This window comes from Candidatus Seribacter sulfatis (genome assembly GCF_964187635.1).
GTDB classification, from domain to species: Bacteria; Verrucomicrobiota; Verrucomicrobiia; order Opitutales; family Seribacteraceae; genus Seribacter; species Seribacter sulfatis.
The window spans coordinates 1-52399 of the sequence record NZ_CAXLMO010000006.1 but is presented as its reverse complement, the minus strand read 5'-3'; the positions used below and the strand labels follow the sequence as shown (position 1 = coordinate 52399).

The 52399-nt window shown below is 40.8% G+C and carries 54 protein-coding genes and 1 tRNA gene; 18 read left to right on the top strand and 37 right to left on the bottom strand.

The features are described from left to right. A partial coding sequence (locus ACKPQ5_RS00955; RefSeq protein ID WP_407677214.1) for a glycosyltransferase occupies nt 1-924 on the bottom strand: 924 nt, incomplete at its 3' end. Nucleotides 925-983: 59 nt separating this feature from the next. Continuing rightward, the gene (locus ACKPQ5_RS00950) at nt 984-1925 is read right to left on the bottom strand and encodes a phosphopantetheine-binding protein (RefSeq protein ID WP_407677213.1); all 942 of its coding nucleotides are present in this window, start codon (nt 1923-1925) and stop codon (nt 984-986) included. A gap of 95 nt (nt 1926-2020) precedes the next feature. Here ACKPQ5_RS00950 and trpS point away from each other — a divergent pair, with 95 nt between their 5' ends. Further along, nucleotides 2021-3097, top strand: coding sequence for a tryptophan--tRNA ligase (gene trpS, locus ACKPQ5_RS00945; protein WP_407677212.1), 1077 nt, complete (start codon nt 2021-2023; stop codon nt 3095-3097). Nucleotides 3098-3170: 73 nt separating this feature from the next. Next, nucleotides 3171-4622 carry a hypothetical protein gene (locus tag ACKPQ5_RS00940; protein ID WP_407677211.1) on the top strand — a complete coding sequence of 484 codons (1452 nt, stop codon included), beginning with the start codon at nt 3171-3173 and terminating at the stop codon, nt 4620-4622. Nucleotides 4623-4688: 66 nt separating this feature from the next. Here ACKPQ5_RS00940 and ACKPQ5_RS00935 read toward each other — a convergent pair whose 3' ends face one another. Genes ACKPQ5_RS00935 through rnhC form a run of 6 tightly spaced genes read right to left on the bottom strand, consistent with a single transcriptional unit; the run spans nt 4689 to nt 10169 of the window. Then, on the bottom strand, nt 4689-5612 hold the full coding sequence (locus tag ACKPQ5_RS00935) for a nucleotidyltransferase family protein (protein WP_407677210.1): 924 nt from the start codon (nt 5610-5612) through the stop codon (nt 4689-4691). Beyond that, nucleotides 5602-7179 carry an NAD(P)H-hydrate dehydratase gene (locus tag ACKPQ5_RS00930; protein ID WP_407677209.1) on the bottom strand — a complete coding sequence of 526 codons (1578 nt, stop codon included), beginning with the start codon at nt 7177-7179 and terminating at the stop codon, nt 5602-5604. Before ACKPQ5_RS00930 ends, ACKPQ5_RS00935 begins: the two co-directional genes overlap by 11 nt. Then, complete coding sequence (gene acpS / locus ACKPQ5_RS00925) at nt 7179-7589, bottom strand: holo-ACP synthase (protein WP_407677208.1); 411 nt, start codon at nt 7587-7589, stop codon at nt 7179-7181. The genes ACKPQ5_RS00930 and acpS overlap by 1 nt, the downstream gene beginning before the upstream one ends. Continuing rightward, nucleotides 7586-8332: a pyridoxine 5'-phosphate synthase gene (locus ACKPQ5_RS00920; RefSeq protein WP_407677207.1), complete on the bottom strand. Its 747-nt coding sequence runs from the start codon at nt 8330-8332 to the stop codon at nt 7586-7588. Before ACKPQ5_RS00920 ends, acpS begins: the two co-directional genes overlap by 4 nt. 22 nt (nt 8333-8354) lie before the next feature. After that, nucleotides 8355-9125, bottom strand: coding sequence for a ribonuclease HII (locus ACKPQ5_RS00915; protein ID WP_407677206.1), 771 nt, complete (start codon nt 9123-9125; stop codon nt 8355-8357). 18 nt (nt 9126-9143) lie between these two features. Further along, complete coding sequence (gene rnhC / locus ACKPQ5_RS00910; protein ID WP_407677205.1) at nt 9144-10169, bottom strand: ribonuclease HIII; 1026 nt, start codon at nt 10167-10169, stop codon at nt 9144-9146. Nucleotides 10170-10178: 9 nt separating this feature from the next. Here rnhC and mutY point away from each other — a divergent pair, with 9 nt between their 5' ends. Continuing rightward, a complete protein-coding gene (gene mutY, locus ACKPQ5_RS00905; protein ID WP_407677204.1) occupies nt 10179-11228 on the top strand; it encodes an A/G-specific adenine glycosylase in 1050 nt (349 codons plus the stop codon). On the opposite strand, the gene ACKPQ5_RS00900 is transcribed toward mutY, so the two are convergent. Together ACKPQ5_RS00900 and ACKPQ5_RS00895 are read right to left on the bottom strand one after the other, a co-directional pair. Further along, complete coding sequence (locus ACKPQ5_RS00900) at nt 11206-11697, bottom strand: hypothetical protein (RefSeq protein ID WP_407677203.1); 492 nt, start codon at nt 11695-11697, stop codon at nt 11206-11208. The genes mutY and ACKPQ5_RS00900 overlap by 23 nt on opposite strands. Further along, on the bottom strand, nt 11694-13148 hold the full coding sequence (locus ACKPQ5_RS00895; RefSeq protein WP_407677202.1) for a UDP-N-acetylmuramate--L-alanine ligase: 1455 nt from the start codon (nt 13146-13148) through the stop codon (nt 11694-11696). The genes ACKPQ5_RS00900 and ACKPQ5_RS00895 overlap by 4 nt, the downstream gene beginning before the upstream one ends. Nucleotides 13149-13260: 112 nt before the next feature. Between ACKPQ5_RS00895 and purD the strand changes: the two genes are divergently transcribed. From purD to dapF, 7 genes are read left to right on the top strand one after another with little or no spacing between them, the layout of a single operon-like run. After that, the gene (purD, locus tag ACKPQ5_RS00890) at nt 13261-14547 is read left to right on the top strand and encodes a phosphoribosylamine--glycine ligase (RefSeq protein ID WP_407677201.1); all 1287 of its coding nucleotides are present in this window, start codon (nt 13261-13263) and stop codon (nt 14545-14547) included. Nucleotides 14548-14601: 54 nt separating this feature from the next. Next, a complete protein-coding gene (locus ACKPQ5_RS00885) occupies nt 14602-15105 on the top strand; it encodes a low molecular weight protein arginine phosphatase (protein ID WP_407677200.1) in 504 nt (167 codons plus the stop codon). A 24-nt stretch (nt 15106-15129) separates the two neighbouring features. Then, nucleotides 15130-16419: a serine hydroxymethyltransferase gene (locus tag ACKPQ5_RS00880; RefSeq protein WP_407677199.1), complete on the top strand. Its 1290-nt coding sequence runs from the start codon at nt 15130-15132 to the stop codon at nt 16417-16419. A 47-nt stretch (nt 16420-16466) separates the two neighbouring features. Next, a complete protein-coding gene (locus tag ACKPQ5_RS00875; RefSeq protein ID WP_407677198.1) occupies nt 16467-17186 on the top strand; it encodes a prepilin-type N-terminal cleavage/methylation domain-containing protein in 720 nt (239 codons plus the stop codon). A 42-nt stretch (nt 17187-17228) separates the two neighbouring features. Beyond that, the gene (locus ACKPQ5_RS00870) at nt 17229-19259 is read left to right on the top strand and encodes a ribonuclease R family protein (RefSeq protein ID WP_407677197.1); all 2031 of its coding nucleotides are present in this window, start codon (nt 17229-17231) and stop codon (nt 19257-19259) included. A 36-nt stretch (nt 19260-19295) separates the two neighbouring features. After that, nucleotides 19296-19832, top strand: a complete 537-nt coding sequence (locus ACKPQ5_RS00865; RefSeq protein WP_407677196.1) for a DUF5069 domain-containing protein — start codon at nt 19296-19298, stop codon at nt 19830-19832. A gap of 18 nt (nt 19833-19850) precedes the next feature. Next, entirely contained in the window at nt 19851-20699 is an 849-nt protein-coding gene (gene dapF, locus ACKPQ5_RS00860) for a diaminopimelate epimerase (RefSeq protein ID WP_407677195.1), read from the top strand. A gap of 12 nt (nt 20700-20711) precedes the next feature. On the opposite strand, the gene ACKPQ5_RS00855 is transcribed toward dapF, so the two are convergent. Further along, nucleotides 20712-21476 (bottom strand): class I SAM-dependent methyltransferase, encoded by a 765-nt coding sequence (locus ACKPQ5_RS00855; protein ID WP_407677194.1) that lies wholly within the window; start codon nt 21474-21476, stop codon nt 20712-20714. 98 nt (nt 21477-21574) lie between these two features. On the opposite strand from ACKPQ5_RS00855, the gene rplU reads away from it, so the two are divergent. From rplU to ACKPQ5_RS00840, 3 genes are all read left to right on the top strand, one after another. After that, nucleotides 21575-21892 (top strand): 50S ribosomal protein L21, encoded by a 318-nt coding sequence (rplU, locus tag ACKPQ5_RS00850; RefSeq protein WP_407677193.1) that lies wholly within the window; start codon nt 21575-21577, stop codon nt 21890-21892. Between the two features lie 18 nt (nt 21893-21910). After that, nucleotides 21911-22159, top strand: coding sequence for a 50S ribosomal protein L27 (gene rpmA, locus ACKPQ5_RS00845; protein ID WP_407677192.1), 249 nt, complete (start codon nt 21911-21913; stop codon nt 22157-22159). 69 nt (nt 22160-22228) lie between these two features. Then, nucleotides 22229-22933, top strand: coding sequence for a YceH family protein (locus tag ACKPQ5_RS00840; protein WP_407677191.1), 705 nt, complete (start codon nt 22229-22231; stop codon nt 22931-22933). A gap of 11 nt (nt 22934-22944) precedes the next feature. Here ACKPQ5_RS00840 and ACKPQ5_RS00835 read toward each other — a convergent pair whose 3' ends face one another. Both ACKPQ5_RS00835 and gmd read right to left on the bottom strand, forming a co-directional pair. Beyond that, nucleotides 22945-23886 (bottom strand): GDP-L-fucose synthase family protein, encoded by a 942-nt coding sequence (locus ACKPQ5_RS00835; RefSeq protein ID WP_407677190.1) that lies wholly within the window; start codon nt 23884-23886, stop codon nt 22945-22947. Continuing rightward, nucleotides 23886-24902: a GDP-mannose 4,6-dehydratase gene (gmd, locus tag ACKPQ5_RS00830; protein ID WP_407677189.1), complete on the bottom strand. Its 1017-nt coding sequence runs from the start codon at nt 24900-24902 to the stop codon at nt 23886-23888. The genes ACKPQ5_RS00835 and gmd overlap by 1 nt, the downstream gene beginning before the upstream one ends. 120 nt (nt 24903-25022) lie before the next feature. Between gmd and ACKPQ5_RS00825 the strand changes: the two genes are divergently transcribed. From ACKPQ5_RS00825 to ACKPQ5_RS00815, 3 genes are all read left to right on the top strand, one after another. Next, nucleotides 25023-25099: transfer RNA gene (locus tag ACKPQ5_RS00825), tRNA-Val, on the top strand. Nucleotides 25100-25120: 21 nt separating this feature from the next. Next, nucleotides 25121-25300, top strand: coding sequence for a hypothetical protein (locus ACKPQ5_RS00820; RefSeq protein ID WP_407677188.1), 180 nt, complete (start codon nt 25121-25123; stop codon nt 25298-25300). 194 nt (nt 25301-25494) lie between these two features. Further along, the gene (locus tag ACKPQ5_RS00815; RefSeq protein WP_407677187.1) at nt 25495-25794 is read left to right on the top strand and encodes a Dabb family protein; all 300 of its coding nucleotides are present in this window, start codon (nt 25495-25497) and stop codon (nt 25792-25794) included. Here the strand turns inward: ACKPQ5_RS00815 and ACKPQ5_RS00810 are convergent. Together ACKPQ5_RS00810 and uvrA are read right to left on the bottom strand one after the other, a co-directional pair. Further along, nucleotides 25791-26945: an AI-2E family transporter gene (locus ACKPQ5_RS00810; protein WP_407677186.1), complete on the bottom strand. Its 1155-nt coding sequence runs from the start codon at nt 26943-26945 to the stop codon at nt 25791-25793. The genes ACKPQ5_RS00815 and ACKPQ5_RS00810 overlap by 4 nt on opposite strands. A 22-nt stretch (nt 26946-26967) precedes the next feature. Next, on the bottom strand, nt 26968-29856 hold the full coding sequence (gene uvrA, locus ACKPQ5_RS00805; protein WP_407677185.1) for an excinuclease ABC subunit UvrA: 2889 nt from the start codon (nt 29854-29856) through the stop codon (nt 26968-26970). A gap of 97 nt (nt 29857-29953) precedes the next feature. Between uvrA and ACKPQ5_RS00800 the strand changes: the two genes are divergently transcribed. Then, complete coding sequence (locus ACKPQ5_RS00800; protein ID WP_407677184.1) at nt 29954-30217, top strand: glutaredoxin family protein; 264 nt, start codon at nt 29954-29956, stop codon at nt 30215-30217. Nucleotides 30218-30258: 41 nt separating this feature from the next. Here ACKPQ5_RS00800 and ACKPQ5_RS00795 read toward each other — a convergent pair whose 3' ends face one another. From ACKPQ5_RS00795 to ACKPQ5_RS00730, 14 genes are all read right to left on the bottom strand, one after another. Then, nucleotides 30259-30966, bottom strand: a complete 708-nt coding sequence (locus ACKPQ5_RS00795; RefSeq protein ID WP_407677183.1) for a hypothetical protein — start codon at nt 30964-30966, stop codon at nt 30259-30261. Between the two features lie 21 nt (nt 30967-30987). Beyond that, entirely contained in the window at nt 30988-31878 is an 891-nt protein-coding gene (locus tag ACKPQ5_RS00790) for a hypothetical protein (protein WP_407677182.1), read from the bottom strand. Nucleotides 31879-31951: 73 nt separating this feature from the next. Next, entirely contained in the window at nt 31952-33136 is a 1185-nt protein-coding gene (locus ACKPQ5_RS00785) for a pyridoxal phosphate-dependent aminotransferase (protein WP_407677181.1), read from the bottom strand. Nucleotides 33137-33206: 70 nt separating this feature from the next. Then, on the bottom strand, nt 33207-34130 hold the full coding sequence (locus ACKPQ5_RS00780) for a LolA-like protein (RefSeq protein WP_407677180.1): 924 nt from the start codon (nt 34128-34130) through the stop codon (nt 33207-33209). After that, entirely contained in the window at nt 34096-34524 is a 429-nt protein-coding gene (gene secG, locus ACKPQ5_RS00775; RefSeq protein ID WP_407677179.1) for a preprotein translocase subunit SecG, read from the bottom strand. The genes ACKPQ5_RS00780 and secG overlap by 35 nt, the downstream gene beginning before the upstream one ends. A 54-nt stretch (nt 34525-34578) precedes the next feature. After that, nucleotides 34579-35550: a ParB/RepB/Spo0J family partition protein gene (locus ACKPQ5_RS00770; RefSeq protein WP_407677178.1), complete on the bottom strand. Its 972-nt coding sequence runs from the start codon at nt 35548-35550 to the stop codon at nt 34579-34581. Between the two features lie 10 nt (nt 35551-35560). After that, nucleotides 35561-36118 carry a LysM peptidoglycan-binding domain-containing protein gene (locus ACKPQ5_RS00765; protein ID WP_407677177.1) on the bottom strand — a complete coding sequence of 186 codons (558 nt, stop codon included), beginning with the start codon at nt 36116-36118 and terminating at the stop codon, nt 35561-35563. 137 nt (nt 36119-36255) lie between these two features. Further along, nucleotides 36256-37230, bottom strand: coding sequence for a methionyl-tRNA formyltransferase (fmt, locus tag ACKPQ5_RS00760; RefSeq protein ID WP_407677176.1), 975 nt, complete (start codon nt 37228-37230; stop codon nt 36256-36258). A gap of 96 nt (nt 37231-37326) precedes the next feature. Beyond that, entirely contained in the window at nt 37327-38727 is a 1401-nt protein-coding gene (der, locus tag ACKPQ5_RS00755) for a ribosome biogenesis GTPase Der (RefSeq protein WP_407677175.1), read from the bottom strand. A 34-nt stretch (nt 38728-38761) separates the two neighbouring features. Continuing rightward, nucleotides 38762-39955 (bottom strand): aminotransferase class I/II-fold pyridoxal phosphate-dependent enzyme, encoded by a 1194-nt coding sequence (locus tag ACKPQ5_RS00750; protein WP_407677174.1) that lies wholly within the window; start codon nt 39953-39955, stop codon nt 38762-38764. 6 nt (nt 39956-39961) lie between these two features. Then, a complete protein-coding gene (locus ACKPQ5_RS00745) occupies nt 39962-40444 on the bottom strand; it encodes an Lrp/AsnC family transcriptional regulator (protein ID WP_407677173.1) in 483 nt (160 codons plus the stop codon). A gap of 86 nt (nt 40445-40530) precedes the next feature. Further along, entirely contained in the window at nt 40531-41088 is a 558-nt protein-coding gene (locus ACKPQ5_RS00740) for an NUDIX hydrolase (protein ID WP_407677172.1), read from the bottom strand. Next, nucleotides 41088-41633, bottom strand: coding sequence for a D-glycero-alpha-D-manno-heptose-1,7-bisphosphate 7-phosphatase (locus tag ACKPQ5_RS00735; protein ID WP_407677171.1), 546 nt, complete (start codon nt 41631-41633; stop codon nt 41088-41090). Before ACKPQ5_RS00735 ends, ACKPQ5_RS00740 begins: the two co-directional genes overlap by 1 nt. Nucleotides 41634-41640: 7 nt before the next feature. Continuing rightward, the gene (locus ACKPQ5_RS00730) at nt 41641-42591 is read right to left on the bottom strand and encodes a bifunctional heptose 7-phosphate kinase/heptose 1-phosphate adenyltransferase (RefSeq protein WP_407677170.1); all 951 of its coding nucleotides are present in this window, start codon (nt 42589-42591) and stop codon (nt 41641-41643) included. 11 nt (nt 42592-42602) lie between these two features. On the opposite strand from ACKPQ5_RS00730, the gene ACKPQ5_RS00725 reads away from it, so the two are divergent. Continuing rightward, the gene (locus ACKPQ5_RS00725; protein ID WP_407677169.1) at nt 42603-43130 is read left to right on the top strand and encodes a DUF192 domain-containing protein; all 528 of its coding nucleotides are present in this window, start codon (nt 42603-42605) and stop codon (nt 43128-43130) included. An 8-nt stretch (nt 43131-43138) separates the two neighbouring features. Here the strand turns inward: ACKPQ5_RS00725 and galE are convergent, their stop codons facing one another. The 8 genes from galE to ACKPQ5_RS00685 all read right to left on the bottom strand — a co-directional run bounded on the left by galE (nt 43139) and on the right by ACKPQ5_RS00685 (nt 52301). Beyond that, a complete protein-coding gene (gene galE, locus ACKPQ5_RS00720; RefSeq protein WP_407677168.1) occupies nt 43139-44155 on the bottom strand; it encodes a UDP-glucose 4-epimerase GalE in 1017 nt (338 codons plus the stop codon). Beyond that, on the bottom strand, nt 44152-45363 hold the full coding sequence (locus ACKPQ5_RS00715; protein ID WP_407677167.1) for a sugar transferase: 1212 nt from the start codon (nt 45361-45363) through the stop codon (nt 44152-44154). The genes galE and ACKPQ5_RS00715 overlap by 4 nt, the downstream gene beginning before the upstream one ends. Nucleotides 45364-45487: 124 nt before the next feature. Further along, nucleotides 45488-46822, bottom strand: a complete 1335-nt coding sequence (locus ACKPQ5_RS00710; protein ID WP_407677166.1) for a hypothetical protein — start codon at nt 46820-46822, stop codon at nt 45488-45490. A 13-nt stretch (nt 46823-46835) separates the two neighbouring features. Beyond that, a complete protein-coding gene (wecB, locus tag ACKPQ5_RS00705; protein ID WP_407677165.1) occupies nt 46836-47906 on the bottom strand; it encodes a non-hydrolyzing UDP-N-acetylglucosamine 2-epimerase in 1071 nt (356 codons plus the stop codon). A 51-nt stretch (nt 47907-47957) separates the two neighbouring features. After that, complete coding sequence (locus tag ACKPQ5_RS00700; RefSeq protein WP_407677164.1) at nt 47958-49247, bottom strand: glycosyltransferase; 1290 nt, start codon at nt 49245-49247, stop codon at nt 47958-47960. An 89-nt stretch (nt 49248-49336) separates the two neighbouring features. After that, complete coding sequence (locus ACKPQ5_RS00695; RefSeq protein ID WP_407677163.1) at nt 49337-50401, bottom strand: NAD-dependent epimerase/dehydratase family protein; 1065 nt, start codon at nt 50399-50401, stop codon at nt 49337-49339. Nucleotides 50402-50421: 20 nt separating this feature from the next. After that, entirely contained in the window at nt 50422-51363 is a 942-nt protein-coding gene (locus tag ACKPQ5_RS00690) for an NAD-dependent epimerase/dehydratase family protein (RefSeq protein ID WP_407677162.1), read from the bottom strand. Beyond that, nucleotides 51360-52301 carry an NAD-dependent epimerase/dehydratase family protein gene (locus tag ACKPQ5_RS00685; RefSeq protein WP_407677161.1) on the bottom strand — a complete coding sequence of 314 codons (942 nt, stop codon included), beginning with the start codon at nt 52299-52301 and terminating at the stop codon, nt 51360-51362. The genes ACKPQ5_RS00690 and ACKPQ5_RS00685 overlap by 4 nt, the downstream gene beginning before the upstream one ends. Nucleotides 52302-52399: the final 98 nt, after the last annotated feature.

The window sequence follows — 52399 nt, the reverse complement described above, 5'->3', positions numbered from 1 at the left end:
GCCATCTCGATCGCCATTTTTTGCAACAACACCAGTAAAAAGAAAAATATCCGACTCCAGGAAAACCTTTCTCGTTTCTTTCTGAGACTTGCTCCCTATGAATAATACATGATCTGCGATTCCAAGACGATTTGTTTCCTTTACAAGAAACTTTTCCAAAGGTCCGGAGCCAATAATTTGAAGGCGAAACGGTACCGCTCGTGAAAAGAGTTCAACTGCGATTTTCAACTGATAAATGTAACCCTTTTTCTCAACTAATCGCCCTACACTTAATAATTCCAATCGAGATTCATTAACTAATTCAAAATTGGACCGAACGGGCCAATTTGCTAATCCTCTTCGAATTAATTTGATTTTCTTAATTGGAACTCCAAGTTGTTCAATTCTTCGTGCTGTTGACTGTGAGGAAGTTCTTATAAATAAAGCATTTTCAAACTTATGTTGAAGTAACCAATCCCCACCAGTTCGAAACACATCATAAGCATGTGCTCCCATTGAAAAGGGAGTATTCGTCAATTTACTTAATGCTAATGCTGCGGTAGCAGGCATTGTTGCCCAAATTCCATGAAGTAGGGAATATTTTTTATTTTTAAAGTTATGTGCTTCTACTAAGGCAAAACCCAACGCGAGAAAGGTTTCGTTCCAGTTTTGCAAATTAGGACAGGGCTTTGCCCAAAGCTCGACAAGGATTTCCTTAAAAACCTGGGGTTTTAACCATGCCCAGTAAGGAATCCAGAAAAATAGATATAAAAGGCGAAAGAATTGGAATTTAAGTATTTTTTTCCCTTCCCATTCTGAACGACCTTTCCAAATTGAATACAGATCTGGATCAAAACCAATCTGTGCAAAGGCGCGTAATTCACGCCTTACGAATGTTTCAGTAGGACGAGGAAAGGTGGCATAAAAAAAAGCAGCCTGATTCAACTTTTACAGTATTCGAAAGAATAGGGAATGAAGGAATTAAATTTATTCTTGGATGGTATTTAAGAAAACGATCTCTTCAATTTTCCATTTGATCCATTGGTAAGATCCTTCACTCCATTCGAAATATTGGTATTTCCAGATTCCCGAGCAAAATTGGTATCCTGTGCGTCGATCACAGGGAAATAATCAAAAGCCAATTTAATTTCCTCAGCATGTGCTGTTCTTTGACCATCAACTGTAATCTCTCCTTGAAAACAAGCAAGTGGGTGACGAATTCTAGAAACCTTAACTTTCATGGTTAACTTGTCACCGGGTTTACAAATCCTTCGGCACTTCACGCCATCGCAGGAAGTAAAGAAAATCGTATTGGGATCAACTTTTGAACTAAGGGAAGAGCTATCGCCTTTAAGGAGGAAAAACACACAAAGCTGACCAAGGGCTTCGATCATGATCGAGGCTGGGAAAACAGGATTCTCTTTAAAATGCCCTTCAAGAAAATATTCATTTCCCGAGATTTTGTATGTGGCAATTGCTTCCTTGTCGTCAATTTTTGCCGTTTCTAAGAAAAGAAATGGTTCACGGTGAGGCATAAGTGAAGCGATTTCCTCAATACGATAACTTTTAGATCGTTTGGGTGGTGCTTCCCCCCTTGCTTTCGCATCGAGGTACACTTTTACATCTCCTAAAGTGCGTAAATCCCTAAGTTCTTCATTATCAATGCTCACTTTTAGAGTTTGTTCAATAAGCATCACAATTTCCAACATGGTTAACGAATCCATTCCCAAATCTTCGTACATTCTAAGAGAATCATCGCTTTTTGACAGAATTTCTCTCTGCTCGGGTTCAAGGTGACGATCGATAATACCAAGAACAATTTTCTCGATTTGCGTGACGTCTTTGTCCAAGCGAAATGCAATGGCTGCTTCAAAAGTTCCCGCAGGGCAACGTTTGAGAAGATCTCTTAGATCATCGTGAACTGATTGGTCGGATGTTGTATCCATAACAAATGGGGTAAATGTTTTAGGGTGATTATTTCTAGAATGTATATATAAAATTATATTTATCATGTCCACAAACTATTTATTTTGAAAATCTTATGAGTTCAGAAGGCAAAAAAAAAGTCATTCTCTCCTGTGCCCAGCCAACGGGGAAACTTTCTTTAGGAAACTATTTAGGTGCCGTTCGCAATTGGGCGGAAATGCTTGAGAAGAATGAATGTTTTTTTGGCATTGTTGATTTACATGCAATTACCACCCCAGCAAAGCCAGCATTGCTTCGACAAAATGTGTTTGATTGCCTCGCACAATATATTGCCTGCGGACTGGATCCTGAAAAATGCCATCAATTTGTACAATCCCATGTGGTCGGACATACTGAATTGGCCTGGATCCTCACTTGCATTACTCCGATTGGCGAGCTTCAAAGAATGACTCAGTTTAAGGATAAAACTGCAAAACTTGGATTTAAAGCTACTCACTCGGACGGTGATGATCTCAAATTCAGTCATGAGGGTGCACGGCCCCAAGCTTCGATTAATGCAGGTATTCTATGCTATCCTGTTTTAATGGCTGCTGACATTTTGCTCTACAATGCAGATCAAGTTCCAGTGGGTGAAGACCAACGACAGCACCTTGAACTCTGTCGTGATCTTGCACAACGATTTAACCATCAATATTCTGAAACATTTGTCATCCCCAAGCCTTATGTCCCTAAAGTGGGATCACGAATTATGTCTCTTTCTGAACCGACTCGTAAAATGTCAAAATCAGATAAAAATGAGCGGGCAACCCTCTTTATTCTTGATGAACCAGATTTGATCAAAAAGAAAATTTCATCGGCTGTAACAGATTCCGGTTCCAAAATCGAATCCAACTCAGAAAAGCCGGGTGTGGCAAATCTTCTCTCCATTCATTCTGCGCTTTCAGGTCAAAATACCGATCAACTCGAAGAACATTTTGCAGGCAAAGGGTATGGCGTACTAAAATCAGAGTTAACCGAACTGATCAGCGATTCTCTCCAACCTGTACGTGAAAAATACCACGAATTGATCCAAGACAAGACATACCTGAAAAGTGTTCTTGCACAAGGTGCAAATGCTGCCCAAAAACGAGCTTATAAAATTCTCGGAAAAGTGTATCGAAAAGTGGGTTTTCCTGAACGAGATCGCACATAATGAATTCTTTTACATTTTTCGCTTGGTTCTTTTAGAAAAAACAAACAGATAATATTTAACTTATTTATTTAAAATGGATTTCGAAGAAAACGAGGAAGAAAAAGAAGGGGTTACCAAATGGCCTTTCTATTGTGCTGCCCTTTTTATCATTTCATTGGTCATCGGCTTTGCATATCTTCATCTAACTGTAAATAAAACCCTTGATCAGTGGCAACTGACCACTTGTATTCTCGCCTCAGGCCTCGCTTCCATTCTCGTCTTCATACCTCATTTAATTGACCGGTTTCTCGCCATTGCATTTGATCCTTCGAATCGAAAAGACGAGGAACTCCATCGAAAGACTTATTTTGACATAAAAGAAATGAAAAGCCAGTTGGAGGCATTTTCAGTAAAAATTGATAAAGTCCCCACATTGGTTGATAAAATTGTATCCGATTCTCAAAAACAAGAGCCTTCCCCCGACCCTACCCTTTCTGAACTCCCTAATGATTTAAATGAAATTAAAAGGAGTCTGATGGAAAAATTGAAAGGACTCGAAGAATTAGTGGTTCAAACTCCCCTCCTTCCAGAACCGGACCCTGCCGTTGCTCAAATGGCTCAGAATATTCCTTTGATTCAAAACTCGATCGATTCCCTATCCAAGGAGGTTCAAAGTCTTAAAAAGTTAGTTCAAACATTACCCACCGAATTCCCGGAACCTGTGGTGATTGAAAAAAAAGACCCAGAACTAGTTTCCGATCGCTCACCGAATAATGTGGAAAGCGATCCTCTTTCCGATGATTCCAAATTAACAAAAGAAGAGGAGGATATAGAGGAAGAAATTATTGAATCGGACCCGGCAGAAGAAACCATCGTCGAGTCGAGCGTTGAAACTGAATCGTTCGGGCAGGATACTGAAGAATCAAGCGGAGAGGTTGAGATTGAACTAGAGGGCCAGAATGAAGACGAAATGGAACCTCCTACTCCACCAAATCCTGCACTTGAATCCTCTCCAGAAGGCCAAGACCAAACAATTGAAGATGAACTTGATACCAATGACGAGACCGCTACTCCTGAAAAAAGCCAACCAAGTGAGGAGTCACCCGATAATACTGACGTTCAAGAAGAACCGGTGATTGAAGAGCTTGCACTCGAACTTCCCGACCCTGCGGAGACCCTGCGTAAGGTCGATGCCATACTGCAAGAGACTGACCCAAGCGATTCCTCGGGAAGTAGTATTTCATCACTTGAAAATAAGGAAATTTCAGTCCCCAAAACATCTTCCACGGGCACCACTTCAGTCGTAGCTAATGTAATGATTGGAATTGGAAATAAACCCTACCTTCGAGGGGAAGGTCCTGGATTAAATTGGGATGAAGGCGTCCCGATGAACTTTATTGAAATTGGCAAGTGGGCCTGGTCTCCATCCCGAAAAAATGCCTCCCTGACCGTTCAGTTATACCGAAACGATAACGACCCCGATCAATCCGGAAAAATAGAGGTCAAAGCAGGTGAAAAAATTGAGATTACCCCCCAATTCGGCTAAGCAAATACTTTGCTTGTTACCTCGCTTCAATGAGTTCAATCAATAGGGGAACATTGATACAAAAAATTACGCCATACTCAACGGGCTCGGGTAAAATCCAGCGTTAACCAAATTTGCGATTGATTCCTCAACACGGGGTTTATCTTCCTTATAAGTCACCCCCATCCATTCGCATTTCGCCTGTTTCACCTGGACTTGGGCAATCCCTTGCTTAATCCATTGATCCACCGCAAAAGGAAGATAAAATTCCTCCTTCTCCGCATCTGATAGTTTGTGAAGAAACTCAACAAAGCTTTTTTCCAGAAATTCAAAAACAGAAGAGGGAAAAGCCCAAACATTCATGGAGACCAATTCCTCGCCGGTCAGTTTTCCTCCTTCTCCCTTGCTATTAATTCCGATAATTGGATTTCCTTGAATTCCAGTCCATTCCTCCACTTTTTTTAAAACTCCACTCTCAGTCTGGCAGATTCCACGAGAAACTGCCCCGTACTCGGACATGGTTTCGGAAAGGCGAAACCCGACCATTGCACATGGCAGTTCATCGTGTATTGAAAAAGTAGAAAACTCCGTAAATTGCTCATACAGAACTTTAAATGTTTCCGCTCCGTAAAAATCATCCGCATTAATCACTGCGAACGGACTATGCTCGAGTTCTTTCCTGGCTGCCCAAACCGCATGACCCGTACCCCATGGTTTTTCCCGGCCTTCCGGAAAATTACATCCAAGAGGCAGATCACTTTTTTCCTGAAAAGCGTACGACACCTCCATGATTCCCAAATATTTAGCGCCTATCTTTTCGCGAAAAATTTCTGCAATTTCTTCCCGAATTAAAAAAACAACTTTATTAAAACCAGCCTTGCGGGCGTCATAGATCGAATAGTCCATGATCGTTTCTCCGCTCGGTCCAACAGGATCAAGTTGCTTTAGTCCTCCGTAACGGGAACCCATGCCAGCAGCGAGGACGAGAAGAGTAGGTTGTTCAGAAGTCATTTCGTATTGCAAAGGATAGATAATCTAAGACATCGGTCGAATAAACTGCTTCCTGTCCATGCTGACGCGCAAGAACCTCTCCTGCTCGGCCGTGCCAAAGCACTCCGAGTGAAGCGGTGGAAAAAAGATCGTATTTTGCTTTTGCCAGTAAAGCGCCAATAATTCCTGTCAGTAAATCACCACTTCCCCCTCGTGCTAAAAGCGAGCTACCAGAAAAACAATAATGATGTTTCTCCGTAGAGATAATTTCTGAATGTGCTCCTTTAAGAACCACAATTGAACCAGTTAAAGATGAATATTCTCTCGCTGATTGTGAACCAGCAAAGCGTTTAAACTCACCGGCGTGAGGGGTAAGGATTAAACGTTCCGGTACAGGAATGTTTTCCAAAATTTCAGAACGGAGGGCATCCGCGTCAATAACGACCGAACCTTTCCACAAGTGAAGTACCTCGCGAACAAGCGAATGCGTTTCGGCTTCTATACCTAATCCTGGACCAATCGCCAGGGCGGTTGCTTTACCAAGAAATTGGCGAATTTTGCCTAATCCCTCAAGCGCTAATCCACCCTCTGGAGTTTCCGGTAAGGGAATCCACATTGCTTCTGGTCGCTGGGCAACAAAAGACGAATGTAAAGATTCGGGAATACCGACCGTAAGAAGACCTACGCCAGCTTTTAGAGCGGCTTGTGCAGCCATCATTGCTGCTCCCCCCAACTCCCGCGAACCTGCGAGAAGAAATAGGTGACCATGAGTACGCTTGTCACAGTCAGCCGGTCTTAATGTACGTAATTTCCTCAATGCCGAGCCACATAGAACCTGCTTTTGTGAGCTTTTAAAAGATCGGTCTGATTTCTTTACAAAAAAACCGAGATCCAAATAACGAAGGCGGCCCGTCCACTTTTGATTACCCGATTCAATAATAGGGCTCTTTGCGATACCCGTTGCATAGGTAAAATCAGCCCGAAGTGCTTCACCACAAAAATCTTGCCCCACTCCAGTGGGTATATCCACAGATGCTCGAACTGCGATCCCTTCGCTTTGATTGATTACAGAAATTAAGTCAGCAATTGGAAACTTCAGCGGAGATCTTGCTTGCATACCCAGTAAACCATCAATTGAAGCAGAGAAATCGCGCTCTTGTAGTAAATCTGCAAAAATCTTTTCAATTTCTCCCCTCCCCTTCAAAGCTTCAAGGGGTTCAACCTCTTTTACTCGCTTACCAACCAACTCGATCAGTTCAACATGAGCCCTCTGGCAAAGTGGCTTACAATCCTGCCATTTACAGAGCTGCCAAATTACTGCACGTGCCGTGGGTATAGTCTTCAGTAGGCGTTTGGCTGCAATCAAAGCATCGCCTCCATTGTGGCCCTTGCCTACTAAAACCAAAATTCGTGGGCGATGGGGAATAGTTCGTAATTCGCGCATGTCCCTCAACAAGCCATCCCCTAATGCATCACCCGCCTGATTCATTGCTTCCCATTCACGCTCTTGGTCGCCATTAAAATAATTGCTTTCAAACGCAAGCGCTTCCTCGCAACTCAAAATAGGATCGCTGGGTAAGGAGTTCATCACGAAACCAGGATTACCACTGCCGAAGCAACAGTTGATAAATGAGTAAGACTGATCAGCACTTTGGAAGCACCTACTTTTTCAAGTAATTCTTGGCCTGCTTCACTCAATTTAATAAATGGTTCTCCGGCATCTCCATGAACTACTTCGGAATCCAACCATCCAAACTCCTTGCCCATTCCTGTACGAAAAGCTTTTGCCATCGCTTCCTTGGAAGCAAAACGGGTGGCGTAGAAAGGAGCGGAGTCTGACTTATCATCGCAGTACGACTGCTCTTCAGGAGTGAAAATCTTATTTAGAAAATGCTCCCCGTGCCTTTCTATGGATTCCTTGATTCTGGAGACTTCGATTGTATCAATGCCAAGACCTATCACATTACTACCCAATGGAATTTCCGGTATCGATGTCACTGATTCAAGAGGGTACGCATTTTTTTTACCGATTCCACCAAACCGGTGTTCAGGGAACGGGAAATAATACTGTGACCAATATTAAATTCGTAAATTGATTCCAGCGTCTTGGCTCCCTCCACATTTTCATAATTAATTCCATGCCCCGCATTTACCCGTAATCCAAGCTCCAATCCAACTCGCATTCCCTCCCTTAAAATACTTAATTCTTTTTCCCTTCGCTCGGAATCATACCATGCACGGGCAAAGCTTCCAGTGTGCAACTCAACCCATGGGGCACCGATCTTTGCACAGGCTTCCAACTGGTGAGGGTCCGGATCAATAAACATACTCACCGGGATTCCATTTTGAAGTAACTCGCGAACCACCTCGTTCGCTCGTTCAATATTCCCGCACACATCCAGTCCGCCTTCGGTGGTTACCTCTTTCCGATTTTCCGGCACCAGGCAAACGCTGTCCGGATTTATTTCCTGAGCCAACTGAACCATCTCCAGCGACATCGAGGTTTCCAAATTCAAACGGGTTTTCATCTTTTCCTGGTACCGTTGAACATCCTCCACCTGCACATGCCTTCTGTCTTCGCGAATATGCATAGTAATTCCATCCGCACCAGCATCTTCTGCGAGCCAGGCCATTTGTGCAGGATCGGGCTCCACAAAGCCTCCAAAGGTATTTTCTTCATCGCGATAGCGTGCCTGCCGCAATGTTGCAACATGGTCAATATTTACTCCTAACAAAATCATACGAATTAAAAATATCTTTTTTTTACGAGAAACTCAACTGGCTTTGCGAATCTTCTTCATTTGATTTTTTCTCCGCTCCGCAATTTAAGATTTTCCTAAGAAATCGAGGTCGATGGTGAATACAGGGACCATTTTCCTGTAGACCTACTAAATGCTTAGGAGAACCATATCCCTTATTCGAGGCAAAATCATACCCTTCATAAACGAGCGCTAATTTTCTCATAAACCGATCACGGGTTACTTTTGCCACTATTGAACCCATGGCAATAGCCAATGAAAAAGTATCACCTTTGATCAATCCCTCATGTTGAAAAGGAAGTTTTTTCATCGGACGACCATCCACGCTTACCACCCATGTGTTTTCTTTCCGACTCATTGCATCCGCAAACAAATCTTTTTCTGATTTAAAATCCGGCTTCCAAATTTCCTTGGAAGATAAGGAAACCCCCTCCATTGCACGCGTCATTGCGAGGCAGGTAGCCCCGACAATATTTTCGGCTTCGATTTCCTCGACCGAAGCCTCCCCAAATGCCCAGAACAGATCTCCCTTCTCCTCTAGTTTTTGAATCTGTTCAAATAGGTCCTCTCTTTGCTTCTCTTTGAGTTGTTTAGAGTCATTAACCGTGGAGCAAGACTTTCGATTTCCTCGATGTTTAAAAAAATCATTTTTCAACAAGACAGCACCCGCCACTACAGGCCCGGCGAGGCAGCCCCGGCCGGCCTCATCAACCCCAATAATTCCCAGATATCCCTTCGTTCGCTTCCGATCAAAAGTCCATAGTGGATTGACCATCTTTTCAAATATGAGGCCTTACCCCTTTCGCCATTTTGAATTCCACTTTGGCTTTGCGGGAGGAGTCTTTCCCATAGCCTCATAAGCAGTTTTAAAATGAAGTTTACAGAACTCTTTCATTCGTTCCTCCCCCCACTTTTGGTAGAGGGATGTTGCTTTTTCCTTTGCCTGAGACCCTGAACCCTTGGGGAGAACACACCCTGCTAATTCGCCAAGCTTTTTCATCTGTTGCAACCAAGTTGCTCGGGCAATTATTGACGCGGCTGCCACAACTGGGTCCTCCTCCGCTTTGGTTCGCATTTGTAAATCAAAGTCCTGCCCTTCCACGTATTTCTGCACGAGTGGTTGTTTAGTAAACTGGTCCAGTAAACCCCAGGATGGTTTTCTTTCTTTAATGGCATCGTTCAAAGACCGACCGTGTAACCAAGCCAGGAATTTATTTAAATTACTATCAAATTGTAAGTACAACTCATTGTATTTGACCATATTGGTATATGCCACTTTGACCACGACACCCTTCGTATCCTTAATTTGCTTTGCCATTTTAAGAATCGCACCATCTGTGATTGTCTTACTGTCTCTCACACCTGAATTCATCCAATCCCTGACCATATCACCATCAGCGACAACGCATGCCGTGACCACCGGACCGAACAAATCTCCCTTTCCACTTTCATCCAACCCGGCATGCGGTTCGAACCATTCGGGGTTATTCACCTCCTCATAGCCGAGTAAAAATTCTCCGGTTACCTCAGGTTCAAGAATATTGGCCACAAAATCCTCGGTCTTTCTACCCTGGACAACCAGTTTACCGCTTTCATAGACAACCACCTTTACCAATTCCCCATCGAATGCATAACGGGCATATTGAACAGTACGGGTAGGCCAATCTCTGGACTTTAAAGAATTCCCCAATTTGTCCATTTGCTCATTGGATAATTTTAGGGTATAAGAATTTTTTTTCTTTCTTTCTCCCTCACCTGAATTTGAAGATGCACTTACCATATCTAAATTATCAATGGAAAAGTCGGACGGAAAAAGCAACTGCCAAGCATGAATAATTTACTCACAAAGCATATTCTCGGAGAATTGGAAAATCGAGAAAAGTTTCAGATAGACCTTCTTGAATGGTTTGATAGCCATCAACGGGAGCTTCCCTGGCGACATAACTCTTCGTTATACAAAACGGTTATCTCGGAATTTATGCTTCAACAAACACGGGTCACAACCGTTTTACCTTATTTTAAAAAGTGGATCGAAAAATTTCCTGACTTTAACTCGCTTGCTTCTGCTAAGGAAGAAGAGGTTCTCAAGGGATGGGAAGGTCTCGGCTATTATTCAAGGGCAAGGAACTTACATAAACTTTCCAAAATCGTAAGCACATGGGATTCATTTCCAACAGATGCAAAGTCCTGGCAGAACCTTCCCGGGATTGGTCCCTACATCGCCGCGGCGATTACCAGTATTTCCTTTAATCAAAAGGAAGCCGTTTGTGATGGAAATGTAGTCCGTGTATTGACTCGAATATTGGCCTGCGGAGAAGAATTTAAGGATGGATCAGTCGCTCAAAAGAAGTTGCAACCCCATGCACAGACACTCCTTAATATTCAAAGACCGGGAGATTATAATCAGGCATTAATGGAACTCGGGGCAATTGTTTGTCACCGTCAATCTCCTTGCTGTACCATCTGCCCAGTTCAGGCCTATTGTAAAAGTGGAAAACAGGGAGACCCAGAAAGATTTCCGGTTCTAGCAAAGAAAAAAAAGTCATTCCAAAAAATAAAACGTTTTTGGATTGAATCAAGTGACTCACTCCTTCTACAAAAACCAAAGGAGGGAGGAAATAAATTGGTCGGGATTTATGAGCTACCTAAAGCTATTGAATTAGAAATTGCAAAAAAGGGTAAAATACTCGCCGTTAAAAAAAGAACAATCGGACAGGTCGATTTTGAAGAATCGATTTACTTAACTTCCCTTAAACAAGATTGTGAAATCAATCGATACAATATGGAATGGATCAAGTGGGAGAATTTAAATAAAATAACCCTTTCAGGACCTCATCGAAAATGGATTGAAGAGCTTAAACTGAAGAATTCGAAATAATTCCTTCGAATAGAAAGTGATCTAAAACATTAAAGTCTTCCTCTCGGGCAATTCTTTTTGCCTCTGGGTTCATTAAAAATTTCTCATGCGGTTTAATTCCGACCCGGCCTATATCAAGACGATCGGAGTCCCAGCAGGTACCGATAGTGATGTTCTCAGTAACCTTCCCTACTGTGTGGGTACGACAGGCTTCGCATAAATCCTCAAATTGAACTGCATTCAGAGGAACTAATTGAGAAATTGTCCGAAGATATTTTTCCGCTCTCGGTCCATGTTCTAAGTCTCGATGATCATCCTCTCTCTTTGAATCATGAAATAGAGCAAATAATTGAACCACTTGAATATCCGCTGAATTGAACTGGCAAAGATAAGTTCCATTTCTCTCCACGGTCTGCCAATGAGAGACACCATGGATTGAACTGTTCGACAATTTTGCCTCCGAAATTACCTTCGCCACAAGATCCTTCATGAAAGATCCTTTGGGGTAACATATTGAACAAACTTTTCAATCTCTCCATCAAATGATCCGTTGGAAAAGAAAACAGTTAGGACCGCTTGATTCAGATTATTTTTTGATTTTAAATAATCTCCTAAGTCAGAATTTTTCGAAAAAGAACACCCCTCTCGACCTGAATTCTTAATCCTGTCAATCATCGCTTGTGTATCAATCCTTTGTGCAACAGGTATTTTGTCGCCTCGATGAACCGCACCGAGCAGAACCTCATCGGCGATAGATAATGAATCCGCAAAACGATCCTGAAAAATATTGGTTACTGCCGTATTACTTCGAGGTTCAAAGCATGCGATGATCTTTCGATTGGCCCACCTAGCCCGCAACGACTCTAATGTACCAGCAATCGCGGTGGGGTGATGAGCAAAGTCTGAAATAACCGTAAACTCGTCTTGGTCCACCAAGATTTCCTGCCTACGCTTCACGCCCTTACACGATGAATAATCAGGTAATTTAAAACCGGAAAATGGATTAGTTCGGAGGATTTCCTTTCCCTCGCAAATGGCTTGAGTCAATACGGAGCTCAAAAATGACATCGCTAAATTTCGGGCATTATATTCTCCTGGCATTTGCCAATCAATGGAACAAATCTTTTCGCCCTGCCAAAAAAGTTCAAATTTCGTACCGTCTTTGTTTTCGGCAAAATTTTTAATTTGTAGATCATTTCGGTCCCCTGTACCGACTGAAAATGTCGTGCACCATGGAGCGTTGGGCAAAGAAATAATGTTCATGTCATCTCCATTTCGAAGCACAAATCCATTGGATGGCACAATTCGGAGAAGATGGGAAAAACTTCGGGAAATATCTTCTAAATCCCTAAAAATATCTCCGTGATCAAATTCTAAGTTATTTAAAATTAAGATACGGGGGCGATAATGAATAAATTTACTTCTTTTATCAAAAAAAGCAGAATCGTATTCATCTCCCTCAATTACAAATGGTGACCCCAGCGCTCCCAGTTCATTTCCAGAGGGCAAATCCAATGGAACCCCACCTACTAAATATCCCGGAGATAAACCAATCTGTTCCAATGCAAACGCAGACAGAGAAGTTGTCGTTGTTTTCCCATGAGTACCGGCAACCACCAAGCATGGTCTCGACTTGATTAAATCTTCACCGATCAGTTGAGGGAGAGAAACATAAGGAAACTTTCGAGTACTCAAAATAAACTCGACCTGTTCGTTTCCTCGAGAAACTGCATTGCCGACGACCACCCGGTCCGGATTCCACGAATTCATAACCTGCTGATCAAATCCTTCAAACAACTCAATTCCGGCGTTCGCAAGAACGTCCGACATAGGGGGATATACTCCAAGATCAGATCCTGCTATCTCGTGACCCTGTTTTTTGAGTAAAATCGCCGCGTTTCCCATCGCCGTTCCACCAATACCAATAAAAAATACCCGCATACCATCCGAGTAGGCAAATTTTGACCGAAGGGGAAGCAAAATCCACATTTAGTTCTTCACAAAAATAAAATTGCCTCGACTTATTGTCTACTTTTAAGGAGATCGGTTAGTGATGAAGGAAGAAAATATGAAAATTCTTGTTATTGGAAGCGGAGGAAGGGAGCACACACTGGCAAAAGTGTGTTCGAATAGTCCATTAGTCGATAAAGTCATTGTTGCCCCGGGCAATGGTGGAATAACTAAAGAATTTCTTACTTTCCCTCTCGATGTCGAAAAAAATGATCAAATTGTAACTTTGGCGAAACAGGAAGAGGTAGACTTTGTAATCATTGGCCCGGAAGTTCCTCTATGTAATGGTGCAGTCACTACATTGGCATCGGAGGGTATATTAGCTTACGGACCCAATAAAGAAGCAGCCCGATTGGAAGGGAGCAAGGCATTTTCCAAAGATTTTCTTGCTAAACATGGCATACCCACTGCCTCCTACGGGAATTTTAGCGAGATTCAACCCGCACTTGAATATCTATCCACCTGTTCACTTCCGGTTGTAGTAAAAGCAAGTGGATTAGCAGCAGGAAAGGGAGTATTAATTTGTTCTACCCTGAAAGAGGCAGAATTTGCCGTCCAAGATATGCTGGACGGCGCCAGTTTTGGAGATAGTGGACGAGAGGTTGTAATTGAGGAGTTTTTAGAAGGGGAGGAGGCTTCGCTCCATTTAATCTGTTCAGGTGAGAATTATGTCACCCTTCCGATCAGCCAAGATCATAAAAAAGTAGGAGAAGGTGATACTGGTTTAAATACCGGAGGTATGGGGGCGTATGCACCAACCAAGTTGGTAACTGATGAAATGTTAATAGAGTACGAAAATTCGATAGTTATCCCCACCCTGAAGGGACTAAAAGCAGATGGAATCGATTTCCGAGGCACATTATACATTGGCTTAATGCTTACCTCCAATGGTGCCAAAGTACTTGAATTTAATGTGCGGTTTGGAGATCCTGAAACTCAGGTAATTCTTCCATTAGTGCAAGAAGACCTTGTTCCTGTTTTAATTCAATCTGCAAAAGCAGGTACTTTACCATCCAAGTTGGCAATTAAAAATCAATCGGCAATGATTGTAGTTCTTGCAAGCAAAGGCTATCCGGAAAGTTATCCTAAGGGAGAGGTAATCCAACAACCCGAACTTTCTTCGGAGGATAGTCAAATTATTCATGCCGGGACCCAGTTAAATGAAAAACAAGAAATCGTGAGTGCAGGGGGAAGAGTGCTCGGAGCAGTGGGATGGGGGGAAAGTTTAGAACAGGCAAGAGATCGAGCATACGAATTATGTGAAAAGATTCATTTTACCTCAAAATATTTTCGTAAGGACATTGGACATAAAGAATTTTCTAGAACATAAATTGATTCAATCTTGCCTTTTTGTCGGAAGATCGAGAAAAAGTGATATTCGAACATGGGAAAAAAAAGCCGAGAGAAAAAGGAACGTAAGCAAGAAAAACTAGTTGTATTTGTATGTACTGCTAATGTTTGTCGTAGTCCAATGGCGGAAAAATTATTTGAAGATGCTTTGACCAAGTCAAAAATTACAAAAAAGGTGCGCGTTTTTTCAGCCGGTATCTCTGCAATGGATGGGGACCAGGCATCTGACAATTCGATACAGGCATGCCAAGAATTGGACTTGGACATATCTGATCATCGAAGTGCAGCATTAACCCGTGCCACCCTCGAGAATGCCTCGGCCATTTTTTGCATGACAGAATCTCACCGTGCATTACTCAACATGTATTTTGAAGTGCCGGAAAGCACATCTATATTTCTGATGAGAGAATTCATCGATCAAGGATCAAAAGAGTTACCGGATCCCTATGGTCAGGATATGGAAGTCTACAGGGAATGTAGAGATCGAATGAAAGAAGCACTCCCCTCTCTTCTCAACTGGGTTGAGAAAACTCTTTAATTTCATAAGTTTATTATTTTCACCATGTACAATACAGAAACAGCATCCACTTCATCCTCATCCTTTCTCGATCCCACCTCCCTTAAAGAGCTTGATCCAGAAATTTTTCAAGCAATCGAAAAGGAAAAAATCAGACAACGCACGCACATCGAATTAATTGCATCGGAAAATTTCACACTGCCCGCAATTATAGAAGCAACTGGAAGCGTACTAACAAATAAGTATGCGGAAGGATATCCGGGAAAAAGATATTATGGTGGATGCGAACATGTCGATGTCGCAGAGAGCCTTGCGATTGAACGTGCCAAATCTCTTTTTGGAGCTGAGTACGCAAATGTACAACCACACTCGGGTAGTCAGGCAAATACGGCCGTTTATTTTGCCATGCTACAACCCAATGACAAAATTTTAACGATGAGCTTGCAAGATGGTGGTCATCTTACTCATGGTCATCCCAAAAATTGTAGCGGTATGCTCTATGAGGTAATTAACTACGGAGTGAATCCAGAGACGGGCTACATTAATTACGATTCAATTGAAGAAATTGCGAATCGGGAAAAGCCCAAATTAATTACCGTAGGGGCATCGGCTTATCCCCGAGTTATTGATTTTGAAAGAATGGGTACGATTGCAAAAGGATGTGGGGCATTATTGCTAGCGGATATTGCCCATATCGCTGGTCTTGTTGCCGCTGGGTTGCACCCCTCCCCCGTTCCTCATGCTGACTTTGTTACCACAACGACCCACAAAACTCTCCGGGGTCCACGCGGGGGACTCATTATGTGTAAAGAAGAATACGGAAAGGCAATCGACTCTGCCGTCTTCCCTGGTAATCAAGGGGGTCCCCTCATGCATGTAATTGCGGCGAAAGCCACTTGTTTCAAGGAAGCAGCAAAACCCTCCTTCCAAGAATACCAACAACAAGTGATTAATAACTCTGCTTCTCTCGCTACTGCATTAAGTGCGAAGGGTTTTCATTTAGTGAGTGGTGGAAGCGATAATCATTTAATGCTACTCGACCTACGTCCATCACACCCGGAATTAACAGGAAAGAAAGCTCAGATTGCTTTGGATGGAGCGAATGTAACCCTGAATCGAAATACGGTGCCTGGGGAAACTCGTAGTCCTTTCCAAACCAGTGGCTTGCGCATTGGAACTCCCGCAGTTACTTCTCGGGGAATGAAGGAAAATGAAATGAAAGAGATTGCCAGTATAATTTCTGATGTTCTTTCCAACCCGGAAGACTCCTCTGTTTTAAATGAGGCGCAAAAGAAGGCACTTGCCCTCTGTGAAGGTTTTGCATTACCATATTAAATTGTAGTTTAATTTATGCTTATTTTACCGAACCGAATCACGAAAACATGAATGTAAAAAAATCTAAGAAAAAAGGGTTTACCCTAATCGAACTTCTCGTAGTCATCACAATCATTGGTATTCTTGCTGGGATTGCATTTGTCGGTTTTGGCGATGTGTTTGGTACAGCAGGCAGAACGGCTGCTCAGAAAAATTTAAAGACTATCTACGAGTCTCTTGTAACCAAGAGTCAATTCTCCTTCCCGATGAGTGATGATGTGAAAAGTGCAGCTGACTTTGCAATTTGGTACCGTAAAAAGACCAATGACACCCGACCTGAACTTTGGTTTCTTCCTGATGATGAAAAGTACAGGGACTTACTCGAAGACGATAGTGGAGATGGACCACCCTCACAAATCCCCAGTGAGTATGGAGAACTTGATAGCGTAAAAGATGCGATCGGGTATACTATTGCCATTCCCGGTGATGACGCAGAAAGTAGAAAATTTAATCGAAACTTAAAAAGTGGTGCATACCCAATCATTTGGACAAGAGGCCTCGAATCCGGTTCAGACAGTTGGGATGTGGATTCTCCTTGGGCAGGTGAAGGGGGTCATGTACTTTTTAGCGACGGTACAATTCGTTGGTATGACGATACAAAAGGAAAAGATGAAAACGGAGTCTTTTCAGCAGCAATCAACAAAGAAGATGGTGCTGATAAAAAATCTGAATCGACCAATGACATCTCAGCCGCCCTTCCCATTGGCTGGGAAATGACCAAGGATTAAGAATCAGTCTTTATTTTATCAATTTTTTAAAATTTTAACTCTGTGGGCCGAGTAAAAGTCCATGGCATTTTATATTTTGGGAAACAAGGACGAGCAAAAGTTGTTGTAGAAGGAAAAGACGAACCCATTGCCCTCGCAAAAGGTTCTTCTGGTACGGCAATTCACGGAGACACAGTTGAACTTACCGTCCTGCCCCCCAAAACGAAAAAATTTGACCGTAAAAAAAGAGATCGAAAACCTTCCAAGGCTCGCTACGAGGTCAGGAAAATCATCAAGCGTGGAACAACTGAATTCCTAGGTTACTTGCGAAGGGACCTTGGCCGTTCACTCGTACAAGCTGAAAACTCGAGGCTCTTTGTTCCCTTTAAGATTCTTGGAGACCAAAGAAATGCGGTTGAGCATGATAAAGTATTAGCCCAATTTGTGCGATGGGACCCGCCGGCTCGTATTCCTATGTGTAAGGTCCTTCGGGTACTGGGACCAAGCGACGATCCACTTACTGATCATAAAGGAATTTTAGCAAAATATGGGTTAAGTGGAAATTTCCCAGACAAGGTAATGGAGGAAGCAAAAGCTTGCCCCGATCAAGTTTCAAAGGAAGATCTTACCGATCGGAAAGATATCCGAAGTATCTTCACACTAACGATTGATCCACTGGATGCCCGTGATTTTGACGATGCATTATCGGTAAAGGAATTACAAAATGGTGAGTGGGAAATCGGAGTCCACATTGCAGATGTTTCTCATTACGTAAAACAAGGCAGTGCCCTAGATCGTGAGGCCAATCGGAGAGGGAATTCAACTTATTTAGTGGGGGAAGTCGTTCCCATGCTGCCCCATCGTTTATCAAGTGGGATTTGTAGTTTAGTGGAGGGCGAAGAGAGATTGGTTAAGTCAGTCTTCTTTGTCTTCTCAAAAGAAGGTAATGTAGTACGTTCAAAAATTACTGAGTCCGTTATTCTAAGCGATAAAAGACTGACCTATGAACAAGCCAGTCTATTTTTGAAGGAAGATGAACTCGAAAAGATTAAATCTGCCAAGCCACCCCCTAGTCGTTATTCTGGGAACCCTGGAAAACTCTTAAATGAACTCCCTGATAATCTCCTTCAGGACCTGCAGGTAAATATTCGTAAAATTGCTTCAATTGCAAGAGTACTCCGAGCCGAACGGATGAAAAAAGGTTCACTCGATTTGGAATCAACAGAGGTCAAAATCTTAGTCGATCAAAAGGGGGAACCTGAAGAAATTTTACAGTCAGAAAGTGATGAAAGTCATCACATGATTGAAGAGTTTATGCTTTTAGCAAACGAACGGCTTGCAATTGAATTACGAAAACAAAAATTACCGGGCGTTTTTCGGGTTCATCCAGACCCAGATCCGGAAAACTTAGAGGAATTAAGAGGCTTTCTACAAGTATTTGGTATTTCATGCGGTGAACTAACCGGAAGGAAGGAAGTGACTAAAATGCTTACTGCAATGAATAAGCATCCACTATCTCAGGTTCTCCGAATTAAATTCTTAAGAAGTTTAAAGCAGGCTTGTTATAAGAGTACCCCCGATGGACATTATGGACTGGCGAAAAATGATTACCTTCATTTCACTTCTCCCATTCGTAGATATGCCGATTTGATTGTTCATCGAACTATTGAAGATCATGTCCGTGGAAATAAGAGAAAGAAAATAGACCACGCTCGACTGGAAGGAACGGCAAAGCATTTGTCCATAACCGAACGAAATAGCGTGGATGCAGAGAGGGAATCAGTAAAAGATAAACTATTACTGTACTACAAAAGAGATATTGGAAAAAGACCTGCACCGTCACATCGAGCAATTATTACTGAGATTTCCAGAAGAGGATTCTTTATTGAACTGATTGACACCCTCGCACGCGGATTCGTACCGATTCGTACACTTCCCCGTGAACTGGGTTACCGAGTCTCTTCCAATGGCACTTCGCTCGTCGCAAGGAATGCAAAGATTCAATTAAAGCTTGGCCAAGAAATCAGCGTTCATATTGACAAAGTTTTTGTATCGGACAAGCAACTCGATTTTCGACTCGCAAAAACATCTTAGGTTGACAGTTGCCTGAAGTTTTTCGATCACTTCTTGATGAATTTTAATTACCAAAAAGAATTAGTTCGAATTTGGGAGAATGCAGTAGAACTATACCGTAATGGAAATACTTCTGCCGATACTTTTCCAATCCAGCATGATCTTCCATTTTTGAATAAAATTGGCCTCAATAAAATGGATATTTTTGATTATGTTGAAGATTGGGTATGTGAAGGAACTCCAGATCTTGGTACTTTTCTTCTTATTCATGACTTACGCAGAGATTTTTTTATTGAAGAACAAAAAGGAATTCATTCGCTCGAGAAACTCGATTCAAAGGCACTTCCGGGCAAAACCGAAAAGTTGAATGGTATCACCTGGCTTCCAAGAGTAATAGGTAAAGCCAGAGCTAAATTGAGAGGTGAACTTCCCTTTGATACAATGTTTTGCTGTGGGGGAGACAGGGCATTCTTTGGGACTAATGACATCCATCCGGCAGAATTCTTGCGTATTGTTAGAAAATCTGAATCTGAAGATCATTTGATTGCTCAATGGGTTTCGGAAAGAATTAAATCGTCTCAAACAAATTGCTAAACAATATTTTTGCCTATTATGGAATTCGAAAAATATCACGCTCTAGGAAATGATTATCTCGTTTTTGACCCCAAGGGAAAAGACATCACATTTTCGGAAAAGGAAATCATCCGGATATGCCACCGTAATTTTGGTCTAGGCTCCGATGGGATTCTACTCGGACCTACAAAGTCAGACCGGGCAGATTATAAGCTAAGAATTCTAAACCCGGATGGAAGTGAAGCTGAAAAGAGTGGGAATGGACTGAGAATATTTGCGAGATATTTACGGGATATTAAAAAAGTGTCCACACAACCCTTTCAAGTCGAGACATTGGGTGGAATCGTATCTTGTCAGGTATCAGAAGATAAATCGGTCATAATTGTTGAAATGGGGAAAGTAAGTTTTCATAGCGATAAAATTCCGGTTAATGTGCAGGGTAATTCAAGAGAAGTTTGTAATGAAATAATTGAAGTAAATGGCAAAAGCTTACAATATTATGCCGCTACAATCGGGAATCCACACTGTGTTATTCCTGTGGAGAATGCAAATCAAGCACTGGCAATGGAATTGGGTTCGGGGTTAGAAAATCATTCCAATTTTCCAAACCGTACTAATGTTCAATTTTTACAGATCATTAATCGTAATCGGATCAAAATTGAAATCTGGGAACGCGGTGCAGGCTATACCCTGGCTTCAGGAAGTAGCAGTTCGGCGGCAGGTGCAGTAGCACGGAAAATGGGGGCATGTGATGAAAATATTACCGTTGAAATGCCAGGAGGAGAAATTGGTCTGCTCATCGATGATGAATTCAATGTTCAAATGACTGGCCCAGCGACTCGTGTAGCAACGATGGAGTTGGACAAAGAATGCCTTGAAGTCAGCTAAGGTAACTAAGTTCTAAAGGTCAGGTTTACGGGCGATCCAAAATCGACATTCATCTGAAAAGTCCTGGACTCTCTTAGATTCTTCAGAAATGCGGGATCGCAATACATCGCGCTCCAATAAAAAACCCGCATCTTTTAAGTCTTTTCGTACATCTGAACAGTCTGGAACATGAATAAATAATTTTCCATTCGGAGTTTCCCCATACCGATCTCCAAATTCGACAAGGGCTTTATCTTGTAATCCAATCCTCCATTTTTTTCGTTCGTTCGCCCAAAATTTTTTCCATTTCGGAAGGGAACGATCATGAGAAGTAAAAACAAACCTTCCATTTGGCCTAAGTATTCGAAAACATTCCTGTATCGCTTTCTTCCGATTCGTTCGGTGTGGAATTTGCATTAATCCATTAAATCCGAAAATAACTCCATTAAATGAATTACTTGCAAATGATAATTGAGTTGCATCAGCAGTAAGAAAATTGATTCGACTATTTCTTTCTTTTTGTATGCTCAAAGCACGTTTCACCATTTTACTGGAAACATCACTGGCCGTTAACTTTTCATATCCAAGCATCCATAAAGAAAAACTTATCCTCCCTACCCCGCAGCCTAATTCTAAAATCTCCGCATTTTGACTTGGAAAACATTTTCGAAAAATCAATTCTTCAGATGCCCATAATCCAATTTTACGGGTCGCTTCTTCATAATGATCGAGAACACCCCTATTCTCAAAATAAGAAAGGACTACTTTTTCATCCACCATCTGATTGTCAAATTCCATAAAATAAATTCTAATTATGCATATATTTCGATATGCGAAAAGCTAAGATGGCGCTTGCCAATTTCAAAGTTAAATGGTTTATTATCTCATTTCCTATCATGAAAGCCACTATTCAAACACAGGGCAGCCAATTTACTGTCCAAAAAGGCGATATACTTTTCGTAAATCGCTACCCCGACACAAACGAAGGTGATCAAGTAAGCATTGATCAAGTTCTCATGCTTGTAGACGAAGGCAAAGCGACCTTTGGTACTCCTAATGTAGAAGGAGCTACAGTTAAAGCAAAGATTCTCGAGAATAAGAAGGATAAGAAAATAGTTATTTTCAAAAAGAAAAGAAGGCAGGGTTACAAAAGAAGAAAAGGACATCGCCAACATATTTCAGTGGTTCAAATCGAATCAATTGATTTAAAGTAAACAGAAGAGAATTCCAATATGGCACACAAAAAAGGACAAGGTACTTCTAGAAATGGAAGAGATAGTAATAGCAAACGCTTAGGCGTTAAAAAGTTTGGCGGCGAATCAGTTGTTGCTGGCAATATTATCTTAAGACAACGCGGCACAAAATACCATCCTGGCAAAAATGTGGGATTGGGCCGCGACCACACACTTTTTGCTCTTACCCCCGGTAAGGTTGAATTTGATAAGCCTCATCGTTTGGTTAACATAGTTTCTGATAATTAAAGGCCTCTAAGCTCAAACGAGCTCTTTTAAAGTCTTTCGTTTTTCAATATCTTCCTATACTTGTTTTCTATGGACGAAGCAATTAGTGAAGATAACACATTGGTTGAACTAACTTTTGAGGAGACTCGCGTTTTAGGTTCCTTGATCGAAAAAGAACTGACTACGCCAGAATACTATCCAATGAGTCTAAATGGTTTGGTTAATGCGTGTAATCAGAAAAACAATCGATTACCACGAACCGATTTCGATGAAGATGAGGTAAAAAAAATAATTGAAGAACTTCGCATTAAAAGACTAGTGCATCGAGTTGACCTTGTTGGTTCACGCGTACCAAAATACCAACACAATGCAGAGAAGGAACTGGATTTAATTAAACCGGAACGAGCTCTTCTTGCCGAGTTACTTAATCGCGGACCCCAAACAACTGGCGAATTGAATAATCGGGCAAGTCGAATGTTTTCGTTTGATGGAATTTCTGATGTCGAGGAGACTCTTCAAGAATTGATGGATCGAGATCCTTCCCTTATTGGTATAATGGATCCATCTCCCGGACAAAAAGAACAACGTAGATTCCATAAATTGGCCCCCAAACCTGTAATTGAGGAATTGAATGACGGAGTTGCGGTGTATGTACCAGGACCCGATAAACGAATTGACCAGGTCGAAGAAATGACAAAGGAATTTACCGAATTAAAAGACGAAGTCGAAACCCTTCGTTATCATTTGAGAGAGTTATCGGATGAATTTAAACATTTCCGAAAACAATTCGAATAATTAATTTTTATTCAAATTCGCAAAGAGTTATTCTCTTCGCATCGTAAAAAGTCGCCGTATGTGCTTTTTAGTCCTTGTTCAAGGGATATTCTTGCTTTCCATCCAAGGTTATCAAGTAATGAAACATCTAACCTCTTGACTGGTGTTCCGTCCTCCTTGGTTAGATCATGCGTAATTTCACCGACAAATCCAGTTGTGTCCTTGACCAAGTTTGCCAATTCCAAAATGGTTTGATCCCTTCCGGTTCCGACATTTATCCAATCGGGCGGATTATCGACAGACAATAAAAATAATAATGCATCTGCCAAATCATCTGCATGTAAAAGTTCTCGCCTTGGTTTTCCCGTCCCCCAAATACACACTTCAGATTGCCCCGTTTTTTTTGCCTCATGGAACCGCCTAATAAGGGCAGGAAGAACATGGGAATTTTGTGCATGATAATTATCTCCTGGTCCATACAAATTAGTGGGCATCGCAGAATGAAACAACACTCCGTATTGCTTTCGATAATGCCTACACATCTCTAAACCGGCAATTTTTGCCAAAGCATAAGCCGAATTTGTAGGCTCTAATGGACCCGTTAGCAGTGATTCTTCCTTCAAAGGCTGTTCTGCCTCTCGAGGGTAAATACAGGAACTTCCCAAATTTAAAAAACGAGTTACTCCCACTTCGTATGAAGTATGTATTAAATTTGTATTGATCAGTAAATTTTCACGAATAAAGTCTGCTGGAAAAGTATTGTTTGCATAGATTCCACCAACCCGACCCGCTGCGTTAATCACGATATCTGGTTTTTCTGAAGAAAGAAAATGATGAACATCCAGCTGGTTACAAAGATCAAGTTTCGTTCGATTACGGGTAATTATCTCGTACTCTTCCATACGGGATTTAAATGCACGAATTAGAGCAGAACCAACCATTCCGTTGTGTCCACTAACGAAAACCTTTTTCATTAACTAAGGTTTGCCTCGGATAAAGCTTTTTCCTGCAGGGCAAGTTTCATATCCGCATCCACCATGATAGAAACAAGTTCCTTAAAGTTTACCTTAGGTTTCCAACCCAACTTATTCTCCGCCTTGCTTGCGTCCCCAATTAAAAGATCCACCTCTGCAGGACGTTCATATTTCTGATCGAAGCCCACAAATTCATTGTAATCTAAATCGAGGCAGGAAAAAGTTTCTTCCAAGAATTCACGAACGGTATGGGTTTCATTAGTCGCGATTACATAATCATCTGGCTCGTCCTGTTGAAGCATCAACCACATCGCTTCAACATACTCCTTCGCATATCCCCAATCTCTTTTCGAATCGAGATTTCCAAGAATTAATTTTTTTTGCAACCCTAACTTGATACGAGTTGCCGCACGGGTAATTTTTCGGGTAACAAATGTTTCACCCCTTCGTGGTGATTCATGGTTGAATAAAATTCCACTACTTGCATGTAAACCATAAGATTCTCGATAATTTACCGTGAGCCAATGCGCATACATTTTTGCACATGCGTAGGGAGATCTGGGCCAAAACGGGGTAGTCTCAACCTGGGGAACCTCCTGTACCTTACCATACATCTCGGAAGAGGATGCTTGATAATACCGAACCTTATTAACCAGACCCGCTTCTCGAATTGCCTCTAAAATACGTACTGCACCTACTCCTGTCACATCACCGGTATACTCGGGAATATCGAATGAAACTCGCACATGACTTTGGGCACCTAAATTATAAATCTCATCCGGTTGTAGCTTGTAGAGTAACTTTACCAGCTGAACTGCATCTGCTAAGTCTCCGTAATGTAAAAATAACTTGGTGTCATCAACAAGTGGGTCTTTATACAAATGATCAAGACGCGAAGTATTAAAGGAAGAGGCACGCCGTACTATTCCATGTACTTCATATCCTTTATCTAGTAGGAATTCTGCCAAGTAAGAACCATCTTGACCAGTTATACCAGTAACGAGTGCTTTTTTCATAAAAATGAACCCTAAAAAAGTTATTACTTTTCGTAAAGGAAACTCGTGTTCAACATCTCAAGAATCCAACATCGTTGACAAATCCGATGTTCTTCTTCAAATAACATATCTACAAAAGAAGGGGGATTAGCTCAGTTGGTTAGAGCGCGTGCATGACATGCATGAGGTCACTGGTTCGATTCCAGTATCTCCCACCATTTTTAAATCAAAATTATTCAATGAATAAACAGAAGAAATCTAAGATGGAATGGTTTATTATCATTGGGCTTATTCTCCTTTTTGGATCTGTTTGGTTACTTGCCCACTGGAATCTTTCCCGTCAACCTCCTCACCATAAAGGTCCAGGAAGTGTAGGTTATGAAGAACCGACTCCACCATCGGATCTAATTAGTAAATAAACCTGTAAGTGTTTTGCCGAAGTTATCAGTCATCTGGATGGGGAATGGAAAGTATTATATAATGACTAAGAAACTGTTTCTACCCTTACCGATTAACTCCTAAAGTTGAAACTTAGTTTTGAAACTAAATTTCATGTTTAATTAATATGCTGTATTTACTTTATTTTTTGTACTCTTTCAGTTAGCTAATAAGCATGCTTATTCATACAGTTATTTTTTGGCTTAAAAAAAGTTTAAATACAGAGGATCGTTCTCAATTCTTTCAAGGAGTAGAAAAACTGGGAGAAATTCAATGCGTGAAACATAATTTTATCGGTACACCCGCAAATACGACCAAAAGACCAGTTGTTGATGACACGTATGACTGCGCATTAACAGTAGTTTTGAAAGATCTAAAAGATCATGATTTATACCAAGTAGACCCAATCCACTTAAAGTTCATTAAAGAATGCTCACACCTGTGGGAGAAAGTGCAGATTTTCGATGCGGATTAGGTCTTTATGGACGAATTTGATTGGTTCGCCAAAAAACGTACGAGGCCATAAGCAAGTATTACTGCCATTGGTCCAATAATAAAACCCTGCGGACCATAGGATAAAATCCCCCCGATAATACCGAGGAAAAGCATAAAGCTTAACCAAGCTCCCTGTTCATGTAATCGCCTTCCCATACGAGCACGAATTCGACTAATTAAATAATTAAAGAATAAACTTAAACCCGCCATTGCCATTGCGGTAACCGGTTCTCCTCTAGTCCAGACTAAAGAAGACAGTGGAAGCCAGACCATAGCACTTCCCACTACCGGTACTAGTCCAATGAATGCTCCAAGGAAAAAAACAGGGAGAAAAAAGAATCCACCTATAAAATGAGCGACCAAGGCAAGTGCAACACCGCGTATAAGCGAGGTGAGTACAGTATCACTTAATAAGCGAAGAGTAATCTTCCTGTGCATTTCAAGCCATCCGTTCACTTCACTTTTCTCGAATCCACCAATTCGCATTGCTCCTTTAAGAAAACTCGAACCATGCGCATAGAGGAACGACAGTGCAATTAAGGCAAGAGCAAGTTCTGCTACAAAGCCACGAGTTCCTTTGAACAGAAATTCCAAAAAAGTTCCCGAAAATTCCCGGGTATCCCCTACCAAGTTGGAAACAAATTGAACCGCTTTCTCCTCATCGAGAGGTAGTCTCGGATAAATCGCATGAATTTCACGAATACGTGCTGAGATGCTTTGTAAAAGAGCTTCCCTTCCCTCCTCTTCCCCCAAAGCAAGAGATAGGATCGTGTCAAGCATGCCTTGGTTTGGATTTGAAGCCTCCCAAATGATCAAGAGAAATGGAGATAAGATGATTAAGAGTAAAGAAATAGTAGCTAAAACTGCACATAGTTCTGATCGCCTTCTCGGGTCAATAGAAGGTAACAGTTTTCTTCCTATACTCTCAATCGGTCGGAAAAATACCGGGTAGGTTAACGCTGCCAGGGATACTGCGAATAAAATAAATTCAAAAAGAGGAGAGAAAGTACCGTATAATGGAATTAGAAGGAGTAATAAGGCTAAAACAAGTAAACCACGTTTTTTCCAGAGTTGCCAAAATGCATCTCTTTTTACAGTGAGTAAGTCATGTTCTTCTTTGTCGTTTTGCATATCCTTTGTTCGGATTAAAGCATTAGCCCTTTGGTTCAATCTTCGCAAGTTGCTTTCCTAAAAAGGTGCCTGTTAAAGTTGCCTTTTCTGCTAATTTGCCTGGCGTTCCGGAGAAAACAAGCTTTCCTCCTTTTTCTCCACCATAGGGACCAATCTCAATAACATGATCGGCAAGTCGAATTACATCCAGATTATGTTCTATCACGATCAATGTATTTCCTGCATCTCGTAGCTTAAATAATAAATCCATTAGACGTTGAACATCAAGCCAGTGTAATCCGGTGGTTGGTTCATCCAAAAGATAAAGTGCCTTGCCTGACTGTTTACGACTTAATTCAAGAGATAATTTTAATCGCTGTGCTTCCCCTCCCGATAATGTATTTGCTGCCTGCCCCAATTTCAAATATCCCAATCCTACTGCCTCCAAGGTATCAAGTTTTCCCAGAATAGATGGGTGTTTTATAAATAATTCTTTGGCTTCCGAAATGGTCATCTTTAAAATGTCGGCAATATTATGCCCACGGAAACGAACTTCCAGAGTTTCTCGATTATAGCGTTGCCCCTGACAACTTTCACATTCTACGAACACATCAGCCAGAAATTGCATATCCAATTTCACCATGCCATCTCCCTTGCATCTTTCGCAACGGCCTCCGGGTAAATTAAAACTAAATCGACCCGGACTGTATCCGCGTACCTTACTAAGAGAACATTGGGAAAACAGTTTTCTTAATAAATCAAATAACTTTACATAGGTTGCGGGATTCGAACGCGGACTTTTCCCAATAGGAGATTGATCGACCCGAACCGCTTGTTCGAAATGCTCTAGACCTTCGATACCAGAGTGTGCACCGGGTAATTGCTTGGCTCGGTGCAATTGATTTGCGGCCGATTTAGCCAAGACTTCATTCACCAAAGTACTTTTACCAGAGCCAGAAACGCCGCATACGACGGTAAGAAGACCTATTGGAAAAGAAACATCGATTTTCTTTAAATTATTTGCCCTTGCAGATCGAACTATCAACTGATCATTCCCTGGTAGTTTATCAGATGCTTCTTTTTCCACTTTTTCCGAACCGGAAAGAAACGGACCGGTTGAACTTTGTTTTGAAGCCAGGCAGGATTGTACATCGCCGGAAAACATAAGTTGCCCGCCCTCTGTACCAGGACCGGGTCCAACTTCTAATAAATGATCACAGGCAAGAAGGGTATCGGCATCATGCTCCACCACTACGACGGTATTTCCACGATTTCGTAATCCATATAACACTTTGATTAATCGATCATGATCAGATGGATGCAGCCCCACACTTGGTTCGTCTAGGGCATATATCACTCCCACTAAGCCCATTCCTAGTTGAATTGCTAAACGGGCACGTTGTGCTTCCCCTCCACTCAGGCTTGAATAAGAACGGTTCAGTGTAAGATAGCCAAGTCCCACTTCGTTAAGAAAGCCAAGTCTTTGTTCCAGACCCGAGATTGCATCAAGAATTTTTTCGTATTCCGGATCGTCTAAAACTTTTTTTCGTATAAATGACCAAGCTTTTTCGGAGGAAAGGGAAAGGAAATAGTCAAATGATTTACCAGCCAGTAAGACCGATCGGGAAAAGGAGGATAATCGCTTGCCCTTACAGGAGGAACAGTTTGTACCGACTTGATAAGTTAACAAGCGAGCACGGAGAGAATCACTCGTGGTATTTTTCATGGTCTGACCAAGATCAAATAAAATACCAGGAAAAGGTTGTTTTTTAGCTTTTCCCCGACCGATTTGTAATTTTAATTCGAAAATTTGCTTCTCATCGCCGTGTAAAAGAAACTTTTTTGTTGGTGCGGATAAGTCGTTCCAAGATTGCTTCAGGTCCAAAGGATATTGTTCGGCTAACTGCTTTAGGATATTTTTACGCAAAGTAACCATCTTGCGAGATCCTAACCGCCACACCTTAATGGCCCCTTTTGCGAGTGAGAGGGTTGGATCTGGAATGATTAAATCCTCGCGGAAAGAAAGTACCTGGCCAAGGCCTGCACAAGTTTCACATGCCCCGTCGGGGTGATTCCATGAGAAGTGCTTGGGCGAAAGATTGGGGTAAGTGGAACCACACTTTTCACAAGCATAGCTTTGCGAGAAAAAAACTTCATCAAACTTTTTTTGATCATTTTCAACTAAAGCAAAGGCACATTCTCCTCCTTCTTTAAATGCAAGTTCAAGGGAATCTGCTATTCTACTCCTACTTTTCGAATCCACTTTTATCCGATCGATTACTAAGTCCACCTTGAGTTCCCGGCCCTTCGTTTTTTCTGGAATCAAATCCCGATCGTCCAACCGTTTAATTTCTCCCTCAATTCGAACCCTTTGAAAGCCCCTTCGTTCAAAATTTGGAAGTTCTTCTCTTAGTACCGCTGCTTTAGTTTCGAAGATTGGGGCCAGGATCAAAACTCTCCGTCCTTGACTATTGGTTAGGAGTTGCTCCACGCAGTCATCTAAACTTCTCTTCGATACTGGGGATCCATCTACTGGGCAATGAGGGGAGCCCACAGTAGCCCATAATAATTTGGAATAGTCTGCAATTTCTGTTGCAGTGGCCAAAGTACTACGAGGTCCGGAGGATCCGGCAACGGCCTGTTCAATCGCGAGAACTGGAGATAATCCTTCCACAAAATCAACCTCTGGACGACGAACTTTTTCCAATGCCTGACGGGCTTTGGTCGATAAACTTTCCACATATTTCCTATGGCCTTCAGCAGCTAAGACATCGAAGACTAGAGAAGACTTACCCGAACCGCTGACTCCAGTAACTCCGATTAATTGGCCGCGAGGAAAAAGAGCTGTAATATTTTGTAAGTTATTTTCACGAGCACCTTTTACATGAATATAACCACTATTTTGATTCAAATCATTTTGTTCTCTTACCATTTGCATGTAGGATGTTCAGAGTTGAATAAAATGCAAAGCAAACAACATAGTTCGAAATCACTTTCAAAATGACAAACATTAGATTAAAGATAAAATAATGAGTTTACCTATTCTGTATACTAAAAACGGATGTCCTTGGTGTATTGATGCCTTGGAATATTTTAATCAAGCCAATTTGAAGCTCAATGTAATTGATGTTCTAAAAGACCCCTCAAAAATGCATGAACTTCAAGCATGCAGTGGACAAATGAAGACTCCCACCTTAAAGAATGGAGACTTTATAGTCGCAGATTTTGATGTCGATGAGTTTAAGCAGGCAATGCTTAACAACCCATTAGAAGCAAAAAAGTTAGGCTTTTAAATAACTTGAATGCCCTCGTTCAGGGCAATCAAAAATAAAGATTACTGATCCAATGCTTGGATTCTGCGATTCAGTTCTTGGATTTTGAATTCAAGTTGCTGCATTGAAGAACCCAAATTCGTTGGGGTGTTTTCGCTGTCGGTAGGAGCATCTAAATCTAATATTTGCACTCCCGCTGAAGTATCATACACTTTTGCTGAATCAGTTACATAAGGAGTTATGTTCCCCGAGGTTGTTATCTTAGTTGCCTCACGACCATTGCGTTCGACAGTGTAAGTTTGAGGAGACTTTTCCAATATAAGGGTTTCGGTATCATCAGTGTTGTATTTTTTTACCTGACGATAATTCTTATTTGTTGCTCTTCGACCTACTACCTGTGTCTTCGCTGTTTTAAAAATAAGAAAGTTGTGCTCTACTGTATGGAAGTGAGGATCCACTATAAAGTGATCTGGTTGACCGTCCAGAGCTTTATAGACTGCTGACTGCATAGACTGCTTTACCACAGCACCCCCTAAGTCATGCTCCTGCTTGTGGGCTCGAAAAGATGCACGCCCTGGGTCCCCCCATCGTATGAAACCTAGCAATTCTGCTCTTGTTCCTTCGCCCCTGACTGGTTCACCAATTTCCACATCGTTGGTAATTTCAGGGTAAGGCCGAAGTGGACCGGTTTTGTTAGCGGTTCGGGTACAACTAGATCCCAAAATAATGAATGATAAAATCGACAACGAGCTTAATAACTTAATCTTCATGAGTATAAATTTTGGGTATTATTAGAAGTTTCCTTTGGTGGAAAGGTAGAATTCCATACCTTCCTCAATAACATCGTGTCCACCAACACCAGCAATACCTAAGCTGAAATTCCAAGGAGCATTTGGCATCAGAATAAACTCCGTTCCGTAATCAACCCACATGCTATCTGTCAATACATCGCCGTTGGAGTAATTAAAACGAATAAATGGCAGCATGGTAAAGTTGTTGTGCAAATGATAGTGGAGTGCGATACCTCCCTTAAATAGCCATAGTGCTTCATCATTAATATCGTTACTGGGAAAATATCGGCCAATAGATAGTCGGCCTGACCAATTCATACCATATGCCTCGCTTGATTCGACCATAGTTTCAAAAGAAACACTGGTCATCGACTCATCAAACATCGGAAAATCACTAGACGAGTTTAGGTGTGCAATATTGACCCCCCAAGCAACATATTGATTAATTCTATAATTCGGAAAAAATTCAATACCAGCGATCATTCCCGAATCATCAATATCTCCCACATTAAAATCTGTAACGGACAAAGGAATACGGACATCTAAATTGGGGTTATCTCCGAGACCAAACCCAAGAGTTAAGCCGTATATCGTATGTTCGATGGGTGCCTTTGGTGTAGCTGTAGCGACTGTGCTGTAAAAACCTTCATTAAACTCCTGATTGGCATAGTGGAAATCGACATATAGTGACTGTAAAAAACCATCTGACTTGGGAATATCGGATGGTCGACGCAATTCTCTCATCTCGTCTGCCAGGCTGGTGAAACCAAGGTAATATCCGCTTGTTACGCCCTTTCTGAAATTCGCTTTATAATCACTGGGTTCTACACCAAATGAGTGGAGAGTGGTGAGAAGAAAACATAAGACAATAGAGAGGGATAATTTTTTCATATTCTAGTTATTACTAAAATTAGGGAGATTTATCATTCGTCAACAAATAAAATTTATTGATTAAAAATAATTACTATAAATTACCGCAAAAACTTTGGATTCGTTTCAATCCCTTTTCAATTATTTCGTCGGATGTTGCATAACTTAACCTAATGTATCCCTCTGCTCCAAAGGCATGTCCAGAGACGACTGCTACTTTTTCCTCTTCTAATAATCGGGCAGAGAACTCCTCCGAACTTAATCCATAGGAAGAAATGTTAGGAAAAAGATAAAACGCACCCTCTGATCGTTGACAAGTAATACCGTGAGTACCCTGTAAACCTTCTAACAATTTCAACCTGCGACGATCAAAATGAACAAGCATTTCATCTACCGCCTGCATCGACTTATCCCAATTTTCCATAGCAGTCAAGGCACCGAACTGCGCAAATGTAGTTGCATTTGAAGTAGTTTGACTTTGTAAATCAGCCACCGCTTTACTAATTTCAGGATTAGCAACCAAGGTGCCCAAGCGCCAGCCAGTCATAGAAAATGTCTTACTGAACCCAGAAACTGTGATAACACGGGCAGCTGCCTCCTCACTAAAAGAAGCAGGGCTAAAGTGTTCTACTTCATCGTAAAGCAGGTATTCATAAATTTCATCCGACATGATCAAAAGATCGTGCTTACAAGCTAATTCAACAATCGCTTCCATTTCCTTCCGGTTATACAAACAACCGGTCGGGTTAGAGGGACTATTCAGAATAATCATTCGAGATGCGGGCGAAAGCACTTCCTCAATTTGTTCAGGGGAAACTTTAAAACCTTGTTCATCTCCTGCAAAAACTACTCGGGGAGTGGCTCCCGCTAATTTAACCATTTCTGGATAGCTGACCCAGTAGGGTGCTGGAATAATAACCTCATCTCCTGCCCCACATGTGGCAAGTATGGCAAGATAACAGGAATACTTACCCCCTGGACTAACAATGACTTGATTGGGAGATTTTTCGCTAAGAATACCTTTTTCAAAATATCGCTGGGCCAATGAATTTCGTAATGCAGGGATACCTGCCGCCGGTGCATATTTGGTTTTACCCTCAGCAAGCGCCTGTGCACAGGCATCTTTAATAAAGGAAGGAGTATCGAAGTCAGGCTCCCCTGCCCCGAATCCACAAACATCCTCTCCCGCCGCTTTAAGTGCTTTTGCCTTTGCATCCACTGCCAAAGTAGGAGAAGGAGAAACATTTTTTGCCCAAGTTGATAAGTATCCGTTTTTCATAAGTTATTTGCCGAGTAGTATTTGATAATTTAAAACGAGCAAGCTCATTAATTTAAATTCTTTAATTTGCCTAATTTGTAGAAACAAATGCTTCATTTGGAACCACGGGTTGGCTTTTCAATCCAGCTGCTGTCAAGAGCGTAGGGTCGAGGTCTAAATTCAAGGCAGCTGCAGTCACTTCAAATCGTGTATTGGAGCGGGTCTGCCTATCCTTATAATCAAGGGATTTGACGATCCAATGATCTGAGACTTTCTTGAGACTATTCAAAATAAAGGTACGTTCTGCTACATTAGATTGGCCAAATGTTTCAATTCGCAATGGGGCTTCATAGTTATCATCCAATGCCATTACTACCGTAGTTAAATCTGGTCTGGTACTTTCGACCCATTGCGGAGATGTAAACGAATAGAGATGGGAGGGCCTTCCTGCCACTTTTCCAGATTTAACATATTTGGCATTCCAAAATACAAAGGGCATTAACAAGTCAAACGGAGATTGATTCATACCGAAAATGAGTGGATTAAAAAGTTCTTCTTTTTCTAACAATCTAGTTTTTCGGGAGTGAGAGGAATAGACCCATACCCGTGGAGTCAGCCCATTTTGCAAAAGGAAATTCCTGGAATGTGGTTCCGTTTCTGTTGAATCTAGATCGATTCGCGATAATCCATGCCCTAATGCAAAGCCATACAGAGTACCAGTACGGGAAAATTCATCTCCTCTTCTAGGCATGTGCCTAAGGCGGAAACGAAAGGCATAAGCTTGATGAAAATTTGTATTATTTAAATCCCGGCCAATAAAGGAACGATAACTGCCCAGGCGAATCGCCGCTTCATTTTCAGTCAGTATTTTGGCAAAACCACGTGCCGGGAAAGATTTTTTTCCACTCAATGAACTGAGTGAAATAAAACTTGCTAGGATGCAGAAAAAAAAGAAACGCGCAAAAAAGGGAAAAAACTCCCTACTGGCTGGTATTTGCTTCTGACACTGAATCACTGACAACGGATGTCTCCTTAACAGCGGGAACCACTGGCTCATCAACAACAACCGATGGTTCGGGAGGTTTTGCCTCTGCCGGAGTATTCTCAGAAACTGGAGGGATGAGATTCGGCTGTAGAACAGGGGTGCCTGTGCCTAACCTTTTGAGTTCATCAGATTCACCAGCCTCGCTCTGATAAAATGCGTAAAGTGCAAACGATAAGACAAAAAAGCCTAGGATTCCCCAAACTGTCATTTTAGTTAATTGTGCGGCTGAACCGGCACCTAAAACTTGGTCTGCCGCACCTCCACCAAGGGCAGAACCCATTCCTCCGGAGGTACGCTGTATCATGATGAGAAGCACCACGACGAGACACACTAAAATTAGAAAGGTAGTAAGAAAAACAATCATTTTTAAAACGAAAAAGAAATATATGACCTTTTAATAACAAAAAGGCAACCTTGTTTACTTAATCGAAACGCCAAGTGATTTCAGTAAATCAATCAAGTCTGTTTCATCCTCAAAAGAAAGGCTTAGTTTTCCTTTCCCTGATGGATCACAGCTGATCGCGACTTTTCTTTTTAATGAGTCTTGGGAAATTTTCGCAAAATTAGAAAATAGTTTTGTAGACTGAATACTTGATTGCCTAGAGATTGGTTGAGGATTTCGAATCTCTGCTACTGCCTTTTCGCATTGGCGAACTGTCCAGCCTTCTGAAGCAACCCGTTTTCCGAGTTGGTTTCTTATTTTTTCATCCTCCACTCCGAGGAGGACTTTTGCATGTCCCATGCTTAATTTTTGGGAGGAAAGTAAGGTCTTTAATTCCTCATCTAACTGTAATAATCGTAGAAAGTTTGTGATATGTGCCCTACTTTTCCCAACCCGTTCCGCAACTTGAGCTTGTGTAAGGTTAAATTCATTTACAAGTGAGTCATACCCCATTGCCTCCTCAACAGGATTAAGTCCTTCTCGTTGGAGGTTTTCAATCAAAGATAAAGAAGCGGAGGAAATATCGGTTGCCTTGAGAACCCGTACAAGGATTGTACTTCTCCCCAAGGATTGATGCGCACGCCACCTTCTTTCCCCGGCTACCAATTCATAGGAATCACCGACTTTTCTTGCCGTTATGGGCTGTAAAAGTCCTTCCGACTCAATGCTGGAAGCCAATTCGCGAATAGCATCGGGATCAATTACTTTCCTAGGCTGATAGGGATTGGGAACAATCGAATCGATCGGTATGGAAAACAAGTTTTCTTCGTCTGAATCATTAGTTGAATCGCTATCTACGATGTCAGAGGAATTTCTGATAGACTCTTTTTGTGTGGAAATGGGTGAAAGTGTTGGGTTAGAAGAAGAAACATCCTCCACTTTTGCTGCAGTTCCTCCTGCAATCAAACTACCTAACCCTCGACCTAACCTTGATGATGCTTTTGCCATAAATTTGACATTATTGGGGTATAAATAGTTCTTTTCCAATAAATACTTTTTTGGGATCTACAATCTGATTTGCATTAATAATCCATTTGGTTTTTGACTTGTATTTTTGGGCGATACTGGAAATTGTTTCTCCCTTTTCCACACTGTGTACAAACCCTGTTTGGGGGTAATCCTGATTAAATGTAGGAACTGGTGCTGGTTTAGCAGGAGAAGATTGAACCTGGTCAAAACCTTTATTCATTTGGGTAATGAGTTCAGTCATTTTCAAATCAATGCTTTTTTGCAAGGTAAGCTGGGATTTTTCGCTTTGCAGTAATTTGAATTCCAGTTGTTTCATACGCTCGCTCATCCTTTGAAGAACCTCGCTCGAAACCCCTGCATTGGAAGATTGTTTTCGAGTGGAATGCTCTAACTGTACTTTCAACTGAGCATTTTCTCTCCTTAGCAATTCCACTTCTGTACGAAGTCCCGCTAGTTCTCTCGTTACTAACTCCATGTCCTGCTTTAAATTCGCTACCCGAACCGTAATATCAGCGAATGAAATACTGGGTGCAAAAAGGAGAACCAAATATAAAATGATTACATGGAAACCCAATCGGGAATATTGAACGAAGAAATTATGAATTTTACCTACCACCAATATCAAAACTAAATATTTCCTAAATTGAAGCAAGAAATCTTTTAGAAAATCAGAAATCCAATTAACTATTTGGTCAAATCCTTCATCTCAAGGGATTCAAGAATTTCTCCAAATGGAAAGTTGAAACCGCGAAGAAATTCAGAGACTTTTAACATTTTACCGCCCGGTTTTTGAATTTCCAAAATCCGAAGAACACCGTGCTTTGTACCAATTATAAAATTGCCCTCTTCATCTCTTTTTGTTTCTCCCTCCCGCAGAAAATCAGGATCACTTTTCGGTTCCGCTGATCCAATTCTAAATTTCTGCCCATCATGGAAAAAACTACATCCTGGCCATGCTTGAAATGCACGAATTCGATTTGATAATACTTGGGCCGTAGAGGAAAAATTTAGGTTTCCATCTTCTTTATTGAGTTTCCGGCAATAACTTGATTCCTCTTCCACTTGGGTAAACTCTTCCGCTTTTCCCTGAACAAGGCTGGCAATATTTCTTTTAATGAGCGGGACACACGATTGGGAAAGTTTGAGGCGCAAACTAGGTCCTGTATCTGTGCTCGAGATAGAAATTGATTCAGAATCAACAATCGGACCGGCATCCATACGAGGAATAATGCGCATCAGGGTAACGCCACTTCTATTCTCACCCATGGCAATGGCAGTCTCTATCGGGGAAGCACCACGATATTCGGGTAAAAGTGAGGCGTGTAGATTATAGCACCCTGCCGGGGCGACGTCCAAAAATTGATTTTTTAAAATGTGCCCGTATGCCATCACTAAAATGGAATCAATTCTTTCTTCTTGGAGCCAATTGCATTCCACACCTGTGGGTTTGTCCGGACTTCGACAGGGAACGGAACGAGCTTTCGCCCAACTCTTAATTGGATTCTCTGACATTTTCCTCCCCCTACCCGACCTGCGGTCAGGCTGAGTAAGCACAGCACTTAAGCGAACGAAATCACATTCGTTATGCAAATATTCTAAAAATGGTAAAGCAATCTCATCTGATCCAAAGAATGCAACCCTGTAAATTTGATTAGACATTTAAGAATATAGGAAATGGTAAAACAATCTATCGGACAACGAAAATGGCACAAAAAAAGCCGTCGAGACGGCTTTTTTGGAGAATATATTTAAAGATTAGACTTTCTCTTCCTGATACCTTTGTTCTTTACCGGCTAAAGAAAACTTAAGGGGACATCCAGACAGTCCAAATTTCTGCTGAATACCTTTTTCCAAATACCGACGATATTGATCGTTTAATCGTTCCTCACGATTGCAAAAAAGTTTGACTCGAAATGGACGATTCTCGACTTGAACCGCATAAAAGACTTTAAAGCGTTTTCCCTTAATTTTAGCAGGAGGTCGATGCTCCCACATTTCACCAATTACTTTATTCAATGCAGAAGTTGAAAGCGTTTTATCCATCCGTGCATCTAGGTCGCGGGCGACTTGTAAAAAGTCTTTAATCGAGTATCCGGTGAGTGCGGAAACAAAAGAAATTGGAGAATCGGGAAGAAAGAATAGTTCCTTACGAATTGATTTTAAATAACTCTTTCTAAAATCCTTTTCATCCTCATAACCAGGAAGTGGGTCCTTTCGAAACCCGTCTAATGCCAAGTCCCATTTGTTTACTAGGATTGAAAGTGCTTTTCCCTCTTTTAAAACATGGTCTGCCATGATTTTATCCTGCTTGGTCACGCCTTCTCTCGCATCCAGGACAAGGAAAACTACATCTACAGATTCAATCGCCTTTTTAGTCCGTACCGAAGAAAAGAAATCAAGTGAACTATCAATTCTTTTGTGCCGTTTTAAACCGGCAGTGTCGTATAATCTAAACTTCCAATCCTCTTCTGAATTTTCGCTTTTGAAGTCCAAGTCTAACTCAACAGTTTCTCGAGTAGTTCCCGGTACATCACTCACAATTAAGCGATCCATTTCAAGCAATCGATTGCACAGCGATGATTTCCCTACATTGGGTCGGCCGATAAAAGCAATACGAGTCCTATCATTATCCCCCTCAATCGGTAGAATATTGCTAATTGGAATCTTCGATTGAATCGTGGTAATCAACTCTTCAAATCCACCACCATGTTCCGCAGACACTCCCACCACCGTTTTAAAACCAAGACGATCAAATTCGGAAATCGAATAATTTTTTTCAGGTTCGTCTAATTTATTAACCACTAAAATCGGCTCTTTACCCATTTTCCTGAATTTTCGGGCTAAAGTCTCATCGAGGGGAATTAAACCTTCCCTGCCATCCACTACAAATAATAATAAATCTGATGCATGAATTGCGAAATCAGCTTGGTATTCAGTCGCATCCTGAATTTCCACAGAAGTCATTTCTGGTTGCATTCCAATCCCACCGGTGTCCATTAATGTGTAGCCTTCCGGGCTATCCGCTACCACAACATCCCGAGTTACTCCCGGGCGATCGTGTACGATGGAGATGCGTCGACCTGCCAGTCGATTAAATAAACGGCTTTTACCCACATTAGGGCGACCAACAATTGCAACACTTTGTGTAAGGCTCATAATGAGAGCATTTTAAAAAATAAATGGAAGAGGATTAAATCGCTGCAGAGTGGGCGTTTTCAGAATCAAGGCAATCAACAAATGATTCCATCCGATTTGTCGCCTCCACTAATTTCTCGTAAGAAGTGGAAAAACTTGCCCTTACATGATTGACCCCATGATCCCCAAAGGCAGTACCGGGAACCACTGCCACTTCTTGTTCTCGAAGTAAACGATGGCAAAACTCAGTTTCATTTAGGCCAGTGATCGATATATCGGGAAAGGCATAAAATGAACCCCTTGGCAGATGACAACTTAATCCGATTTCATTAAATCGACGAATTACAAAATCTCGTCTTTTATGATATTGGTCACGCATTCTCATCACATCTTCCGAACCATTCACCAGGGCTTCAATCGCTGCTTCCTGACTTAAAATTGGAGCACACATCATACAATACTGATGGATTTTCATCATCGCATCAATGAGCCAATCTGGACCGCAACCAAAACCAACCCGAAATCCAGTCATAGCAAAACCCTTCGAGAACCCATGCAACAAGAGGGTTCGTTCTTTCATTCCGGGGAGTGATGCAATGCTTACATGTTCGCCCTCGTAAGTTAATTCCGCATAGATTTCATCGCTGATCACGATTAAGTCTTTGTCTTTGGCAAATTTTGCTAAGCGTTCCAACTTTTCCCGATCCGCAGTACCACCAGTTGGGTTGGTAGGAAAATTAAGCATCAAAATTTTACATCCTGGTTGCCACGCTTTTTCGAAGGCTTCAGGATCGAGAGAGAACTCTTGCCCGGGAGTTGTTGCAACGGGGATCGCCTCGCCAAATGCAAGGGTAACACTTGGTGCATAGGAGACATAACATGGCTCGTGGTACAAAACTTTGTCGCCTGGATTGAGAATCGAACGCAGGGCAATATCGATAGCCTCGGAAACACCAACGGTTACTAAAATTTCCGAAACCGGATCATATTCAGGACCGAAAAAGGAGGCACAATACTTAGAAATTTCTTTCCGGAGCGAAAGGAGACCACGATTATCAGTGTATGATGTTTTTCCCTGCTCAAGAGCAAATATGGATGCCTCTCTAATTTTCCAGGGAGTTACAAAATCGGGTTCTCCAATTCCCAAAGAAATCGCTTGGGGCATTTCTGATACAATCGCAAAGAAATCTCGTATTCCAGAACGAGGTAAGCTTTTAATATGATCAGCAATGAAATTTTCCGGATTCATTCTGTTCTAGGGACTGACTGAAGGTTTTTCTTGATTCTCGGACTCTTCCTCGAAAATGTGACCATGATCCTTGTACGGGCGGAGGAGAAAGTGAGTGGCAGTTGAAAGCACTCCATCAATAGTGGCCAAGCGCTCCGAAATAAAAGAGGCAACGAATCTCAGGTTCTTTCCGGTAACAAATACGAGTAAATCATACCCACCTGACATTAAATAACAGGATTCAACTTCTTCAAACTTTGAAATTCTCATTGCCATTCGATCAAACCCGCCCTCCCGCTCTGGGCTTATTTTAACTTCGATTACAGCACGAACCTGTTCTAAATCGTGATGAGTTGGGTTCAACAAGGGCATCCAACCAAGCAAGGTTTTATTTTTGCGAAGTTCTTCCAATTCACTCTCCACATCCTCTTCAGTGCAACCCAAGATTTGTGCCAAACGCTCGGGTCGAGGATCAGCAGTTTCTTGTAAAACGGATAATAAATCGCTCATTATTTTATAATATCACTTGAAGTTGATTTCGTAAAGAAGCAAAGCCCAACGACATATGAATAGGATCATTGAAATCCAAGTAGGCTTTAAACAATGCCAATTTCCATCATAAGATGAAAAACTGCATTTACTCCAATCGAATGTGAGATCTCACCGGATTTCACTAAATCTTTCAATTGATCAATCGAAACTTTTACGGTTTCCAATTCTTCATGGGGGTCAAAGGAAACTTTTGCTGTTTTTTCAACATCTGTTAAAAATAAGAAATGGCAACGGTTTGACATAATCGCAGCATTGGGAAAGACATCACCAATTAGTTTTGGATTTCTACCTGTATATCCAGTCTCCTCAAGAAGTTCTCGTTGGCCAGCAACAACAGGGTCTTCCCCTTTTTCAATGACTCCACCTGGAGGTTCAAGGGAATACTCTTCTGTTCCATATCGAAATTGACGGACTAAAATAATTTCTTGCTTTGGAGTCATTGCTAAAACATTTACCCAGTCATTCGTTTCAATCACATAAAAGTCTCCTTGCTTTTGGTCAGAATCCCGAAGCATTTTTCTTTTATGTACTTCGAAAATCCTGCAATCCGCATGGATATCATCTTGAATTACCTTCCACTTGCTGGGAAATTTGTCGCTCATTAAATCTTCGTGATGTGAGAATTACAGAAAGAAAGTATGTCCTCACAAATCGGTACTTTTTGAATAGATGCAATTTTTTCCGTTTCGGAATTAATCTCTTTGCCTGTTCTCACAAGTGCCGCATTCATTTTTGATTTTAATCCCGTTTCAACATCAATCCATTTATCTCCCACCATCCAACAAATTGAAGGATCTAAATTGAATTTTTCCACCATTTCTAACTCATATTTTGGGGAAGGTTTACGGTATTCAACTTTTGGGTCATCGGGAGATTCAGGTGCAATACATATACCATCCCAAAAATGAGCACTTAGACCATACAAATCGAGCATTCTACTATTACAGGCATGAACATCATTCCAATCGTAATACCCTCGGGCAATTCCCGACTGATTGGTATGCATGAACATAAGGCAACCAGTTTTTTTGATTTTAATAAGGGCCTCGGAGACTCCATCAATAATTTTGATATCAGCTGGATTTTTTAAGTAATGGACATCTTTTATAAGTGTACCGTCACGGTCAAAAAAAACTCCTCGCGACATAAAAACGCTACAATAAAGAAAGGATTTCTTCTGTGGTTACCGAGGCCGTGCCCACTTTTCCCACAACAATGCCGGCAGCAAAATTTGCTAATTGGGCAGATTGCTCAAAACTACCGTTCGCCACCAATGCCATAGAAAGTACTGCAATCACGGTATCACCTGCACCCGATACATCAAAAACCTCCCTGGCAGCAGTGGGAATAGTCTTTTTAATTTCTTTATCTTCAGCCAACAACATTCCATCTGCCCCTAAAGTAATCGCCAACTTTTTAGGCGAGAATTTCCTGAAGATTTCCTGAACAACCTCTTCTTGGGGAAATTCCTCGTTCATCAACCTGGATTTACCAGCTAATTCAAGGGCTTCCATCTGATTTGGGGTTAATAGATCAGGGTTTTCATATTGAAGTAATCGACTGGGTTTAGGATCAACAGAAACGAAATTCGCATGTTTGCGGATCACTCGGAAGAGTTCATTACTCACAAAACCCTTCCCGTAATCTGAAACAATAACCACATCTGATAAATTTATTTTTGAAATCAAACTTTCTTGCAAAAGCGATAAATTTGGTGCGTAGGCATTTGAATCGCTCTCGCGATCGACTCTGCAAATTTGCTGATTAGATGAGGTGACTCTTGTTTTACTAATGGTAGGAGCACCGGAAAAAAGAAACGATTGATCAACAGAAATGCCTTGATCCTGGAGTAGTGCCCGAAGCTGTTCTCCCTGACTGTCATCACCGAACCATCCGCACACCTCAACATTTGCTCCAAGAGATGCCGCGTTTAAAGCCACATTTGCGGCCCCTCCAGCAACTATTTTTTCGTCCTCTACAGTGAGGACTGGAACGGGTGCCTCAGGAGAAATTCGATGAACTCCACCGATAACATAGCGATCGAGCATGACATCGCCTACAACAAGAACACGAAGTCGCTTGATTTGATTAAGAAGATCTTTCATCTATTAAAATTATGAACAAATTTAAAAAAGTACTCAATTTCCATTTTTTTGCTGGCACACTACTCCTAGTACTATCTTGCACAGAAGCAGAACCTAAAAAAGGTGAAAATAATATGACTCATAAAAAAGAGTTTTTTACCTTTCATATTGGCAAAACTCCAATTCTAGCTGAACTAGCCATTTTACCCAAAGAGAGGGAAAAGGGGTTAATGTTTCGAGACAAATTAAAACCGGGTACGGGCATGTTGTTTATTTTTAAATCTGCTACTCCCCAAAAGTTTTGGATGAAAAATACGAGAATCCCTCTGGATATTGGGTATTTTTCTTCCAATGGAGCACTGAAAGAAATTCATGCAGCCAAACCTTTTGACTTAAGCGGTGTACCTTCAAGGTCGAAAAAAATCCAATTTGTATTGGAATTAAACTTGAATGACTTCCGCGGACAAGATTTAAAAATTGGAGATCGGATAAGTTTGGAAGATATTAGAATTGCGATACGAAAACGGGGACTCGACCCAAAAGATTATCTCACTGATTAGAAAAGCAATTACTCATAACCGTTCGGATTTTTCTGTTGCCAATTCCATGCATCGGCCAGCATTTCTTCCAGCGAGTATTGTGCTTTCCAACCAAGAACTTTTTCCGCCATTGATGGATCAGCCCAAGCTTCTGTAACATCTCCTGTTCTGCGTGCATTGAATTCATGGGGGATAGTAATCCCCGAAATTTTTTCAAAGGCGCAAATCACATCTAACACAGAAGACCCCATCCCCGTCCCTAAATTACAGGTCAAAATCCCTTTACGATTAAGTAGTGCTTCAAGGGCTTTCAGATGAGCATCGGCTAAATCACTCACATGCAAATAATCCCGAATCGCAGTTCCATCTTGTGTGGGATAATCTGTGCCAAAAACCCGAAGTTTTGCCAACTTACCAGTCGCAACCTGGCAAACAAAAGGAACAAGATTATCAGGTATACCATTCGGGTCCTCCCCGATCTCACCACTTTTATCGGCTCCCACCGGATTAAAATATCGAAGAAGTGCTGCACTCAGATTCTCATTTGCAAAAGACGCATCCTTAATGATTTCCTCCATCATGGACTTAGTTCTTCCATAAGGACTGGAGACAGTGCCAATGGGGTGCTGTTCATCAATAGGCACCTGCTTTGGCTCTCCATAAACAGTGCACGACGAACTAAAAACCAGATTATTCACGCCAGCACGATCCATTTCTTGAAGCAAGGCTACCGAACCGGCCACATTATTTTCATAATACCTCAAAGGTTGCTCAGTTGACTCACCCACCGCCTTGAGTGCAGCAAAATGAATCACGGCAGATAGATCAGAATGGGAGGCAAAAGCTGATCTGATTACAGATGAGTTCAAAATGTCACCTTCAACTAAAATGGGCTCCTTCCCTGCCAATTTTGCAACCCGCTCTAAGGATTGTGGACTCGAATTTGAAAAGTTATCAATCACAACCACCTCATGACTAGCTTTTAGTAAAGCCAAGCAAGTATGACTGCCAATATAACCTGCACCTCCGGTAACTAATATTTTCATCTACTTCCTTTTGCTAAAGACCGCAGAGTCGAAAGAATAATTTGAATATCCATTAGAATGGATGCGTGTTTAATATAATATAGATCATAAGCGAGCTTTTCTTCGGAGGATTCCATGTCCGATGCATAACGAAATTTAATCTGTGCCCATCCTGTCAAGCCAGGCTTTACCAAATGCCGACAATTCCAATGCGGAACTTTCTTGATAAGCCTATCTTGAAATTCAGGTCTTTCAGGTCGAGGTCCTACAATAGACATCTCTCCTTTAATGACATTCCAAAACTGTGGAATCTCGTCAATTCTCCATTTTCTAAAAAAAGAACCGGCCACAGTTACTCGGTTGTCATTCTCCTCGGCCCATTTTGCATTTTTTTCTTCGGCATTTACCCTCATTGTTCGAATTTTGAAAAGAATATAAGGTTGCCCTAAAAAGCCCGTGCGGTTTTGGCTAAAAAAAACTGGGAATCCCGATTCTAATGCAGTAATAAGTAATGCAGAGATAATTAGCGGGAAAGTAAAAATCAAACCAAAGAACCCGATCATTATATCCAGTATGCGCTTGAATTTGTGAGATAAAGGATCTCGGAATCGTAAATCCAATCTGGCTAACCAAGATTGATCAACATGCGCGACTGGAATTTTTTCTAAATAATTTTCGTAAAACTCAACGATACCCATCACGCGGGTTCCAAGTTGAAGGAATGGAATAATCTCAAGTTTGTCTTTTCCTAACCCATTCTCCATTACCACTAAATCAATTTCATTTTTACTACAAAGTTTGATTACTTCTTCTTCTGAACTACTATTTTCGCCTTGTAATGAATAAATTTCAAACGGCAGGTTTTTAAAATCTTTTTTCAGTTTTTCTTCATTTTTCAAAGATGTATTGAGAAGAATTTTTAATGGATTCTTTTGAGCAAGAAGATTGAAGAACCAAAATAAGAGAAAATTTCCAAAGCCCGCAAAAAAACCAATTTTCAAAATGGCATATCGGCCAATAAATTTATATTCAAAAATCCAAACAACTAATAAAAGTACCAGACTGGCAAGAATAGAAGATAATAAAAAAAGCAAAAAATGACGAAAAGAGAGACTCTTAAAATTTTGGTCCAGTACTCCGGTCATTTCCCCAAAAACTAAAAAAGAAAAACCGAAGCAAATCGTGTAGAGAAAATGCTTTTCTTTACTGACGAGAACCAGAGTTTCCATGATCGGCGAAAAATACCGAGGAATTAAATAGGCCACCAAAACTGAGATAGATAAGCTCGTAAAGACCTTAGCACTTTTACTTAGATTCCAATTATTTGATCTCGCCATATTCAAAAAAGATTTCTCAACTTCTAATCAAGCGGGGCTTCAAGTGCGTGCAATATCTGAGAAAGATTTCGTAGAGTCGTTTAAATTTTCGCAATCCGCGATACCTTGGATTGTGGATCACTTTTAAAAAATGCTGAATACCAAAAGTGATTTCTGCACTGAAATTAGACAAAATTTTAGAAGTTTTATATTTTTTCTCAACTTCGTTGATCGAATGTTCTATTTGCTTCGGACTCGAAGCAGTTTCATATGCATTTAATCCCCACCTCTCTTCTAATGCCTCATTCACCACAAGTCCAAGACTATTCTGATTATGAAGTTTCGAAGCGATTAAATCCCGATAAGCATTTTCGGCTAACTCAGAAAGAAAATCACCATCTTTCAATACTTTGACCATCTCTTCAAAATTTGAAAAATCTTTTTTCAATTCAAAATAATGAACACCTGGCTTAATTAATTCATTATACCAACCGGGAAAAAGTATTTGAGGAGTCTTTAATGCTGCCGCTTCAAAGATCCTTGGTGAGATACTAGAATATAATAATTTTCCATCATGAGGCTTTAACACTTCTTCAAATAATTCTTCAAAACTAGCATGTGGGTTTCGCCCAAGTGCTTCATCCAGTTCTCGGGCCACACCTCCATCTCGGTCCCATACGCTTGCACCACTTTCAGTTCCCAAGGTTGCCCGGCAATGAGATAAGGAATTAATCCAATCATTCCCATAAAGTCTATCTTCTTCACGAACACTAATATCAACATTCAGATTATATTTTACAGATTTCTCTTTAACCCTTCTAGCAATCAAAGATTTTTCATAACCTAATTTCCCCGCATTTAAAGGACAAACGCGGCTTCTATAAAATATGTCCGTATTTCTATCCTGCATAGGAACAAATTCGTAATTTTTCTCTGGATCTGGAGCGTACCCAGCCATAACAGTGACCCTTTTCATCTGTGCCAACCCTGGATGGTCATATGATACATAATGTAATTCAGGACGTACGACTGTGAACAGAATATCCATTCCCAAATCAAACATTGCCGAGCTTGTTAAATCTACATTTTCATACTCATCCTGTAAGAAAAGAAATTTAACGCCGGTATAATTACGAACCTTCTCAAATAATTCCTTTGAACAATAATACGATTCATGAGGGTGAATAGAATAATGAAAACCAACAGCATCAAAATGATTTAGATCCAATTTACTTACCATTCGATTCCGAAGTGAATTTAAAACAAACCAATTATGTTTTGATTGTGCCTGAACCGCAGAAATATGCTCTGCCACACAATCAGCATTATGATTTGTGTTTGCAAAAAAAAGAATATTACGAGCTCTACTCACTAGGATTTAAAACTTAATGATTAATGAGAATATCAACCATATTTTTAGCCGACTGCCCATCCCCATAAAGATTTGTATTATAATCGGGCAAATCTTGACTTAATGCTCCCCGGACACATTTGGGAATACTTCCAGGGTCGGTGGGATCAGCCAGTTGATTCCATCCTTGTTCCACCAATTCAACCCATTCAGTTTCTGTTCGAGCCGTGACACAGGGAGTTTTATTAAAATAAGCTTCTTTTTGTACTCCCCCGGAGTCAGTCACAATAAGAGATGCCCTTCTTTCCAAATACAACATTTCTAAATAACCAACTGGATTACTTATATGAATTTGATAATCTAAATTCATTTCACTTAATGCTTTTCGAGTTCTTGGATGAATTGGCCAGACTACAGGAACATCTTGATGAACTTCCTGTAGACCCGTAATAATTGCCCGAAGGCGAGAGGCACAGTCTGTATTCTCTGCCCGGTGAATAGTTGCCAGTACAAAAGGCCCATCAATTCCAATCTGATCAAGAATCGAATCTTTTGGTTCTCCTCCCCCAAAATGTAACACCGCGTCATACATTACATCTCCAACCTGGTGAATCGAATCTTTATCAAAACCTTCCTGAATTAAATGATTGGTTGCCTCCTGGGTAGGGGTGAAGCGAATAGCTGATAATTGATCAGCAACTAAGCGGTTAATCTCTTCTGGCATATTTCGATTAAAAGAGCGTAGACCAGCTTCCACATGAGCAAGTGGGATATGTAATTTTGAAGCTGCTAATGCTGCCGAAAGAGTTGAGTTTGTATCGCCATATATAACTACCCAATCAGGTTTTTCTTCAAGCAGAACTTTTTCAATCTCCTCAAGCATTTTGCCAGTCTGAGCACCGTGTAATCCTGATCCCACTCCGAGGTGATATTTTGGTTCAGGAATATCCATTTCGGCAAAAAAAACATCAGACATTGCCGAGTCATAATGTTGACCGGTATGAACCAGCACTTCTTCACAATTATCTTTTTCGGCCCAAGCTTTTGATAGCATTGCTGCCTTTATAAACTGAGGTCTTGCACCAACAACTGACAAAATTTTCATTTTCTAAACAAGTTTAACTAGGTTACGACTGATTGAATTCTCAACCTTGATTTAATAAAATAAATGATGGTAAACTTTTTTTCTTAATACAGTCACTTCCAATAGAAGTTTTAAAGATTGAGGAAGGTTTCTCCAAATAATTCTCTTACAAGAAAATAAAAGATTCTTTAAACGACTTCTTCTCGGTTTAACATTCTTTTTAAATAGAAAACTAGACTCTGAGAGCTCGGTTACTTTACCAAGATTTTGATAATTATTCTTTTTAATGAGTTCCAGAATTTCATCATCAAACTTCTTAATGAAAGTTTTGTAGGAAAAGTCACCCGTCTGAATTAAATCAGAGTATGTATTTTGAGCAGTTTCAGCAAGTAATTGATCATCCTTTATCTTTCTAATGATTTCATCGATATTCGAAAAATCTTTTTCTAATACCAGATAATGCCTATCAGGCTTCAATATTCCCGAATATTCACCACGGTATAGAATCATAACGGTTCCAAGTGCTGCAGCTTCAAAACATCGAGGAGAGATCACTTGCAAATCTATTTCACCATCAGCAACTAAAAGACTAGCGGGGACATCATTAAAATCTGAAAAAGGATGAAATGCCTGCCAACAATTTAAATCATATTCAATTTTCCCAGAAAAATCTATAATACTTGCACCACTTTCAGTACCTAGAGTTGCTTTACAATTTGAAATAAAATTTATCCATCGATTTCCATAAATTCTGTCTTTTTCTTCAGAGGAAATGTCACAGGTCAATTCACTCTTTTTTGCATGTTCAAGAAATCGCTTTCCAATTTCATATTTCTCATAACTTTTTTTCCCATACCAGAATGGAAGTCTCCGTGCTCGATAGCCAACATGAATATTTCTCTCAGAAATACTTTTTCTTTTAACTTTTAGAAGCTTTTCAGGCACATAACCCGTAAGCGTTGTAATTAATTGAATATTAGGAACAAGTTTATGATAAATTTTTTCAGCTACAGCACTTGGAGCACATGTGAATATAGCTTGAATTTTTGCAAATTTAACTTTTTCACAGATATAATCGACTCTTCTGTATTCATCTTGAATAAATAATATCTTAAGTCCTTTAAATTTTCTTAGTTTAGAAAGAGATTCAGGAGGGATAAATGAGTCATATAGAAATGAAAGCGAATAGTGTATTATAATCGAATCGAAAGTATTAAGTAATTCTTCATTTGGTAAACCTGCTAAGCTAGACCAAACTGTAATACGATTTTTGGAAAAATTTGAAAACGAATCTATGTGATCTGTGATCGTATCGGCGTCAGTGGAATCTTTTGGACGATTACAGTATAATAAGATTTTCACGCAAAGGCATCAATATCGCTGATAACTAAGAACTGAGCAAATAACTTTTCGGTAATTAACGTATGCAAAGCATCAATTTAAAAATGAGGTCACGAAGAGAATTGATTAATCATAAATTCATGTTTTTCTATGGACTGATTAATTAATTCTCTATTCTTTTTCGTCCAATCAACAGTTTTGGCAAGTCCATTCTTTATGGAAACAGTTGCTGAGAAATTTAATTTTTCTTTGGATTTTAAAGTTGCTCCAAAACGCTTCCCAGATCGATCCCAGTCTCTGGCCGGTTTTAAATCAACTGAAGTTTTATTCCCAGTTAACTCGTTGATATATGTTGCAAGATCTTTAATCGTCGTTTCCACTCCGGATGCAAGATTGTAAGCTTCGCCTGGCTGTCCTTCTTGAGCACAGCCAACAAGACCCTTTGCCATGTCTTCAACAAAAATAAAATCTCTGCTCGCATTGCCTCCGTTGTCCAATGGTAAAGCTTCTTCATTTAAAGACTTCCAGATAAAGGTTGGAATAACATTTCGCCACACGGTGTGAGGTGTTCCCCGCCAACTTCCGGCTCCTAGAATTTCTCTTGGCCCGTAAACATTTTGAAAACGGGCCTTAACAAATGGCAATCCATGACGATTCCAAAAGTAATTACCATACATTTCACCCACGAGTTTTGAAATTGAATAAGGACTGTCATGAAAAAGGGAAACCGGAGCATCCTCAGATGTTGCTGTTGGATCTTCAAATGTTTTCTCTGCCACTGCACAACCTGCTGCGGCATATACAATTTTCTTTAAATTCTTACTTTCTTTTAAGTGATCAAAAAGCTTTAAGGATGTAATGGTATTATTATCGTGGTCAGCAATGGGGTCTGCAATTGAGGATTGGTTCCCATGGTAGCATGCAAGATGAAAAACCAATTCTAAATCATCGGGTAATTTTGCCAATACTCTATCATCTGCAACAGAGCCAAAAATAAAGTTAACTTTAGAATCCTCAGGTACATTTGATATCTCTGAAGAGAGCAAGTTGTCAATAATCCAAATTTCTTTGGGATCATGTTTATCAAGAATGTGACGGCACAAATTACACCCTACAAAACCTGCACCTCCAACTATTAAAATCTTGGCGTTTTTAAGAGTAGTTGTATCTGACATAATCTAATATCTTTCTATTATTAAGATGAAACAGTTGGGTCTGCAAGATGGCTGAAGATATCATTAATTCCATATTTATCATACCATTGAAGTTGATTATTAATCGTCTCTTCAAAATTAACATTCGCTTTCCAATTAAACGCTTTTTCGGTTTCTACAGGATCCAAAACAACTTCGGCGACATCATCATCTCCTGCAGGCACAACAGGAACTTCAGGAACTTCAATATTAAGGTATGAACTGACAACGGAAAATACATCATGGATCGTATTTCCCACGCCAGTAGAAACATTAAAGACTCCACTCGGTGCTTTTTCTTGAATTGCTAAATCCATAAGGTTCAAGAAATCGCTCATATCCAAAAAATCACGGACTGTTTCGCTACAAAAACAATTTTGTCCCGCTTTTAAGCGTTTGTAGAAGGTGGGTATTGGTCCAATTGCCAAACGAGGGCCACATATATTTGCTAACCTAAATGAGATGGTTGGTAAATCTGCCTGAATCAAATATGATTCTCCCGCAGTCTTTGAAACCCCGTAACTAGTAAATGGATTTGTTGTGTGATCAACCGGTATGGGAACTGTGTTAGGTCTTCCATAACATAGAGCGGTTTGAAAATTGATCAAACGCTTTACTCCGTATTTCTCCGCGGCTTTGACGATATTAATAGTGCCCAAGATGTTTGTTTTAGCATCTTCGCTCCAATCACTAGGGTCTTTGTATGATGCAGCACTATGAATGACATAATCAGGTCGAAAATCTGCAAAAGTTTTTTCAACTAAAGCAGAATCATCAATAGAACCTTCAATCACGCTTAAACGGTCCTGTTCGGGTACTACTTCTTTTTTACCTGTTGCAAAATTATCAATTACTTTGATGTCACATCCTTTGGGAAAATAATGCTCGATTAAGTTTGACCCTAAGCAACCTGCACCGCCAGTAATTAAAATTCTATAATTCATTTCTTTTCATCCTTAAGCCTCAAATGGGTGTATTCACCCAAGGTTCCGTGTTCCTCAAAATATTCGATTGCTTGTGCTACAGTTTCCTCAATTGGTGTAAATTCAAATTCACCGAAATCCTCAAAAGTTCTTGAAGGATCCAACAATATAGAAACCACATCATCGGCACCAAGCTCTTTAATTTCAGGTTGAGGGAATTCTGAAAAGGACATGGCCTTTACCACTGCATTATAAAGTTCCTCAATTGCAACATCAGAACCAGAAGAAAAATGATATGCTCCGTGCCCAACACCGTCACAAGCTTTTAAAACGACCCGAGCAAGATCTTTTACAAAAACAAAATCTCGTCTAGATTTTGTAACGAAACACTGTTTTCCATCTTTGAGCCTTTGATAAAAAATTGGTAATGGGCCGGCTACGTTTCTTGGACCAACAACATTTGCCAGACGAAATGTCACAAAATCTAGACCTGAGATCTCAAGGAAATCTTCATTAGCTGTTTTCGTTATGGCATAGCTTGTTGAAGCAGGAAACTTAGGATGACTTAGCGTAATCGGTTGCTCCAATGGTTTTAAGCCATAACACAGTGATGTTTGGAAATACACGAATCGCTTCACATCGTGCTCTTTTGCAGCCTGAATTACATTCGAACCTCCGACGCAATTAGTAAGCGAATCGTTATACCAGTCATTGGGATCTTTGTAGGATGCTGCAGTATGAACAACCGAATCAGGTTTAAAATCAACAAAACATTTTTTGACCAAATCGTTATCTGCAATACTTCCAATTACAACGTTAAGGTTTTGGTGTTCCGCTAGGTGTTCTCTGCGACCCGTTGCCAAATTATCGATGACTAATACTTTATCTCCCCGTTCCAGCATCATTTCAGCAATATGTGAACCAATTTGACCAAGTCCTCCTGTTATCAGTGTTTTCATTAAGTTAATCTTTCTTGTGTTAGTTGTTTTTTGTATTCACTAGCTTTATCATGGAATTCCTGCATCCAAACCTCTAATGATAGTAGCCCCCAAATTTT

Excerpts from the sequence above, each read along its gene's own strand:
- ACKPQ5_RS00800 (WP_407677184.1), top strand. The coding sequence starts at position 29,954 with ATGAGTTTACCTATTCTGTATACTAAAAACGGATGTCCTTGGTGTATT.
- ACKPQ5_RS00840 (WP_407677191.1), top strand. The coding sequence starts at position 22,229 with ATGGACGAAGCAATTAGTGAAGATAACACATTGGTTGAACTAACTTTT.
- ACKPQ5_RS00865 (WP_407677196.1), top strand. The coding sequence starts at position 19,296 with ATGAATTTTAATTACCAAAAAGAATTAGTTCGAATTTGGGAGAATGCA.
- wecB (WP_407677165.1), bottom strand. The coding sequence starts at position 47,906 with ATGAAAATTTTGTCAGTTGTTGGTGCAAGACCTCAGTTTATAAAGGCA.
- ACKPQ5_RS00950 (WP_407677213.1), bottom strand. The coding sequence starts at position 1,925 with ATGGATACAACATCCGACCAATCAGTTCACGATGATCTAAGAGATCTT.
- ACKPQ5_RS00855 (WP_407677194.1), bottom strand. The coding sequence starts at position 21,476 with ATGGAATTTGACAATCAGATGGTGGATGAAAAAGTAGTCCTTTCTTAT.
- ACKPQ5_RS00715 (WP_407677167.1), bottom strand. The coding sequence starts at position 45,363 with ATGGAAACTCTGGTTCTCGTCAGTAAAGAAAAGCATTTTCTCTACACG.
- ACKPQ5_RS00900 (WP_407677203.1), bottom strand. The coding sequence starts at position 11,697 with ATGAAGGATCTTGTGGCGAAGGTAATTTCGGAGGCAAAATTGTCGAAC.
- ACKPQ5_RS00695 (WP_407677163.1), bottom strand. The coding sequence starts at position 50,401 with ATGTCAGATACAACTACTCTTAAAAACGCCAAGATTTTAATAGTTGGA.
- ACKPQ5_RS00770 (WP_407677178.1), bottom strand. The coding sequence starts at position 35,550 with ATGGCAAAAGCATCATCAAGGTTAGGTCGAGGGTTAGGTAGTTTGATT.
- uvrA (WP_407677185.1), bottom strand. The coding sequence starts at position 29,856 with ATGGTAAGAGAACAAAATGATTTGAATCAAAATAGTGGTTATATTCAT.
- ACKPQ5_RS00740 (WP_407677172.1), bottom strand. The coding sequence starts at position 41,088 with ATGAGCGACAAATTTCCCAGCAAGTGGAAGGTAATTCAAGATGATATC.
- mutY (WP_407677204.1), top strand. The coding sequence starts at position 10,179 with ATGAATAATTTACTCACAAAGCATATTCTCGGAGAATTGGAAAATCGA.
- ACKPQ5_RS00735 (WP_407677171.1), bottom strand. The coding sequence starts at position 41,633 with ATGTCGCGAGGAGTTTTTTTTGACCGTGACGGTACACTTATAAAAGAT.
- ACKPQ5_RS00795 (WP_407677183.1), bottom strand. The coding sequence starts at position 30,966 with ATGAAGATTAAGTTATTAAGCTCGTTGTCGATTTTATCATTCATTATT.
- ACKPQ5_RS00790 (WP_407677182.1), bottom strand. The coding sequence starts at position 31,878 with ATGAAAAAATTATCCCTCTCTATTGTCTTATGTTTTCTTCTCACCACT.
- ACKPQ5_RS00930 (WP_407677209.1), bottom strand. The coding sequence starts at position 7,179 with ATGAACTCCTTACCCAGCGATCCTATTTTGAGTTGCGAGGAAGCGCTT.
- ACKPQ5_RS00725 (WP_407677169.1), top strand. The coding sequence starts at position 42,603 with ATGAACAAATTTAAAAAAGTACTCAATTTCCATTTTTTTGCTGGCACA.
- ACKPQ5_RS00895 (WP_407677202.1), bottom strand. The coding sequence starts at position 13,148 with ATGCGGGTATTTTTTATTGGTATTGGTGGAACGGCGATGGGAAACGCG.
- ACKPQ5_RS00885 (WP_407677200.1), top strand. The coding sequence starts at position 14,602 with ATGGGAAAAAAAAGCCGAGAGAAAAAGGAACGTAAGCAAGAAAAACTA.
- ACKPQ5_RS00820 (WP_407677188.1), top strand. The coding sequence starts at position 25,121 with ATGAATAAACAGAAGAAATCTAAGATGGAATGGTTTATTATCATTGGG.
- ACKPQ5_RS00730 (WP_407677170.1), bottom strand. The coding sequence starts at position 42,591 with ATGAAAGATCTTCTTAATCAAATCAAGCGACTTCGTGTTCTTGTTGTA.
- der (WP_407677175.1), bottom strand. The coding sequence starts at position 38,727 with ATGAGCCTTACACAAAGTGTTGCAATTGTTGGTCGCCCTAATGTGGGT.
- ACKPQ5_RS00940 (WP_407677211.1), top strand. The coding sequence starts at position 3,171 with ATGGATTTCGAAGAAAACGAGGAAGAAAAAGAAGGGGTTACCAAATGG.
- ACKPQ5_RS00880 (WP_407677199.1), top strand. The coding sequence starts at position 15,130 with ATGTACAATACAGAAACAGCATCCACTTCATCCTCATCCTTTCTCGAT.
- dapF (WP_407677195.1), top strand. The coding sequence starts at position 19,851 with ATGGAATTCGAAAAATATCACGCTCTAGGAAATGATTATCTCGTTTTT.
- gmd (WP_407677189.1), bottom strand. The coding sequence starts at position 24,902 with ATGAAAAAAGCACTCGTTACTGGTATAACTGGTCAAGATGGTTCTTAC.
- ACKPQ5_RS00915 (WP_407677206.1), bottom strand. The coding sequence starts at position 9,125 with ATGGTCAATCCACTATGGACTTTTGATCGGAAGCGAACGAAGGGATAT.
- ACKPQ5_RS00685 (WP_407677161.1), bottom strand. The coding sequence starts at position 52,301 with ATGAAAACACTGATAACAGGAGGACTTGGTCAAATTGGTTCACATATT.
- ACKPQ5_RS00785 (WP_407677181.1), bottom strand. The coding sequence starts at position 33,136 with ATGAAAAACGGATACTTATCAACTTGGGCAAAAAATGTTTCTCCTTCT.
- ACKPQ5_RS00750 (WP_407677174.1), bottom strand. The coding sequence starts at position 39,955 with ATGAATCCGGAAAATTTCATTGCTGATCATATTAAAAGCTTACCTCGT.
- ACKPQ5_RS00815 (WP_407677187.1), top strand. The coding sequence starts at position 25,495 with ATGCTTATTCATACAGTTATTTTTTGGCTTAAAAAAAGTTTAAATACA.
- ACKPQ5_RS00935 (WP_407677210.1), bottom strand. The coding sequence starts at position 5,612 with ATGACTTCTGAACAACCTACTCTTCTCGTCCTCGCTGCTGGCATGGGT.
- ACKPQ5_RS00745 (WP_407677173.1), bottom strand. The coding sequence starts at position 40,444 with ATGAGCGATTTATTATCCGTTTTACAAGAAACTGCTGATCCTCGACCC.
- fmt (WP_407677176.1), bottom strand. The coding sequence starts at position 37,230 with ATGTCTAATCAAATTTACAGGGTTGCATTCTTTGGATCAGATGAGATT.
- rplU (WP_407677193.1), top strand. The coding sequence starts at position 21,575 with ATGAAAGCCACTATTCAAACACAGGGCAGCCAATTTACTGTCCAAAAA.
- galE (WP_407677168.1), bottom strand. The coding sequence starts at position 44,155 with ATGAAAATATTAGTTACCGGAGGTGCAGGTTATATTGGCAGTCATACT.
- secG (WP_407677179.1), bottom strand. The coding sequence starts at position 34,524 with ATGATTGTTTTTCTTACTACCTTTCTAATTTTAGTGTGTCTCGTCGTG.
- rpmA (WP_407677192.1), top strand. The coding sequence starts at position 21,911 with ATGGCACACAAAAAAGGACAAGGTACTTCTAGAAATGGAAGAGATAGT.
- trpS (WP_407677212.1), top strand. The coding sequence starts at position 2,021 with ATGAGTTCAGAAGGCAAAAAAAAAGTCATTCTCTCCTGTGCCCAGCCA.
- ACKPQ5_RS00920 (WP_407677207.1), bottom strand. The coding sequence starts at position 8,332 with ATGATTTTGTTAGGAGTAAATATTGACCATGTTGCAACATTGCGGCAG.
- ACKPQ5_RS00810 (WP_407677186.1), bottom strand. The coding sequence starts at position 26,945 with ATGCAAAACGACAAAGAAGAACATGACTTACTCACTGTAAAAAGAGAT.
- ACKPQ5_RS00875 (WP_407677198.1), top strand. The coding sequence starts at position 16,467 with ATGAATGTAAAAAAATCTAAGAAAAAAGGGTTTACCCTAATCGAACTT.
- ACKPQ5_RS00835 (WP_407677190.1), bottom strand. The coding sequence starts at position 23,886 with ATGAAAAAGGTTTTCGTTAGTGGACACAACGGAATGGTTGGTTCTGCT.
- purD (WP_407677201.1), top strand. The coding sequence starts at position 13,261 with ATGAAGGAAGAAAATATGAAAATTCTTGTTATTGGAAGCGGAGGAAGG.
- ACKPQ5_RS00690 (WP_407677162.1), bottom strand. The coding sequence starts at position 51,363 with ATGAATTATAGAATTTTAATTACTGGCGGTGCAGGTTGCTTAGGGTCA.